This is a genomic window from Ruegeria sp. I1, from assembly GCF_056532675.1.
Window position 1 is genome coordinate 54,625 of record NZ_JBQFNM010000005.1, and the last position, 55,999, is coordinate 110,623.

At 56.8% G+C, this 55,999-nt stretch carries 57 protein-coding genes and 1 other RNA gene (2 of these 58 running past the window's edge); 41 read left to right on the forward strand and 17 right to left on the reverse strand.

Going from position 1 to position 55,999, the window contains the following annotated elements:
• Together ACR0DH_RS10830 and ACR0DH_RS10835 are read right to left on the reverse strand one after the other, a co-directional pair.
• Positions 1-2,155: the 5' portion of a mechanosensitive ion channel family protein gene (locus ACR0DH_RS10830; protein ID WP_480549362.1), read on the reverse strand. It extends 113 nt beyond the left edge of the window; only the first 2,155 of its 2,268 coding nucleotides appear in the window; the start codon lies at positions 2,153-2,155; the stop codon falls past the left edge of the window.
• Positions 2,156-2,433: 278 nt separating this feature from the next.
• The gene (locus tag ACR0DH_RS10835) at positions 2,434-3,342 is read right to left on the reverse strand and encodes a LysR family transcriptional regulator (protein ID WP_170536933.1); all 909 of its coding nucleotides are present in this window, start codon (positions 3,340-3,342) and stop codon (positions 2,434-2,436) included.
• A gap of 169 nt (positions 3,343-3,511) precedes the next feature.
• On the opposite strand from ACR0DH_RS10835, the gene ACR0DH_RS10840 reads away from it, so the two are divergent.
• The 10 genes from ACR0DH_RS10840 (at position 3,512) to ACR0DH_RS10885 (ending at position 14,957) form a co-directional block, all read left to right on the forward strand.
• Positions 3,512-6,931, forward strand: coding sequence for an indolepyruvate ferredoxin oxidoreductase family protein (locus tag ACR0DH_RS10840; RefSeq protein ID WP_480549360.1), 3,420 nt, complete (start codon positions 3,512-3,514; stop codon positions 6,929-6,931).
• 78 nt (positions 6,932-7,009) lie between these two features.
• Positions 7,010-7,888: a lysophospholipid acyltransferase family protein gene (locus ACR0DH_RS10845; RefSeq protein ID WP_480549358.1), complete on the forward strand. Its 879-nt coding sequence runs from the start codon at positions 7,010-7,012 to the stop codon at positions 7,886-7,888.
• A gap of 8 nt (positions 7,889-7,896) precedes the next feature.
• The gene (locus ACR0DH_RS10850; protein ID WP_480549356.1) at positions 7,897-8,706 is read left to right on the forward strand and encodes a glutamate racemase; all 810 of its coding nucleotides are present in this window, start codon (positions 7,897-7,899) and stop codon (positions 8,704-8,706) included.
• Positions 8,707-8,800: 94 nt separating this feature from the next.
• Positions 8,801-9,829, forward strand: a complete 1,029-nt coding sequence (argC, locus tag ACR0DH_RS10855; RefSeq protein WP_480549355.1) for an N-acetyl-gamma-glutamyl-phosphate reductase — start codon at positions 8,801-8,803, stop codon at positions 9,827-9,829.
• Positions 9,830-9,836: 7 nt separating this feature from the next.
• On the forward strand, positions 9,837-10,283 hold the full coding sequence (ccmE, locus tag ACR0DH_RS10860) for a cytochrome c maturation protein CcmE (protein ID WP_480549353.1): 447 nt from the start codon (positions 9,837-9,839) through the stop codon (positions 10,281-10,283).
• A gap of 151 nt (positions 10,284-10,434) precedes the next feature.
• Positions 10,435-11,046 carry a holin-associated N-acetylmuramidase gene (locus tag ACR0DH_RS10865; protein ID WP_480549351.1) on the forward strand — a complete coding sequence of 204 codons (612 nt, stop codon included), beginning with the start codon at positions 10,435-10,437 and terminating at the stop codon, positions 11,044-11,046.
• Positions 11,037-11,615, forward strand: coding sequence for a holin family protein (locus tag ACR0DH_RS10870; protein ID WP_480549349.1), 579 nt, complete (start codon positions 11,037-11,039; stop codon positions 11,613-11,615). Before ACR0DH_RS10865 ends, ACR0DH_RS10870 begins: the two co-directional genes overlap by 10 nt.
• 75 nt (positions 11,616-11,690) lie before the next feature.
• Positions 11,691-13,655: a heme lyase CcmF/NrfE family subunit gene (locus tag ACR0DH_RS10875; protein ID WP_480549347.1), complete on the forward strand. Its 1,965-nt coding sequence runs from the start codon at positions 11,691-11,693 to the stop codon at positions 13,653-13,655.
• Positions 13,652-14,107, forward strand: coding sequence for a cytochrome c-type biogenesis protein (locus tag ACR0DH_RS10880; protein ID WP_480549345.1), 456 nt, complete (start codon positions 13,652-13,654; stop codon positions 14,105-14,107). Before ACR0DH_RS10875 ends, ACR0DH_RS10880 begins: the two co-directional genes overlap by 4 nt.
• Before the next feature lie 73 nt (positions 14,108-14,180).
• On the forward strand, positions 14,181-14,957 hold the full coding sequence (locus tag ACR0DH_RS10885; protein WP_480541619.1) for an enoyl-CoA hydratase-related protein: 777 nt from the start codon (positions 14,181-14,183) through the stop codon (positions 14,955-14,957).
• 6 nt (positions 14,958-14,963) lie between these two features.
• Here the strand turns inward: ACR0DH_RS10885 and bmt are convergent, their stop codons facing one another.
• Together bmt and ACR0DH_RS10895 are read right to left on the reverse strand one after the other, a co-directional pair.
• On the reverse strand, positions 14,964-15,977 hold the full coding sequence (bmt, locus tag ACR0DH_RS10890) for a betaine--homocysteine S-methyltransferase (protein WP_480549343.1): 1,014 nt from the start codon (positions 15,975-15,977) through the stop codon (positions 14,964-14,966).
• 124 nt (positions 15,978-16,101) lie between these two features.
• Positions 16,102-16,422, reverse strand: coding sequence for a DUF1476 domain-containing protein (locus ACR0DH_RS10895; RefSeq protein ID WP_480549341.1), 321 nt, complete (start codon positions 16,420-16,422; stop codon positions 16,102-16,104).
• Between the two features lie 186 nt (positions 16,423-16,608).
• On the opposite strand from ACR0DH_RS10895, the gene purC reads away from it, so the two are divergent.
• The 7 genes from purC (at position 16,609) to ACR0DH_RS10930 (ending at position 25,516) form a co-directional block, all read left to right on the forward strand.
• A complete protein-coding gene (gene purC, locus ACR0DH_RS10900) occupies positions 16,609-17,364 on the forward strand; it encodes a phosphoribosylaminoimidazolesuccinocarboxamide synthase (RefSeq protein ID WP_480541761.1) in 756 nt (251 codons plus the stop codon).
• Between the two features lie 142 nt (positions 17,365-17,506).
• Positions 17,507-18,040: a MarC family protein gene (locus ACR0DH_RS10905; protein WP_480549339.1), complete on the forward strand. Its 534-nt coding sequence runs from the start codon at positions 17,507-17,509 to the stop codon at positions 18,038-18,040.
• 113 nt (positions 18,041-18,153) lie between these two features.
• Entirely contained in the window at positions 18,154-18,384 is a 231-nt protein-coding gene (gene purS / locus ACR0DH_RS10910) for a phosphoribosylformylglycinamidine synthase subunit PurS (protein ID WP_117872765.1), read from the forward strand.
• Positions 18,385-18,409: 25 nt separating this feature from the next.
• Complete coding sequence (gene purQ / locus ACR0DH_RS10915) at positions 18,410-19,078, forward strand: phosphoribosylformylglycinamidine synthase subunit PurQ (protein WP_480549337.1); 669 nt, start codon at positions 18,410-18,412, stop codon at positions 19,076-19,078.
• 36 nt (positions 19,079-19,114) lie between these two features.
• A complete protein-coding gene (locus ACR0DH_RS10920) occupies positions 19,115-20,893 on the forward strand; it encodes an ATP-binding protein (RefSeq protein WP_170536903.1) in 1,779 nt (592 codons plus the stop codon).
• Between the two features lie 11 nt (positions 20,894-20,904).
• Positions 20,905-22,239, forward strand: a complete 1,335-nt coding sequence (locus ACR0DH_RS10925; RefSeq protein ID WP_480549335.1) for a sigma-54-dependent transcriptional regulator — start codon at positions 20,905-20,907, stop codon at positions 22,237-22,239.
• Positions 22,240-22,759: 520 nt separating this feature from the next.
• Positions 22,760-25,516, forward strand: coding sequence for an Rne/Rng family ribonuclease (locus ACR0DH_RS10930; RefSeq protein WP_480549333.1), 2,757 nt, complete (start codon positions 22,760-22,762; stop codon positions 25,514-25,516).
• Between the two features lie 58 nt (positions 25,517-25,574).
• Here ACR0DH_RS10930 and ACR0DH_RS10935 read toward each other — a convergent pair whose 3' ends face one another.
• The gene (locus ACR0DH_RS10935) at positions 25,575-25,808 is read right to left on the reverse strand and encodes a sulfurtransferase TusA family protein (RefSeq protein WP_480541757.1); all 234 of its coding nucleotides are present in this window, start codon (positions 25,806-25,808) and stop codon (positions 25,575-25,577) included.
• A 105-nt stretch (positions 25,809-25,913) separates the two neighbouring features.
• Between ACR0DH_RS10935 and ACR0DH_RS10940 the strand changes: the two genes are divergently transcribed.
• The 4 genes from ACR0DH_RS10940 to ACR0DH_RS10955 all read left to right on the forward strand — a co-directional run bounded on the left by ACR0DH_RS10940 (position 25,914) and on the right by ACR0DH_RS10955 (position 30,233).
• Positions 25,914-26,666: a cytochrome c biogenesis CcdA family protein gene (locus ACR0DH_RS10940; protein WP_480549331.1), complete on the forward strand. Its 753-nt coding sequence runs from the start codon at positions 25,914-25,916 to the stop codon at positions 26,664-26,666.
• Between the two features lie 55 nt (positions 26,667-26,721).
• Positions 26,722-27,936: a hypothetical protein gene (locus ACR0DH_RS10945; protein ID WP_480541603.1), complete on the forward strand. Its 1,215-nt coding sequence runs from the start codon at positions 26,722-26,724 to the stop codon at positions 27,934-27,936.
• Positions 27,933-29,282, forward strand: a complete 1,350-nt coding sequence (locus ACR0DH_RS10950) for a cytochrome P450 (RefSeq protein WP_480549329.1) — start codon at positions 27,933-27,935, stop codon at positions 29,280-29,282. The genes ACR0DH_RS10945 and ACR0DH_RS10950 overlap by 4 nt, the downstream gene beginning before the upstream one ends.
• Before the next feature lie 69 nt (positions 29,283-29,351).
• Positions 29,352-30,233 carry a fructose bisphosphate aldolase gene (locus tag ACR0DH_RS10955; protein WP_480549327.1) on the forward strand — a complete coding sequence of 294 codons (882 nt, stop codon included), beginning with the start codon at positions 29,352-29,354 and terminating at the stop codon, positions 30,231-30,233.
• Between the two features lie 3 nt (positions 30,234-30,236).
• Here the strand turns inward: ACR0DH_RS10955 and ACR0DH_RS10960 are convergent, their stop codons facing one another.
• From ACR0DH_RS10960 to fumC, 4 genes are read right to left on the reverse strand one after another with little or no spacing between them, the layout of a single operon-like run.
• The gene (locus ACR0DH_RS10960) at positions 30,237-30,839 is read right to left on the reverse strand and encodes a DNA-3-methyladenine glycosylase I (RefSeq protein ID WP_480549325.1); all 603 of its coding nucleotides are present in this window, start codon (positions 30,837-30,839) and stop codon (positions 30,237-30,239) included.
• A gap of 59 nt (positions 30,840-30,898) precedes the next feature.
• The gene (locus ACR0DH_RS10965; RefSeq protein WP_480549323.1) at positions 30,899-31,120 is read right to left on the reverse strand and encodes a ribbon-helix-helix domain-containing protein; all 222 of its coding nucleotides are present in this window, start codon (positions 31,118-31,120) and stop codon (positions 30,899-30,901) included.
• On the reverse strand, positions 31,117-31,293 hold the full coding sequence (locus tag ACR0DH_RS10970; RefSeq protein ID WP_480549321.1) for a DUF4169 family protein: 177 nt from the start codon (positions 31,291-31,293) through the stop codon (positions 31,117-31,119). The genes ACR0DH_RS10965 and ACR0DH_RS10970 overlap by 4 nt, the downstream gene beginning before the upstream one ends.
• Positions 31,293-32,687 (reverse strand): class II fumarate hydratase, encoded by a 1,395-nt coding sequence (gene fumC / locus ACR0DH_RS10975; RefSeq protein WP_480549319.1) that lies wholly within the window; start codon positions 32,685-32,687, stop codon positions 31,293-31,295. Before fumC ends, ACR0DH_RS10970 begins: the two co-directional genes overlap by 1 nt.
• Before the next feature lie 205 nt (positions 32,688-32,892).
• Between fumC and ACR0DH_RS10980 the strand changes: the two genes are divergently transcribed.
• Entirely contained in the window at positions 32,893-33,456 is a 564-nt protein-coding gene (locus tag ACR0DH_RS10980) for a hypothetical protein (protein ID WP_480549317.1), read from the forward strand.
• Positions 33,457-33,484: 28 nt separating this feature from the next.
• Here ACR0DH_RS10980 and ACR0DH_RS10985 read toward each other — a convergent pair whose 3' ends face one another.
• The 7 genes from ACR0DH_RS10985 to ACR0DH_RS11015 all read right to left on the reverse strand — a co-directional run bounded on the left by ACR0DH_RS10985 (position 33,485) and on the right by ACR0DH_RS11015 (position 38,296).
• A complete protein-coding gene (locus ACR0DH_RS10985; RefSeq protein WP_480549315.1) occupies positions 33,485-33,943 on the reverse strand; it encodes an SspB family protein in 459 nt (152 codons plus the stop codon).
• A 76-nt stretch (positions 33,944-34,019) separates the two neighbouring features.
• Complete coding sequence (gene chrA, locus ACR0DH_RS10990; RefSeq protein WP_480549313.1) at positions 34,020-35,273, reverse strand: chromate efflux transporter; 1,254 nt, start codon at positions 35,271-35,273, stop codon at positions 34,020-34,022.
• A complete protein-coding gene (locus ACR0DH_RS10995; protein WP_480549312.1) occupies positions 35,270-36,085 on the reverse strand; it encodes a chromate resistance protein ChrB domain-containing protein in 816 nt (271 codons plus the stop codon). Before ACR0DH_RS10995 ends, chrA begins: the two co-directional genes overlap by 4 nt.
• 129 nt (positions 36,086-36,214) lie before the next feature.
• Complete coding sequence (locus ACR0DH_RS11000) at positions 36,215-36,646, reverse strand: ester cyclase (protein ID WP_480541584.1); 432 nt, start codon at positions 36,644-36,646, stop codon at positions 36,215-36,217.
• A 102-nt stretch (positions 36,647-36,748) separates the two neighbouring features.
• Positions 36,749-37,096, reverse strand: a transfer-messenger RNA (tmRNA) gene (gene ssrA, locus ACR0DH_RS11005).
• A gap of 36 nt (positions 37,097-37,132) precedes the next feature.
• Positions 37,133-37,495: a DUF4345 family protein gene (locus ACR0DH_RS11010; protein ID WP_480549310.1), complete on the reverse strand. Its 363-nt coding sequence runs from the start codon at positions 37,493-37,495 to the stop codon at positions 37,133-37,135.
• A 69-nt stretch (positions 37,496-37,564) separates the two neighbouring features.
• Positions 37,565-38,296 carry a FadR/GntR family transcriptional regulator gene (locus ACR0DH_RS11015; protein ID WP_480549308.1) on the reverse strand — a complete coding sequence of 244 codons (732 nt, stop codon included), beginning with the start codon at positions 38,294-38,296 and terminating at the stop codon, positions 37,565-37,567.
• An 86-nt stretch (positions 38,297-38,382) separates the two neighbouring features.
• Between ACR0DH_RS11015 and ACR0DH_RS11020 the strand changes: the two genes are divergently transcribed.
• From ACR0DH_RS11020 to ACR0DH_RS11105, 18 genes are all read left to right on the forward strand, one after another.
• Complete coding sequence (locus tag ACR0DH_RS11020; protein ID WP_480549306.1) at positions 38,383-39,174, forward strand: DUF2182 domain-containing protein; 792 nt, start codon at positions 38,383-38,385, stop codon at positions 39,172-39,174.
• A gap of 4 nt (positions 39,175-39,178) precedes the next feature.
• Entirely contained in the window at positions 39,179-39,883 is a 705-nt protein-coding gene (locus tag ACR0DH_RS11025; RefSeq protein WP_480549304.1) for a DUF1326 domain-containing protein, read from the forward strand.
• Complete coding sequence (locus ACR0DH_RS11030; RefSeq protein ID WP_480549302.1) at positions 39,883-40,410, forward strand: DinB family protein; 528 nt, start codon at positions 39,883-39,885, stop codon at positions 40,408-40,410. Before ACR0DH_RS11025 ends, ACR0DH_RS11030 begins: the two co-directional genes overlap by 1 nt.
• Positions 40,411-41,514, forward strand: a complete 1,104-nt coding sequence (locus ACR0DH_RS11035; protein ID WP_480549300.1) for a dimethylsulfoniopropionate demethylase — start codon at positions 40,411-40,413, stop codon at positions 41,512-41,514. It begins immediately after the preceding gene.
• Positions 41,515-41,619: 105 nt separating this feature from the next.
• Positions 41,620-42,615, forward strand: coding sequence for an acryloyl-CoA reductase (gene acuI / locus ACR0DH_RS11040; RefSeq protein WP_480549298.1), 996 nt, complete (start codon positions 41,620-41,622; stop codon positions 42,613-42,615).
• A gap of 179 nt (positions 42,616-42,794) precedes the next feature.
• A complete protein-coding gene (gene frr, locus ACR0DH_RS11045; protein ID WP_480498213.1) occupies positions 42,795-43,358 on the forward strand; it encodes a ribosome recycling factor in 564 nt (187 codons plus the stop codon).
• 9 nt (positions 43,359-43,367) lie between these two features.
• Positions 43,368-44,099, forward strand: a complete 732-nt coding sequence (locus ACR0DH_RS11050; RefSeq protein WP_480549296.1) for an isoprenyl transferase — start codon at positions 43,368-43,370, stop codon at positions 44,097-44,099.
• Complete coding sequence (locus ACR0DH_RS11055; protein WP_480549294.1) at positions 44,096-44,893, forward strand: phosphatidate cytidylyltransferase; 798 nt, start codon at positions 44,096-44,098, stop codon at positions 44,891-44,893. The genes ACR0DH_RS11050 and ACR0DH_RS11055 overlap by 4 nt, the downstream gene beginning before the upstream one ends.
• Positions 44,893-46,065 carry a 1-deoxy-D-xylulose-5-phosphate reductoisomerase gene (dxr, locus tag ACR0DH_RS11060; protein ID WP_480549292.1) on the forward strand — a complete coding sequence of 391 codons (1,173 nt, stop codon included), beginning with the start codon at positions 44,893-44,895 and terminating at the stop codon, positions 46,063-46,065. The genes ACR0DH_RS11055 and dxr overlap by 1 nt, the downstream gene beginning before the upstream one ends.
• A 4-nt stretch (positions 46,066-46,069) precedes the next feature.
• The gene (gene rseP, locus ACR0DH_RS11065; RefSeq protein WP_480541566.1) at positions 46,070-47,422 is read left to right on the forward strand and encodes an RIP metalloprotease RseP; all 1,353 of its coding nucleotides are present in this window, start codon (positions 46,070-46,072) and stop codon (positions 47,420-47,422) included.
• A gap of 79 nt (positions 47,423-47,501) precedes the next feature.
• A complete protein-coding gene (locus ACR0DH_RS11070; protein ID WP_480541564.1) occupies positions 47,502-47,630 on the forward strand; it encodes a hypothetical protein in 129 nt (42 codons plus the stop codon).
• A gap of 127 nt (positions 47,631-47,757) precedes the next feature.
• Complete coding sequence (gene bamA, locus ACR0DH_RS11075) at positions 47,758-50,118, forward strand: outer membrane protein assembly factor BamA (protein WP_480549290.1); 2,361 nt, start codon at positions 47,758-47,760, stop codon at positions 50,116-50,118.
• Positions 50,119-50,226: 108 nt separating this feature from the next.
• Complete coding sequence (locus tag ACR0DH_RS11080) at positions 50,227-50,709, forward strand: OmpH/Skp family outer membrane protein (protein WP_480541560.1); 483 nt, start codon at positions 50,227-50,229, stop codon at positions 50,707-50,709.
• Positions 50,710-50,786: 77 nt separating this feature from the next.
• Positions 50,787-51,260: a 3-hydroxyacyl-ACP dehydratase FabZ gene (fabZ, locus tag ACR0DH_RS11085; protein WP_480498222.1), complete on the forward strand. Its 474-nt coding sequence runs from the start codon at positions 50,787-50,789 to the stop codon at positions 51,258-51,260.
• On the forward strand, positions 51,257-52,042 hold the full coding sequence (gene lpxA / locus ACR0DH_RS11090) for an acyl-ACP--UDP-N-acetylglucosamine O-acyltransferase (protein ID WP_480549288.1): 786 nt from the start codon (positions 51,257-51,259) through the stop codon (positions 52,040-52,042). The genes fabZ and lpxA overlap by 4 nt, the downstream gene beginning before the upstream one ends.
• 4 nt (positions 52,043-52,046) lie before the next feature.
• The gene (locus ACR0DH_RS11095; protein WP_480549286.1) at positions 52,047-52,841 is read left to right on the forward strand and encodes an LpxI family protein; all 795 of its coding nucleotides are present in this window, start codon (positions 52,047-52,049) and stop codon (positions 52,839-52,841) included.
• Positions 52,841-53,998 (forward strand): lipid-A-disaccharide synthase, encoded by a 1,158-nt coding sequence (lpxB, locus tag ACR0DH_RS11100; RefSeq protein WP_480549284.1) that lies wholly within the window; start codon positions 52,841-52,843, stop codon positions 53,996-53,998. The genes ACR0DH_RS11095 and lpxB overlap by 1 nt, the downstream gene beginning before the upstream one ends.
• Positions 53,998-54,579, forward strand: a complete 582-nt coding sequence (locus ACR0DH_RS11105) for a cadmium resistance transporter (RefSeq protein WP_480549282.1) — start codon at positions 53,998-54,000, stop codon at positions 54,577-54,579. The genes lpxB and ACR0DH_RS11105 overlap by 1 nt, the downstream gene beginning before the upstream one ends.
• Here the strand turns inward: ACR0DH_RS11105 and mnmA are convergent.
• The gene (gene mnmA / locus ACR0DH_RS11110; protein ID WP_480549280.1) at positions 54,576-55,721 is read right to left on the reverse strand and encodes a tRNA 2-thiouridine(34) synthase MnmA; all 1,146 of its coding nucleotides are present in this window, start codon (positions 55,719-55,721) and stop codon (positions 54,576-54,578) included. The genes ACR0DH_RS11105 and mnmA overlap by 4 nt on opposite strands.
• Before the next feature lie 128 nt (positions 55,722-55,849).
• Between mnmA and sciP the strand changes: the two genes are divergently transcribed.
• A protein-coding gene (gene sciP / locus ACR0DH_RS11115; RefSeq protein WP_480541548.1) for a CtrA inhibitor SciP crosses the window boundary here: on the forward strand, positions 55,850-55,999 show its 5' portion. 144 nt of this gene lie beyond the right edge of the window; only the first 150 of its 294 coding nucleotides appear in the window; it begins with the start codon at positions 55,850-55,852; the stop codon falls past the right edge of the window.

The following is a 55,999-nucleotide window of genomic DNA, read 5'->3' on the forward strand; positions in this document are numbered from 1 at the left end:
TCGCAACGCGTACCTCGCGGCGGGCAAAGTCGATACCGTTTTCCTTGAACGACGCCTTGACCCGGTTGAAGATTTCCTTGCGCAGTGTGAACTGCTTGCCCGGTTTGGCCATGAATTTGCCGCGGATGATCATTCCCACATCGTCAAAATCGAACACACCTTGCGACTTGAATGGTTGTAGGAAACCATCCTTGTGGGTCTCGTCTTCCATCATCTCGGCACCGATCTTTTTGAAGATCTTCTTGACCTTGTTGGGGTCCGTATCGAACGGCACGGTGAATTTCAGCTTCATGATGACCCAGTCGCGGCTGTAATTGGTCAGTTTCTGAATCTCACCATAAGGAATGGTGTGCACTGGCCCACGGTGGTGGCGCAACTGCATCGAGCGGATCGAGATTTTCTCGACCGTACCCGTGGTGCCACCAACATCGACATACTCACCCACACGAAAAGCGTCGTCGATCAGGAAGAAAATCCCACCGACGATGTCGGAAACCAACTTCTGCGCGCCGAAACCGATGGCGAGGCCCAGGATACCAGCACCGGCCAGAAGCGGTGTGATATCCAGCCCAAGGGCCCCGAGGGCCAGAAGGGCGAAGATGACTGCAATTGCAACCTGAGCCGTCACGCGCAGCAGCGGCAGAACGGTCGCCAAACGAGAGCCGCCAGCGCCACCACCTTCGCCAGCCTCTTCATCAGGGCTCTGCTCGGATGCTGTCATCTCTTTCGCCAAGCGGCGGTTGATCCATAGCGATACACCTTCGTTCAGAATGTAGCCTATTGAGATGATAAGGAAGAATTGGATGAGGCCGCTGCCCGATTCTCCTCGACCGCCAGCGATTTCCTGAAGATCTAGATCCCAGGCATCTGCAATCATTAAGATCACGAAAATCCCGGCAAGCACGCGGCCTATACGGATGTAGCTTCGTTTTGTGGACTTGTAGGCTTGTAAGGCGATAGGACCGTCACCCAGCATCGGCGGCTGCAGATGCCGCACCAGGCCACGGATCAGCGTATCCAATGCTGGTGCGATCAGCAGCCAGAACATAGTCGTGAAATGGGCGCCATTTAACAGCAGCGTGAAGATTTTTGGGCTGTTCTTCGTCACCAGGAACTCAACCAGCAACCAGATACCGGCTGAGACGGCGATGACGAAGTATGGGTAGAAACGGGCCACTTCTTCATCGAACCGGGTGCGATCCGGGTCAGAGCCACGCATCATGTCTGAAAGACCATCACGGGCGCGCCAGGCAATAACACCGATATAGATATGAATGCCAGTGTTCAGCCAGAACCCAAGGCGTGCTTCGCCAGGCAACACACCGTTTAGCGCGTTGAATTCCAGGATGAACAGCATAAAGCCGATCAATAAGAACAGCCCGATCAAGTTGCGATGCAGGAATTTGGCCCAATGATCGTCGACATTGACCAACCGCAACGCGCTTTGTTTGGGCGCCAAAATGAACCGCGAAATCGCAGCTCCCAGTCTTGGAAACCAGATCAAATAGAATACGAACGGAGCGGCCTGTGCTATTTGTTGTTCATTCAACAACTGCCGACCGACGAATATGAGCGTATAGTAGAATACGAGCAACCCGAGGAATTCAAAGCAGAACCGTTTGAACAAAAAGACAACAGCGCCGCGTAAATTGGTCGAGGAGTCTCCGTCAACAACCCGGATGTAGCGTCGCGTCCAAAGGCCGACCAGTTTTTCGGCAGCATAGCCGATAGCGAGTGCAAGAAAAGTGAAGCCAAACAGTGTCAACAGACCGCTTGCGCCGAAACTATTACCAAAGTTAGTGAATGCCTCGGCCTGTTTGGTGAATAGGAGTGGCACTTTTCGGATCACCTGCGCCCAGGAAGCGGTCATTAAGCTGGCAGAGTCTGCCAGACTCTGGATCAACCCCTTCTGAGCCTGAGCTGTTTCCGCTTGTTGAGCTGCGACGGCATCTAGCCGCTCAAGTAAGATCGCTCGCACTTGGTCATCTGACATACGCGCAACAAGATCATCCACTTGTTCCGGTGTTAGGTCTTCCGGAATTGTTACGCTGGTCGACGTATCGCTCGTTGAAGTCCCGGTTACTTGCGCGTGAAGCGGGAGGCTGAGCAACACGATTGAGGCCAGCGCCAAAATAAGGCGAAGTGGATGGAGCATGAATTTTCCCTCGATCTCAAAAACTGGATCATTTTTGTGTGATCATAAGGTGCATCAATCTGTTTTCCCAGACTTATTCGCGCGTTGAGGGGGGCAACTGCCGTTAAACCAAAAAAAAGGCCGAGCACTAAGCTCGGCCGTAGTCCAACAGGGAGGTATGAAGATGATGAGCGTTTCAGCATCACCGCCTTCGAGAGTTCATTTAGGTGGCAGTTTGTGAACGTTCAAGGAATAACAGTGTGTAGATTGGTCATGTCCGATATGCTGTCAGCGCATAACTAAAGTTTACCCATTCTTTTCATTTGCTTACGCTGTTCAATGATCTCATCTTGAACGAAATCACGGAAGGCTGCGACACGTTTGGAATGCCGCAATTCTTCCGGATACGCCAAATAGACAGGGACATCGGCAGTTTCGATATCGGACAGAACCGGCAGCAAATGCGGGAAGTCCTGGGTCACGTAGTCAGGTAGAACACCAATTCCCAGATTATGCAAAACGCCCTGAAGCACACCAAAGTAGTTGTTCACCGTCAAAAGTGACCCCGGATTGTAGGTCATCAGATGCCGCACCATCGAGGCACTCGCACCGACCTGGGGGGCCGCAGGTGTTTGACAGATCAGCCGGTGATCCTTGATGTCCTCCAGTGCATTCAACATCCCGCCATGGGTTTCGATGTATTCCTGCGTTGCATACAGCATCATCTGAACCGTCATAAGGCGTTTGCGTACCAGATCAGCTTGGCTGGGCTCTTTCATGCGAATGGCCACGTCGGCCTCACGCATGGGCAAGTCCAGCACACGTTCTTCCAACATCAGGTCGATGTTCAGATCGGGATATTCCTCATAAAGCTTGGGTAGGCGCGGGGCGAGCCACAATGTGCCAAAGCCAAACGTCGTGGTGACGCGCAAAACGCCAAACACTTCTTCTTCGCTGTCGCGGATACGGGCAGCTGCTGTATCAAGACGTTTGGACATGGCCGAGGTGGCGTCGAACAGCAACTCACCCTGTTCGGTCAGGATCAAGCCGCGGGCATGGCGGTGAAACAGGGTTGCGTCGAGTGATTCTTCCAAAGCGCGGATTTGGCGGCTCACGGCGGATTGAGACAAATTGAGCTTGTCGCCTGCATGGGTCAGGCTGCCCGCGTCCGCAACTGCGTGAAATATTCTAAGCTTGTCCCAATCCATCGCCGCAACTTTCGTTATCCTCGGGAAGACCTATATGAAATAGGTAACAAGTTCCACAAACAAACCACGAAATGCTTAGGTTTCAGTGGATAAACTCTATACAGGTCAGCAATTGTGACCTAATATGCGCGAAGATAAAGCACACTGATCTGACGAAGGGAGACGTCTGATGAGTCAGCCACAGATTTCGCTGAATGACCGGTTTGATCTTGAGAAATCACCTGTTCTTTTGAACGGGACGCAGGCGCTTGTGCGGCTGATGTTGATGCAGAAGGCACGCGACCAGCAAACGGGCTTAAATACAGCAGGTCTGGTGACCGGGTATCGTGGCTCGCCGCTCGGGTCGGTCGATCAGCAGATGATGCGCGCGCAAAAATACCTGACCCAGAGCGATGTGACTTTTCAATTCGGATTGAACGAGGATCTGGCCGCAACTGCGCTTTGGGGCAGTCAGCAGGCAGGTCTGCGTGGCGATGGCAAATACGATGGGGTTTTTGGCCTTTGGTACGGTAAGGGTCCGGGCGTTGATCGGTCCGGCGACGTGATGCGCCATGCGAATATGGCGGGCACAGCGCAGCATGGTGGCGTTCTGATGGCCATGGGTGATGACCACACGGGCGAAAGCTCGACCGTGTTGCACCAATCGGAATGGTCGCTGGTCGATATGTATATGCCGGTGGTCAGCCCGGCGGGCGTTCAGGAAATTCTGGACTACGGCATCTATGGCTTTGCGCTTAGCCGTTTTGCGGGTGTCTGGGTCGGGTTGAAGACCATGAAAGACACGATTGAGGTCACCTCGGTTGTGGATGGCAGGCCGGATCGGATGCAATTGGTCATGCCTGATTTTGACATGCCCGAGGGTGGGTTGAACATCAGGCTGGGCGATACACCGCATCTGCAAGAGGCACGGGTCATTGATTACAAACGCTTTGCGGCTGAAATGTTCTGCAGGGCCAACAAGCTGGACAAACGGGTCTGGGGTAAACCCGGTGCCAAGGTCGGATTCGTCGCGGCAGGCAAAAACTGGCTGGACCTGACCCATGCGCTGTCGCTGTTGAATATCGATGAAGCAGAAGCGGAGCGTCTGGGCATTACGACCTACAAGGTCGGTCAAACCTTCCCACTGGATATGACCAGTTTCCATGAATGGGCAGAGGGGCTGGACCTGATTGTGATCGTTGAAGAAAAACGAAAACTGATCGAGGTTCAGGTCAAAGAGGCCATCTTTGACGATCGTCGCGGTCGCCGGGTCTATGGCTGGTACAAAGGCGGTGCGGGCGCGCTGCATCGGGAAGAATTGTTCCCGACCCGAGACGCGCTTGATCCGATCATGATTGCCGAGAAGCTGGGCGAGATTCTGATCGAAGAAGGCCGCGACACAGACGGGGTGCGCGCCGGTCTGTCAAAACTGTCCGAGGCGCGCCGAGCCGACAATGCACAGGAAATCGCAACGCGTTTGCCGTACTTCTGTTCGGGCTGTCCGCATAACAGCTCGACCAAAGTACCCGAAGGAAGTCGCGCCTATGCGGGCATCGGTTGCCACTACATGGTGCAGTGGATGGATCGAGAGACGACCGGTTTCACCCAGATGGGGGGTGAGGGCGCGAACTGGATCGGTGAAGCACCGTTTTCGACCACCAAGCACGTGTTCCAGAACCTGGGCGATGGGACGTATAACCATTCGGGCGTTCAGGCGATCCGGGCGGCGCTGTCGGCGGGAACGAACATGACGTTCAAGATCCTGTACAACGACGCGGTCGCTATGACCGGTGGGCAGGGGAACGAAGGTGATCTGACCGCCGAGCGGATCGTGGCTGAGGTCAAGGCCATGGGCGTTCAGCATGTCGCACTAGTCTATGACGAAAAGGAAGACGTGAACCTGAACGCGTTGCCTGCGGGCGTGGAAAGCTTTAAACGCGCAGAGTTGATGAAGGTTCAAGACCGGTTCCGCGAGATCGAGGGTGTCTCGGTCATCGTCTATGTGCAGACCTGTGCTGCCGAGAAACGTCGCAGGCGGAAGCGCGGCGAATTCCCAGATCCGGACAAGCGCGTGTTCATCAACACCGATATCTGTGAGGGCTGTGGCGATTGCGGTGTGCAATCCAACTGCGTCTCGATCGTGCCGAAAGAGACCGAGTTGGGTCGCAAACGTGCGATTGACCAATCCAGCTGTAACAAGGACTTCTCGTGCTTGAACGGGTTCTGCCCGTCTTTCGTCACGCTGGAAGGTGCGAAAATCCGGAAAGAAGCCACAAAGCAGCTTGATCTACCCGATCTGCCAATGCCGAAGCTGCCCGAAATCAACGGGACCCATAACGTCGTTATCACTGGCGTCGGAGGCACCGGGGTTGTCACGCTGGGGGCTATCCTGGCGCAGGCCGCGCAGATCGACGGCAAGGGGGCCGGCATGATGGAGATGGCCGGTCTTGCTCAGAAAGGCGGCGCGGTCCACATCCATTGCCGTTTGGCCAACACACCCGAAGATATCAGCGCCATTCGTGTGGCCACGGGCGAGGCGCATGCGCTGATTGGTGGTGATTTGGTTGTTTCTGCTGGGGCCAAGACGCTGGGCCTGACGCGGACGGATCAAACCGGCGCCGTGGTGAACAACCACGAAACGGTGACAGGCGATTTCACCCGCGATACCGAGTTCCGCATCCCCAGCGATCAATTGGAACTGGCGTTGCAGGCACGTCTGAAGGATGGGGTGAGCCTGTTTGACGCGACCGATCTGGCCAAAACCGTCATGGGGGATTCGATCTACTCAAATATGATGGTATTCGGGGCCGCTTGGCAGCGGGGCATCTTGCCCGTCAGCCATTCGGCCATTATGGCTGCGATCGAACTGAACGGCACCGCGGTTGAACGCAACAAACGCGCTTTTGATTTTGGCCGATGGGCGGTTCTGTTTCCGGCAGAGGCACAGGCGGTGCTGGCACCGTCTGTTGCTGAGTTGCCAAAGACTCTGGATCAAATGATCGATTTCAGGGCCCAGCATCTGACCGATTACCAATCGGCCCGTCTGGGCAAACGCTACCGCAGGCTGGTCGATGACATTCAGGATGAATCGGTGCGTGAAGCCGTGGCGAAAGGCTATCATAAGCTGTTGTCCTACAAGGATGAATATGAAGTTGCACGGTTGTTGCTGAGCAGTCGCGACAAGGCCATGGCAGAGTTTGACGGCGATTTCAAAATGACCTTCCACCTGGCTCCTCCAATCCTGGGCGGGACGGATGGCAATGGCAGACCCCGAAAACGCGCCTTTGGCGAATGGATGATGGGGCCATTGAAATTGTTGGCCCGGATGAAAACGCTGCGCGGCACGCCGCTGGATATCTTTGGCTATACCGCTGAACGACGGATGGAGCGTGCGCTGATCAAGCAATATGAAAGTGACATGAAACAGGTTCTGCCTCTGCTATCGCAGGACACGCACGACGCCATTGCAGCCTTGGCGCGTTTACCGCTGGAAATCCGAGGTTTCGGCCCTGTTTTGCTGGAAAATGAGGCCAATGCTGCAAAAAGGCGCGAAGAATTGCTGGCAAGCATCCGCAGCGGAGGCCCCGAATTGCGCGCTGCGGCGGAATGAGGCGTCACAAATCTGTCACAAGAGCTAGGCAAAAGTGTCGCTTAATTTATAATGCAGGCGAAATACCGGAGATCTTAGATGCCCTCGCGCCGTCATGTCGTTCGTGACATTTCTTATGCCCATTCTGCCGAAACCAAGGGTGGCCGGATGGTCATAAAGCTTATGGAAAATACAACTGGTCGGATCCGCCTGATCAAACGTGCGGATGGGTACGAAAAAGACGTCGCCAGCGGGCGTGACTTCTGGGCCGTTATGGTTGAACGCTACGGTCTGACCTTGGATGTTGTTGGTGGGGCGTTGTCGAACATCCCCAAAGACGGTCCACTGATCCTGATTGCAAACCATCCCTATGGCATCCTAGACGGATTGATGATGGGGCACATGTTGTCCGAGATGCGTGGAGATTTTCGCATCCTAGCGCATCGGGTTTTCCGTAAGGCCGAAGAGCTGAACCGCATTATCCTGCCGATCTCATTCGATGAGACGAAAGAGGCGATGAAGCTGAACCTAGAAACCCGCAAAACTGCGCTGAACTATCTGAGCGATGGCGGGGCGATTGGCATTTTCCCGGGCGGGACGGTCAGCACGGCAGTCAACCCGTTTGCCTATCCGATGGATCCGGGCTGGCGCGGGTTCACCGCGCGGATGGTGGCTAAATCAAATGCCACCGTTGTGCCGGTGTTCTTTGACGGCCACACCTCGCGCCTGTTCCAGATCGCCAGCCATTTACACAACACGTTGCGCATGGGGCTTTTGATCAAAGAGTTCAAGAAACGCGTCGATACCCCGGTAAAAGTGGTGATTGGCGAGCCGATCGGGCGTGACGTTCTGGACCCGCTTGGCAAGGATACGCGCAAGATGATGGATTTCCTGCGCAAAGCCACGTATGAGCTGTCTCCGAAGCCGTTGAAGTCTTATGACTACGGCTATGAATTCGAGGAACGGCATCGCGCCTGAAGGGGCAAATGGCAGTAGGCATCTTTGATTCCGGTTTGGGCGGTCTGACCGTCTTGAACGCCGCGCAGAAACACCTGCCGGACGTTGATTTCCTGTATTATGCGGACAGTGCGCATGCGCCTTATGGCGTGCGCGATTCCGACGATATCTATGAGTTGACCCGTAAGGCGGTGCACGATCTGTGGGATCGCGGCTGCAATCTGGTGATTCTGGCCTGCAATACCGCAAGTGCGGCGGCGCTGCGGCGGATGCAGGAGGCCGGTGTGCCCGAGGGCAAGCGGGTTCTGGGCGTCTTTGTGCCCCTGATCGAGGCGTTGACAGAACGGCAATGGGGCGATAATTCTCCGCCGCGCGAGGTCGCTGTGAAACATGTGGCGCTGTTTGCGACGCCGGCCACAGTTTCAAGCCGGGCGTTTCAGCGTGAACTGGCGTTCCGGGCGATTGGCGTGGATGTCGAGGCTCAGGCCTGCGGTGGTGTCGTTGATGCCATTGAAGATGGCGACATGATCCTGGCCGAGGCACTGGTACGCAGCCACGTGGACGCGTTGAAACGGAAAATGCCAGAGCCTCAGGCCGCTATTCTGGGCTGTACACATTATCCGCTTATGGCCGAAACCTTTCAGGCGGCTTTGGGCCCGGATGTGCAAGTGTTCAGCCAGGGTGATCTGGTTGCCGAAAGCCTCGCGGACTATCTGCAGCGCCACCCCAATATGCTGGGCGAGGGCGGCGGCGGGTTCCTGACCACGGGTAAGCCCGGGTTTGTCAGCGACCGGGCCACGCAATTCCTCCGACGACAAATCACGTTCGAGGCGGCCTGACTTAGGTCAAGGCGCATCCTTTTCGAAATTCTGAATATAAAGACCGTCACATCGGCGGTCACATCTCGTGACACAAGTTAAGAAGAGGTCTGATATGACCCATAAAATCGCAATTCTGGGCGCCTCGGGCTATACTGGCGCTGAACTGGTGCGGCTGATTGCCGAGCACCCGAATATGGACATCGTTGCCCTGGCCGCCGAGCGCAAAGCCGGGCTGTCTATGGCGCAGGTTTTTCCACATCTGCGCCATATGGACCTGCCGGATCTATGCAAAATCTCGGAAATCGATTTTTCGCAGATCGATCTGTGTTTCTGCGCCTTGCCTCATAAGACCAGTCAGGAGGTGATCCGGGATCTGCCAAAAAACCTGAAGATCATCGACTTGTCTGCAGATTTTCGGCTGCAGGACCCAGATGAGTACGAGAAATGGTACGGTAACCCGCACAGTGCTTTGGAGCAGCAGGAAGAGGCTGTTTATGGTCTGACCGAGTTCTACCGGGACGACATCCGCACTGCGCGGCTGGTCGCTGGCACGGGGTGCAACGCGGCAACCGGGCAATATGTGCTGCGGCCGCTGATCAGCGCCGAAGTGATTGATCTGGACGATATCGTTCTGGACCTGAAATGCGCGGTGTCGGGGGCAGGGCGCTCGCTTAAGGAAAACCTGTTGCATGCTGAATTGAGCGAGGGTGCAAATGCCTATGCTATCGGAGGCACGCATCGGCATCTGGGGGAGTTCGATCAGGAGTTTTCCAGACTTGCTGGCCGGACCGTGCATATACAATTTACACCCCACCTGATCCCGGCCAACCGAGGTATTCTTGCGACCAGCTACCTAAAGGGCGATCCGCAAAGCGTCTATGAAACGCTTGTGAAGGCCTATGCGGACGAGCCCTTCATCGAAGTGCTGCCAATGGGCGAGGCCCCATCGACCCACCATGTGCGCGGTTCGAATTTCTGCCATATCGGCGTGGTGGCGGATCGGATCGAGCGGCGCGCGATCGTGGTTGCGGCACTGGATAACCTGACAAAAGGTAGCAGCGGTCAGGCCTTGCAGAACGCCAATCTGATGTTAGGTGAGGACGAAACCAAAGGCCTGATGATGGCCCCGCTTTTCCCGTGAGGACGGTATGAAATCGCTCAAGAAACGTCGTCGGATACAGGTTATTCTGGTCGCGGTGGTTGCTTTGGCGGCCTCAACGGCGTTAATTGGGTGGGCCTTGCAAGATGGGATCAATTTCTTCCGATCCCCCAGCGAAGTGATTGCCGAGCCGCCCGAGCCTACGGAAGTTTTCCGGATTGGCGGCCTGGTCGCGGAAGGCTCGATCCAGCGTGGGCAGGGCGAGACTGTTCGTTTTGTCGTGACCGATGGTGGCGAAAGCGTGCCGGTGGCCTTTACCGGTGTATTGCCCGATCTGTTTTCGGAAAACCAGGGCATGGTCGGGACCGGGCGTTACGTGAACGGTGTGTTTGAAGCGACTGAAATCCTGGCCAAACATGACGAGACCTATATGCCGAAAGAGGTGATGGACGCGCTGAAAGAACAAGGCGTTTATCAAGAGCCAAGCGAAGGCTAAACGCAGCGCTGCTGCGTGCCCCCGGCGGAGGTATTTTTGAACAGAAGAACAACGGGCGTTGCGCGCGAAGGGCGGGCAGCGCCCTGTGTTGTTTGAGGATATTAAGCTTACTGATGGACCGTTTCACCTGACAGAGCATTCGGGGGACGACATGCAGACGGTTCGGGATATAGCGACAGAGATTGTGGCGCGCGAAGGTGGATTTGTGGATGATCCAGATGATCCAGGTGGTGCGACGAATTACGGTGTGACTATTCACACCATGCGGCGGTTGGGACTTGATCTGACGGGTGACGGGCAGATTGACACACGCGACGTGAGGGCGCTGAGCAAGCCGCAAGCAATAGATATCTTTGTGCGGCATTACTTTGAAAAACCTCGGATTTCAGCGTTGCCCGTCGTGCTGCATGCGTCGGTTTTTGACATGTATGTCAATGCGGGCAGTCAGGCCGTGAAAATCCTGCAGCGTTTGCTGCGCGAGATGGGGTTTGACGTCTCAGTGGACGGCGTGATCGGGCCGCAGACCACTCGCGCCTGCGCGCAGGCGGCCCTGCCGGGGGAGGTAGCCTTGCGCGATGCATATGGGGTGGCGCGACGGAACTACTATTTTCGCTTGGCCGATCGCAGGCCTGCCTCGCGCAAATATGCGCGTGGCCGTGCGGGAGGCAAAGGGGGGTGGATCAAACGCGCCGAGGAGTTCCTTTCTTCGAAGTACCACCTGACCGACGCGCAGTTTGAGGAAAGGGTCGCAGCATGGGGCTGATATCGGGCATTCTGGGTTTTCTGTTTGGTGGCGGGCGCAATGTTGTGCGTGAAACGGCAGAGGTTTTTCGGGAAAACGCCGAAGAGGGTGCGCAGCGGGCAATGACGGTTCAAAGCCAGGCGATGGCGCAGTTCTGGGCCGAGTTTCAAGTGCCGCGCAAGGGTGCTTTTGACCGGTTTATGGATGGTTTGAACCGTTTGCCCCGCCCGGCACTGGCTTTGGGGACGTTGGGCTTGTTCGTGGCCGCGATGATCGATCCCTTGTGGTTTGCTGCTCGGATGCAGGGCATTGCACTGGTGCCGGAACCGCTTTGGTGGCTTTTGGGCGTGATCGTTTCGTTCTATTTCGGCGCGCGCCATCAGGCCAAGGCGCAGGAGCTGCAGCGTGAGATTTCGGATACGATGATGCGTGCACCCAAGGTGCTGGCCAATTTGCGCAGCCTGGCTCAGATGCGCAGTGACAGCCCTGGCATTGCTGATCCGGGCCCGGATGCGGGTTTGCAGATTGAGGTCGCACAAGCGGATGACAATCCGGCCTTGACCGAATGGAAACGGCTGAGGCACGCCTGAGCCGCGACACTATGTTCGGAAGAATTTGGCGAAAGTTATTGGCGCACCACGTAGCTGAGCGATATATCCTGAGGCATGATTACAGAGCTTGGTCACTTCGCCCTCATCCTCGCATTTATGATTGCCATCGTTCAAAGCGTGGTCCCTCTGATCGGGGCCGCGAAACGCTGGACCGGATGGATGGTCTTTGCCGAACCTGCGGCGATCTCCCAATTTTTGCTGACGGCGTTTTCCTTTGGGGCGCTGGTCTGGGCATTTACGACTTCGGACTTCTCGCTTCGGATCGTGGTGGAAAACAGTCATTCGGCGAAACCGATGATCTACAAGATCAGCGGAACCTGGGGCAACCACGAAGGATCGATGCTGTTGTGGGTTCTGATCGTGACCTTGTTCGGGGCCATGGCAGCGCTGTTTGGCGGCGGGCTGCCACCTACCTTGAAGGCGCGTGTTCTGGCAGTTCAATCGGCCGTCGCCGTAGCGTTTTTTGCGTTTATTCTGTTTACATCGAACCCATTTGATCGGCTGGCAATTGCGCCATTTGATGGGCGTGATCTAAACCCGCTGTTGCAGGACCCCGGCTTGGCGTTTCACCCGCCGTTTCTGTATCTGGGATATGTGGGCCTGAGCATGTCGTTCAGTTTTGCCGTTGCCGCACTGATCGAAGGTCGGGTTGATGCGGCCTGGGGTCGGTGGGTGCGGCCCTGGACACTGGCGGCCTGGGTGTTTCTGACGATTGGTATCGCACTTGGGTCCTGGTGGGCCTATTACGAGCTTGGTTGGGGCGGGTTTTGGTTCTGGGACCCGGTTGAAAACGCCTCGTTCATGCCCTGGTTGCTGGCGGCAGCATTGTTGCATTCGGCCATCGTTGTTGAAAAACGTGAGGCGTTGAAAAGCTGGACCATCCTTTTGGCGATCATCGCCTTCGGCTTTTCGCTGATCGGGACATTCATTGTACGTTCGGGTCTTTTGACCTCGGTACACGCCTTTGCCACTGACCCAGAGCGGGGCGTGTTCATCCTGATGATCCTTGTCTTCTTTATTGGCGGCGCACTGACCTTGTTTGCGGCCCGCGCTCAGACGATGGAAGCCAAGGGTGTGTTTGGCGTTGTCAGTCGCGAAAGCGCACTGGTGGTGAACAATGTCTTGCTGGCAGTCAGCTGTTTTGTGGTATTCGTGGGAACGATGTGGCCGATGGTGGCCGAGATGATGTTTGACCGGACACTTTCGGTCGGGCCGCCCTTCTTCAACTTTGCCTTCACGCCATTCATGGTTCTGCTGGGTCTGGTTCTGCCGATCGGGTCACTGCTGCCTTGGAAGCGCGGTAAGCTTGGGAAAACCGCCTGGTCGTTGCGCTATGCGTTTCTGCTGGCACTGGCCGTGGCGCTTTTGGTTTGGGCCATGCAGACGGGGCGCAGTGCGCTGGGGCCGGTCGGGCTGTTTCTTGGGGTCTGGATTACCTGCGGCGCGATCCTTGATCTTTGGAGCCGTACAGGCCGCAAAGGCAGCCTGAGACGGCTGTTCCGCCTGCCGGGCGCGGATTGGGGCAAGGCCGTTGCCCATACCGGCTTGGGTGTCACGATCTTTGCGATTGCCGGTCTGACCGCGTGGGAGGTTGAAGACATCCGTGTTGCTCAGCCCGGAGCACCCTTTGAGGTTGGACAGTTCACTTTGACGCTGAAAGATGTGCGGCGTGTTCAAGGGCCGAACTATTTCTCGACCACCGCTGATGTCTCAGTCGAGACAAACGGGCGGTCATTGGGGATGCTGCATCCTGAAAAGCGGGACTATCCCGTCGCACGTATGCCCACGACCGAAGCCGCGATTGACTATCGCATTCTTCGGGACCTCTATGTGGTGATCGGGGATCAACAGGCCGATGGGGGCTGGGTCGTGCGGACCTATATCAAACCGTTCGCCAATTGGATTTGGGCAGGATGTATCCTGATGGCGCTGGGTGGTGTTCTCAGCCTGTGCGATCGCCGTTTCCGTGTCGCTGCCGGCGCGCGTAAAACGCCTGCGGCCGGGGTGCCGGCGGAATGAAGCGCCTGATCCTGATCATGATGCTTTTGGCCGCCCCGGCATATGCTGTGCAGCCTGACGAAGTCCTGGACGATCCGGTACTTGAACAGCGGGCACGTGATCTGAGCGCCGAACTGCGGTGTCTGGTCTGCCGGAACGAAAGCATTGATGAAAGCAACGCGGATCTGGCTCGCGATCTGCGCCTTTTGGTCCGCGAGCGTCTGGTTGCCGGGGATAGTGACGAAGAAGCGATGGCCTTTATCGTCGACCGATATGGTGAATATGTGCTTCTCCGGCCCCAGATTTCAGGCGCCAACCTAATGCTGTGGCTTGCAGGGCCGTTCATGTTGTTGGCTGCAGCGGGCATGGGATGGGCGTTTGTCCGCAACCGGTCAAGGGCTCAAGCAGTTGAGGCTGATGATACGCTCAGCGATGAAGAAAAAGAACGGCTGCGCAAGATTCTCGACGGCTGACGTTCGGTTCCACTTTCCCTTGCTGTTCGAATAGGTCAGGGTTCGCAAAACCTGGCGCGAGGGGAGGCTTTATATGAACTACGAAACGATCCTGTTGGATATCACTGACGGCCTGGCCGTTCTGACGTTCAACCGCCCGGACAAAATGAACGCACTGACCACTCAGATGCGGGCAGAGATCACCCATGCGATGAAAGAGGCCGCTCGCAATGCGCGCTGCGTGGTGCTGACCGGGGCTGGACCGGCATTTTGCTCGGGCCAGGATCTTGGCGATGCCTCATCAACCGGAAAAATCGACCTGGAACGATCCTTGCGCGACGAATATGAGCCGATGCTCGAAGCGATCCACGATTGCCCGGTGCCAACCATTGCAGCGGTAAACGGCGCGGCTGCGGGGGCAGGGGCGAACCTTGCCTTATGCGCCGATGTAGTGATCGCAAGTGAAAGCGCATACTTCCTGCAGGCCTTTGCCCGGATCGGCCTGTTGCCTGATGCTGGTGGCACCTGGTTCATGCCGCGCCAGATGGGTTTGGCCAAGGCCATGGGCGCAGCGCTTTTTGCCGAAAAGATCAGTGCCCGTCAGGCCGATGACTGGGGCCTGATCTGGGAAGCGGTCGCCGATGATGATTTCGCCGCGCATTGGCGCAAGCGCGCCGAGTATTTGGCGAATGGCCCAACGGCTGGCTTCGCGGCCATAAAAACAGCTCTGCGTGGTACATATGAAAACACGCTGACCCAGCAACTTAAGACGGAGGCGAGCTTGCAAGGTGACTGCGGGCGCTCGCGTGACTTTGCCGAAGGTGTGGTGGCCTTTCTGGAGAAGCGCCCCGCCAAGTTCGAGGGGCGCTGAGCGCAATCAGGCCCGGCGGCGCCGACGCGTGCGCCGTTCCGGGGCCGCTTCCTCTCCGGTTCCGTCCGAGGCCGACGAAAAGGGCCCCAACGCATCGGTGATCTGATCCAGCGTCGGGCGTTCGGCCCGTGGGGTCGTATCCAACGCCTCGCGCATTTTCTCTACATGGGCGGGCATTGTGCCACAGCAACCGCCGATGATCTTCGCGCCCGCATCCCGCGCCATGACGGCATATTGGGCCATCAGATCAGGCGTTCCGTCATACTTGATGCTGCCATCTACATATTTTGGGATGCCTGCATTCCCTTTGGACACCAGCGGGCGCTGAGTGCCTTGCGCGACAAATCCTAGAACGGTGCGCATGATATCCGAAGAGCCGGTGCCGCAATTGGCACCAAAGGCCAGTGGCGGGTTCTCGAAAGTTTCAACCAACTGCGCCAGATCGGCGGAGGTTACGCCCATCATCGTGCGACCTGCAGTATCAAAGCTCATGGTGCCGCACCATGGCATATCGGCCAGAGCAAACGCTTCGGCCGCCGCGCGGAATTCTTCGGGGGCGCTTATGGTTTCGACCCACAAGACGTCTGCGCCGCCTTCTTTCAAAGCGGCGGCCTGTTCGTGAAACATCTCGACCGCATCGCTATGCGAGAGGCTGCCGACTGGTTCCATGATCTCGCCCGTTGGTCCGACAGAACCAGCAACAATAACGGTGCGCCCGGACGCATCGGCGACTTCGCGGCCAAGCTCTGCCCCGATCCGGTTCAGCTCGGTCACGCGGTTCTGCGCATCGTGCAGTTTCAAACGCGCCGCTGTTCCGCCGAAGGTGTTGGTCAGGAACAGATCACTGCCAGCATCGACCCAGCCCTGATACAAAGCCTTGATTTTTTCAGGCGAATCCACGTTCCACAGCTCGGGCGCGTCACCCGATTGCAGACCCATATTGAATAGGTTGGTCCCCGTTGCACCATCGGCCAGAATTATGTCGGCGGTGTTTAGAAGGTCGGTGAGCGCATTTGTCATGAGAAAAGCCCGAAAACTGGCGCAAAGCGCCATTGTGAATAACAGACGCCCCGTGTCACATGACCGGGGCGTCAAATCAAATTCATAATACTCATGAACATCATGAGCGGTGCTGCAAAGAGACTTAGATGTCGGCCTCGGCCATCACCTGTTCTTTGGCTTCGACCAGAAGTTCCGCCATCTTCGCACGAATTTTGGCTTCATCGGCAAGATCGCCCAAGTAGCTTTTGACTGCATTGACGACGTCATCTTCATTGACGTGTTTCAGGTCGGTTTGGACCAGTTCCTGACCGTATTTGCGCGCCTGTTCTACGGTTTCGCCCTTCAGGGTCGAGGCCCAGACAGCCATGAACCGGTTGCGGCGCATACGTGCGATGAATTGCATTTTTTCGTCATGCGCAAATTTCGTTTCAAACGCATTTTCACGTTCGTCAAAGGTGGTCATGAGACAAGGACCTCTTGGGTTGCTATTACTCTGTTGATGATATGACCATACGGCAGCACGGGTGCAAGGGATTTGCGCTGTGTCAAAGTCTCGCTGCGTTGCAAACTTGCGGGGAAGGGGGGCATGGACTATGAGGGCGCCAACCAGCGGGACTCATTCCCACTGCTCAGACTGGAAAGGTCGCTTATGGCGCGTCGCAAGAAAATCTACGAAGGCAAAGCCAAGATTCTGTATGAAGGTCCTGAACCGGGCACAATCGTGCAGTATTTCAAGGATGACGCCACCGCTTTCAACGCGGAGAAGAAGGACGTGATTGACGGTAAGGGCGTTCTGAATAACCGCCTGTCTGAATTCTTCATGAACGGTCTGAACCAGATCGGTGTGCCGACCCATTTCATCCGTCGCCTGAATATGCGGGAACAGCTGGTGCGCAATTGCGAAATCGTGCCGCTGGAAATCATCGTACGCAACTATGCGGCCGGGACCATGTCCAAGCGTCTGGGCATCGCCGAAGGCACGCAGCTGCCACGTCCGATTGTCGAATATTGCTACAAAGACGATGCTCTGGGTGATCCTTTGGTTACCGAGGAACACATTGCCGCCTTTGGCTGGGCCAGCCAGCAAGATATGGACGATATCCTCAGCCTTGCCCTGCGCGTGAACGATTTCATGAGCGGCGTCATGATGGCCGTTGGCATTCGACTGATCGACTTCAAGATCGAAATCGGCCGCGTCTTTGATGGTGACTATCAACGATTGATCGTCGCCGATGAGATCAGCCCCGACAGCTGCCGCCTGTGGGATATTGAAACAGGCCAGAAACTGGATAAAGACGTCTTCCGCCGCGATCTGGGCAATCTGACAGATGCCTATTCCGAGGTCGCGCGTCGCCTGGGCGTTCTGCCCCAAAGCAACGTGACCAAGCCGACGCTGATCAACTAGGCGATACTGGTCTGAATTCCGTGAAGGCGCCGCTTATCCTTAGCGGCGCTTTTTCTGTTTCAGAACGTTTGACAGCTTATGCGTTCCTGATCATGTTTGGATTTAAGCAGCCAAATAGCTTGCGATCGGGGTGATCTAACGCATGACGGAATTGTTTGATCAGGCAGTTTTCCTGAAGTTCTTGGCCGCCGTGCTGACAGGCGAAAGAATCCTTGGGATTTTTGGCATAGATGTGCCGTCTTTCCGGATCGCGGGCGGTATCATCATTTTCGGAATAGGTATGTCGATGCTGAAGGCCGAGGATCGCACCCCTGGCGATCAGGCCGCCGTAGCGGACGGACATCAACGAAAGCTGAACTTTGCTGTTGTTCCGTTGGCGATCCCTTTGACGATCGGGCCCGGCACGATTGCAATTACCATTGTGTTTTCGCATCAGCTGTCTGACGGTACGGAAATCCTGACGCTGGGTGCTGCGATATTGATTGCCTGTGCAATAGTCGGGTTGGGATTGTTGTTCGCGGATCAAATCTCGCGCCTTGTAGGCGAGACGATGATCAACGTTGTGACCCGTATCATGGCGATATTGTTAATGGCCGTTGCGGTCGAAATGGTTTTGACCGGCACATTCAATGCGATCGATGCGCACTATCCTGCATTGTCCAAGGGTGACGGCTAGGGTACCACCTGCGGCAAACTGCGGATCATACAGGGTTGTTCAATGCACCCAACCACGCTATCCCCCGCGCAACGGAATAGGGCCGGCCTGCGGCCCCAGGTGGAGTTGCGAAAATGAAAGCACGGGTGCATGTGATGCTCAAGAATGGGGTGCTTGACCCTCAGGGTGAGGCGGTACGGCACGCACTAGGCGCCATGGGCTTTGATCAGGTCGAAGGCGTTCGGCAGGGCAAGGTGATCGATCTGGAGCTTGCAGACGGCGCGACCGAGGCGGATGTGACCGAGATGTGTGAAAAGCTGTTGGCCAATACGGTCATCGAGCGTTACGAGATCGAACTGGTCTGATCCAGGCCCATAAGGAGGGTTTGCCATGCGCGCTGCCGTTATCGTCTTCCCCGGATCGAATTGTGACCGGGATCTTGCCGTGGCTTTCAAGCAAGCCGGTTTTCAGGTCGATATGGTCTGGCACAAAGATGCGACGCTGCCTGACGGCGTTGATATCGTCGGTGTTCCGGGCGGATTTTCCTATGGCGACTATCTGCGCTGCGGCGCTATCGCGGCCCAGTCGCCGATTTGTCAGGCGGTGATCGATCACACCAAACGCGGTGGATATGCAATGGGGGTCTGTAACGGCTTCCAGATATTGACCGAGACCGGCATTCTGCCGGGCGCATTGCTACGGAATGCGGGTCTGAAATACATCTGCAAGACCGTGGGCCTGAAAGTCGAAACTAGCAGCAGCCCCTTTACCGAAGGCTTCAACGCAGGTGACGTGATCGGAATCCCGATTGCCCATCATGACGGCAACTATTTCGCCGATGACGATACATTGTCCAAGCTGCGGGACCAGGACCGCGTTGCGTTCACCTATACCGAGAATCCGAATGGCTCGGTCGGGGATATCGCGGGCATCCTGTCGGAAAATCGTCGCGTTCTCGGCATGATGCCGCATCCGGAACGGGCAGCGGATCAGGGGCATGGTGGCACCGACGGTACGGCATTGTTCCGCGCATTGTCGGGCGTCCTGTCGCCAGCGTGACTTGAGGTCAGATCATAGCGCGCGTACCTTCTGGGGATGAGTACAGAGGTTCGCACTGGCTGGTCCAAACTTCTACGACCCTTTCGCGGCGCGCCGCTTGGTTGGCGATTGCGACTGGCCGTTTTTGTCCTATTGGCCGCCACTGTTGTGACGGTTTGGACGACGAACCGTTTGCTGACGGATCGTTTTACCCAAGATACGCGAAATAGAGCCGAGCTCAGGCTAACACTCGACTCCGGCAACCTGGTCAGTGAGCTGCGCCGCAATGCCATTGTGCCGCAATTGTTGGCGCGCGATCCGACGCTGATATCTGCCCTGCGCTCCAGCGACTATACGCTGTCGACCCAGCGTTTGATTTCATTTGTCGAAGAGATTGGCGCAGCGTCGCTGATGCTTCTTGATAGCGATGGGCGGTCTGTTGCCGCAACCGATCGTAACCGTCTGGGTGAGGCACATCGCAACGCGCCTTATTTTGTGGATGCGATACGGTCAAATTCGACGATTTTCTCGGTCATCCCGCGAGAGGCCGGTGGCTATAGTTTTGTCTATTCACGCCGTATCCAGGGCAACTCGGACATACTCGGCGTGATCGTGGTCGAGGTCGACCTGCAGAAGTTCGAAACCGCCTGGGCGCGGATTGCACATGCGGTGCTGGTCACTGACAGCGCCGGCAACATCATCCTGTCGACCGAACCACAATGGCGCGGGTTGGATGAAGAGGCGGCGATGCTGCGCCAACCACCGCTCAGCGCCATTCAACGCGCGATCCGCGTGACCACAGATTGGACCGCGCTGCCGCCGGATGCCTATCTTCAGGGTGAGGCGGTGATGCGGATGGAAAAACGCATTCCGTTTCGCGGCTGGCAAATGACATCCTTCACCACATTCGAGTCAGTGCGCGAGCGGGTGAACAGCGTTTTAGCGCTTGAGATCATGGGATTTGCGATTCTTCTGGCGCTGGCCTTCTACGCACTCAGCCGCCGCGCCACCTTGCGGATGGCGCTGTTCCAGCGCGAGTCGGCAGAGCTTCGCGCATTGAACACAAGGCTGCAGCGGGAAATTGCTGAGCGGGAACGGGTTGAAAAGACGCTGGATTTGGCCGAGCAGACGCTTGCCCAAAGTTCGAAACTGGCGGCGTTGGGAGAGATGTCGGCAGCGGTGAGTCACGAGTTGAATCAACCTTTGGCTGCAATGAAAACCTATCTGGCGGGTGCGCGGCTGCTGTTGCGCCGAAACAGGCCCGAAGAGGCATTGGCCAGCTTTGGCCGCATCGATGGTCTGATCGAGCGGATGGGCGCAATCACCCGACAGCTCAAATCCTATGCGCGCAAGGGTGCGGATGCGTTTTCGCCCGTAAATCTTGGAGAAGCGCTGGCTTCGTCGCTGTCGATGATGGAGCCGCAATTGCGCCAAAGACATGTTAAGATCACTCAGATTCTGCCCGAAGAGCCGGTGTTGGTGAACGGAGATCGGATGCGGATCGAACAGGTTATGGTCAACCTGTTGCGCAATGCTCTGGACGCCACCAAGTCGGTGGCTGAGCCGGATGTGGAAATCATCTTGGCCGCGGGAGATATGGCGGTGCTAACCGTGCGCGACAATGGCTATGGGATCGATGACATCGAGAACCTGTTCGAGCCGTTCTATACCACCAAACAGCCCGGCGATGGCGTCGGGCTGGGGCTTGCCATCTCGTCCGGGATCGTGAACGACCATGGCGGACGGCTGACTGCGCGTAACGGCCAGCACGGCGGCGCGGTGTTTGAAATGCAATTGCCCATCTTGGGCAGCGACGGCCTTGAGGCCGCAGAATAAAAGGGAAGACTATGGCCCAAGCCATGAAGATCGCCATTGTGGATGATGAACAGGACATGCGCCAGTCAATCAGCCAATGGCTGGCATTGTCGGGGTATGACACCGAAACCTTTGCCAGCGCTGAGGATGCGCTGAAAGTTCTGGGCCCCGAATATCCGGGGATTGTGATCTCGGACATCAAGATGCCCGGCATGGATGGCATTCAATTGCTGAAAAAGCTGATGGGGGCGGACAGCACTCTGCCTGTGATCATGATCACCGGTCACGGCGACGTCCCTATGGCGGTTGAAGCGATGCGCGTTGGCGCGTTTGATTTCCTTGAGAAGCCCTTTAACCCGGATCGTATGTCGGAATTGGCGAAGCGGGCCAGCAATGCCCGCCGTCTGACCTTGGACAACCGGGCCCTGCGCCGAGAGCTATCGGGTGGCACCCAGATCATGAACAAACTGATTGGCGCTAGCCCTGTGATGGAGCGTTTGCGCGAGGACATACTGGACCTTGGTCAAGCCGATGGCCACGTGCTAATTGACGGTGAAACCGGGACTGGGAAGACCCTTGTTGCGCATGCTCTGCATGCAGTGGGCAGCCGGGCTGGCAAGAAGTTCGTTCTGGTTTCCTGCGCAGCGCTGGAAGAAGAGGCTTTGTCTAAACGTCTGTTTGGCCCGATGATGCCCGAGGACGCGCAACTGCCCGCGATTGAAGAGGCGCGCGGTGGAACACTGGTTCTGGAAGACGTTGAAGCGCTGAGCGACACGCTACAGGCGCGCTTGCTAAGCGTGATGAACGAACAGGGCACCCCGGCAGAAACGCGCATCGTTGCGATTTCCAACCTGCAAGAGGCCGGAAAGACCAGCGAGGACGTGCTGCGCCCCGATCTGTTCTACCGTCTGGCGGCACTACGGATAACCATGCCGCCTTTGCGGCAGCGGGGCGAAGACATTCTGACCCTGTTCACGCGCCTGAGCGAGCAGTTTGCCGAGGAATACGGCTGCGAGGCACCGCAGGTGAGTGCGCAAGAAGCCGCACAATTGTTGCAGGCCCCGTGGCCGGGCAATGTGCGTCAGTTGATCAACATCGCGGAACGCGCTGTGCTGCAATCGCGGCGCGGGTCGGGGACGATTGCGTCATTGCTGATGTCGGATCACGAGGAAATGCAGCCGGTGATGACCACCGAAGGTAAGCCTTTGAAGGAATACGTCGAAGCGTTCGAACGGATGCTGATCGACAACACGATGCGCCGCCACAAAGGATCGATCGCGTCAGTGATGGATGAGCTCTGCCTGCCGCGCCGGACTTTGAACGAGAAGATGGCCAAATACGGGCTTCAACGGTCGGACTATTTGTGAGGCCGGGGAGGGGGGCCAGCCCCCCTCTTGAGCCATAGGCTCAATTCACCCCCCCCGAGGTATTTTTGAACAGAAGAAGATGGGCGCGGCGTGTTTGAGATGGACGGGATGCAGTTTGCCCATTGTGTTTTCCACAGGACTGCTTTTATTGTGTCCGAACGGGCCGGGCCATTTTTGCGCCTTTAAGCCCCGAATCTTTGAGTTTCGCTGCGTCGCAGCAGGTGATCTTTGGTTTTCACCGCGAAGCAGACCGATTGTGCCCCGATCCATGGGGCAGTTGAGTACCTGAGCCCGATGCGTCGGGTGAAAGGAATAAATGGGCAGGCAGCGGTCCCAATCGCGCCTGTCGGAGAAGAACCGCGATGACGCGCGCGCAACGTTTGAAAGACCGGGCAGGGGGCCAGAGCGCCAGACCCTGCCGCGCGCCGTCTGATATCGCCCTGACAAGACACCTCCCCAAAAGCGCCTGTCCGCCTGGACGGGTCAGGACAACGCGTTTGGCGCGGTGCACCAAGGACACATGGCTAAGAAAATGCTTATCGATGCCACCCATGCGGAGGAAACCCGCGTCGTGGTGGTCGACGGAAACAAGGTCGAGGAGTTCGATTTTGAATCCGAAAACAAACGCCAACTTGCTGGCAACATCTATCTTGCAAAAGTAACGCGGGTCGAGCCGTCGCTGCAGGCGGCCTTTGTGGATTATGGCGGGAACCGGCATGGATTCTTGGCGTTTTCCGAGATTCATCCCGATTACTACCAGATTCCCGTCGCCGACCGTGAGGCGCTGATGGAGGAAGAGCGCGCCTATGCCGAGGCCATGAAGGCCCGGGATGAGGCGGAAGAGGCCAAGCCGAAAAAGCGCCGCCGCTCGCGCACCAAAGCGGCGGATGTGAAATCCGATGATGCGGTTGAGTCGATTGAAGTGTCGAACGAACCGACCGGCATGGAGACCATCGACCTGGAAGAGGGTGAAGAAGCGGACCTGGCGGTTGAGGAAGGAACCTCGCCTGCGGATCGTGTCGCCGAAACGCCCGTCGAAGAACCGGTTGATGAGGTTGAGACCTCCGATGATGCGGTTGCCGAGGAGGTAACCCAACAGGGTGTGGAAGACACCGCGCCGGAAGACGCATCTGAGGCCGAAGCAGAAGCGGTGGCTGAAGAGACCGCAGAATCTGAACAGGCGGAGCCTCTAAACGAGATCGAAGAGGCGAAATCTGACTCGGATACCGATGAAGGTGAAGAGAGTGAAGCACTGACGGACGCGGCTGAAAAAGACGCATCCATCGAATCTGTGGCTGACGAGGATGACAGCGAAGATATTCGCCCACCGCGCAAGCCCCGCCCGCGCCGGTACAAAATTCAGGAAGTCATCAAGGTCCGTCAGGTTCTGCTGGTGCAGGTGGTCAAGGAAGAGCGCGGCAACAAAGGGGCAGCGCTGACCACCTATCTGTCTCTGGCAGGGCGCTATTGTGTTCTGATGCCCAACACAGCCCGTGGCGGCGGCATTAGCCGTAAGATCACCAACGCACCTGATCGTAAGAAACTGAAAGAAATCGCCGCCGAGATCGATGTGCCAACGGGCGCTGGGTTGATTATCCGTACTGCGGGGGCCAAGCGCACGAAGTCCGAGATCAAGCGCGACTATGAATATCTGCAGCGTCTATGGGAGCAGATCCGCGAGCTGACGCTCAAATCCATTGCACCTGCGAAAATCTATGAAGAAGGCGATCTGATCAAACGGTCGATCCGTGATCTTTATAACCGCGATATTGATGAGGTTCTGGTCGAAGGCGAGGGCGGTTATCGCATCGCCAAGGACTTCATGAAAATGATCATGCCGTCCCACGCCAAGAACGTGAAACGGTATGAGGACGCGTTGCCACTATTCGCACGCTATCAGGTCGAAAGCTATCTGGCCGGGATGTTCAACCCGACCGTGCAGCTGAAATCCGGTGGCTATATCGTGATCGGTGTGACCGAGGCGTTGGTGGCGATCGATGTGAACTCTGGTCGGGCGACCAAGGAAGGTTCGATCGAGGAAACCGCGCTCAAGACCAACCTTGAGGCCGCCGAGGAAGTGGCACGCCAGTTGCGTCTGCGGGACCTGGCGGGTCTGATCGTGATCGATTTCATCGATATGGACGAGCGCAAGAACAACTCAGCCGTCGAGAAGCGTCTGAAAGATAAGCTTAAAACCGACCGTGCGCGCATCCAGGTGGGCCGCATTTCGGGCTTTGGCCTGCTGGAGATGTCGCGCCAGCGCCTGCGCCCCGGCATGCTGGAGGCAACCACGCAGCCGTGCCCGCATTGTCATGGCACCGGCCTGATCCGCTCGGACGACAATATGGCACTGTCGATTCTGCGTCAGATCGAAGAGGAAGGCACCCGCCGCCGTTCGCGCGAAGTTCTGGTGCGTTGCCCGGTTGGGATTGCCAACTTCCTGATGAACCAGAAGCGCGAGCATATCGCTCAGATCGAGGCGCGCTATGGTCTCTCTGTGCGTGTCGAAGGGGATTTGCATCTGGTCAGCCCGGATTTCTCGATGGAGAAATTCAAGACGGCCAGCCGGATTGTGCCCGAGGCCACCGCGCCGGTTGTATCTGTTGATGCGTCGCTGATGGATATGGTTGACGAGACTGATGAGGACGAGGTCGAGGACGAAACCGTTCAGGCCGAAGAAGAGGTCAAGCCCAAGCGTAAACGTCGCCGTCGTCGCCGCAAGAAGGGTGGAAATTCTGGCGAGCAACAGGATGGCGAGGCTGACGCGTCCGAGGCAACTCCCGAAGAGGTAACGCCGGACGACATCCCAGCGGAAAGCGCTCAGGAAGACCGAGAGGCCACAGGCGAAGAGGAAAAACCCGCCAAGCCGAAACGCCGCCGGGCGCCGCGTCGCAAGAAAAAAGACACCGAACCCGTTGCGGCAGAGGTTGAGGTGGCGGATGCCGAAGTTCAGCAAGACCCTGAAGTGCAAGCGGCTGAGGATGCCTCGGTTGAACCTTCAGAACCTGCGACAGGGCCTGAAGTGGCTGAGACGGCCGTAGAAGAAGCACCCGTTCCGGCTGAGGGACTTGCGCCGGAGCAAGACGAACCTGAACAGGCAGCTGAAGAGTCCGTTGCTGTGGAAGAGGTTGCAGAACCTTCCACCCAAGAAGTTGTAGAGCCTGCCGTAGAAGAAGCTCAGGCCGAACCCGTTCTGGAAACGGTGGCAGAAGAGCCAGAGCAACCAAGCGAACCCGCCAAACCCAAACGGCGCGGCTGGTGGTCGCTGGGCAGCTAAACCAAATAGAAAAGGCGGGTTTGGCGCCCGCCTTTTTCGTTGCCTCTTCGGGCCTCGATCAGCCTTGTTTCTGGATCAGATAGATCTGATGCCCGTTCTCTTCGCCTTGCGAAACGAGTTTGTGGCCAGACTCTGTGCAGAAATGCGGTACATCGATGATCGCGGCTGGGTCATCGGCCAATACGCGCAGCACCGCGCCGCCGGGCATGGATTTCAGCCGTTTGCGCGCCTTCAGCACAGGCAAGGGGCAAAGCAGCCCAAGCGCATCAAGGGTCTCGGTTGGATTTGACATAAGGGTCAGATATTTCCACTTTGCCATGGTGTCCAGCGTGCAACCACGAGGTTGTGACTGATTGGCCCCGTGACGAAGCCGCTTTCATACCATATGTGCAGGTCTATGTTCGGAATAGATATCATCGACGCGGGACTTCTGCCTGCCATGTTCATCGCCATGATCGGCGGGTTGATTAGCTTTCTGTCACCCTGTGTGTTGCCGATTGTGCCACCCTATCTGGCCTATATGAGCGGTGTGACCATCAACGAAATGCAGGATGAGGCGCGGGCCCGACGCAAGGCGACGCTGTCTGCGCTGTTTTTTGTGCTGGGTCTGTCGACCGTCTTCTTGCTGCTGGGGTTCACTGCATCGGCCTTTGGGGCGTTTGTTCTGAAGAATCAGGAGCTTTTTGCCAAAGCTTCCGGCGCGGTGGTGATCATCTTTGGCCTGCATTTTCTGAACGTGTTCCGTATCCCGCTCTTGGATCGTGAGGCGCGGGTTGAAACTGGTGATTCCGGAGGGTCCGTATTTGGGGCCTATATTCTGGGTCTCGCCTTTGCCTTCGGGTGGACACCCTGCATCGGCCCGCAGCTTGGGGCGATCCTGTCACTTGCCGCGTCCGAGGCTTCGGTCGCGCGCGGCACGCTTCTGCTGGGCGTATATGCGGCAGGTTTGGGCATTCCGTTTCTGCTGGCAGCGATGTTCCTGAACCGCTCGATGCATGTGATGAATCGGATCAAGCCCTACATGGGTACGATTGAAAAGGTGATGGGGGGGCTGTTGCTGTTCGTTGGCATCATGCTGATTACTGGTCTGTTTACCGAATTCAGCTGGTGGCTGCTGGAAACTTTCCCGGCGCTGGCGGTCCTGGGCTGATCCATCTTACCTTGGCCGCAATGCTGCGTTAACCTGCGCAGCAGAAGGTAAGGCCATGAGCAGTCAGACAAAACAGCCACAGGTGCGCAGACGGCGGGTGTTCTACATCCCCGGCTACGACCCGATTCCTGCCCGGCGCTATCGTGAGCTGTATCGGACCGAATCCCACCAACAGGCTGCGATTTCAGGATATGAAATCTCTATTACGCCGAAATCAGGTGAGGGGCCGTTTGGTTGGCATGTCACCTCAACTCAGGACGGGGTTGAGGTGCAAACGGATATCGAGGTTCTGGTCTGGTCTGACATCGTGCGCGACAGCATGTCCGGTTCGATCCTGGGGACCTACCTGCAGCTTGCCCGTACGGCCTGGATTTATGTCTCAACCGGAACGCTGCGACGTCTTCGTAAGCTGAGAAAAGGGCCGGTGATTGCAGCGCTTTATCCTGTCGGGATGCTGCTGTTACAACTGCTTGCCGCATTGGGCGTCGTGGCCGGAGTAACGGCAGTACTGGGGATTTGGATTGGCGTTTGGGCACTGCTCTCAGCTCTGGCTTTCGCCTATTTGCTGTTGCGTTGGTTCCGGAAGATCGACAACCGCCTGTTTGCTTACTACCTGATGCATGACTACGCCTATTCCGCGCGATTGAATGGGGAAACGCCAGCGGTACTGCAGGATCGTCTGGATCAGTTCGCCGCGCTGATCAGCGCATCCTTGCAAGACAATGTGGATGAGGTTCTTGTGGTTGGCCACAGTTCCGGGGCGCATTTGGGCGTTTCGGTGTTGGCCGATGTCATCCGTGGCAATGGCCACGCGTCGGAAGGTCCGGCGCTTTCATTCCTGAGCCTGGGGCAGGTGGTCCCGATGGTGTCATTCCTGCCAGATGCCAGGAAACTGCGGGGCGATCTGCAATTTCTGTCAACTCAAGAAAATCTGACCTGGGTAGATGTCTCGGCCCCTGGCGATGGATGCTCCTTTGCGTTATGCGATCCGGTTGCGGTTTCCGGTGTGGCCGGGCCGGACAAGATCTGGCCCTTGGTCCTGTCTGCGGCTTTCACGCAGACATTGTCGCCTGAGCGTTGGCAGGCATTGCGCTGGAAATTCTTCCGGCTGCATTTCCAATATCTCTGTGCCTTTGATCAACCTGGCACCTATGACTATTTCCGCATCACCGCTGGGCCACAGACGCTGGGTGCGCGATTTGCGGGGCGGCAGCCGTCTAAAACGCGTATCGAAACCCCGGTTTCCAAATACAGAAACGTTAGCCCATGACGCCGCCCAAGCCAAAATCCCGCCCGGATGGTGTTTCATTATGGCGTTATCTGAAACTGTTTCGGCGGGATTTGCTCTCGGCGCAGCCTCAGCGCCTTTATCGCGCCTGGATGGCTGAGTTTCGCACGCCGTTCTTCCGATCTTACATGATCAACCAGCCTGATCTGATTGATACGGTCCTTAAGAAAAGACCGGATGATTTTCCAAAATCCAGTCGGATCAGCGAGGGGCTGCGGCCGTTGTTGGGTAACTCAGTATTCCTGACCAATGGCGAGACCTGGAAACGGCAGCGGCGCATCATTGATCCGGCCTTCGAGGGCGGTCGTCTGAAAGATACCTTTCCGGCCATGCGTGAGGCTGCCGAGGCCTGCGTAGCAAGACTGCGCGACAAAACAGGCCAGCAGATCGAATGTGAAGAAATCACCAGCCACGCCGCAGCCGATGTGATTTTTCGCACGTTGTTTTCTGTACCAATCGACAATGAAATCGCCACTGAGGTCTTTCAGAAATTCCGCGTCTATCAGCGCGCGCAGCCTTTGTTGAACCTGGCCGCTTTTGTGCCTCTCCCACACTGGTTGCCCCGGTTTCATTCCAGGAACACCCGCCAAAGTGCACAGGATATTCGCTCTCTGATTGGTCGGCTGACAGCAGAACGGGCGAACGCGATCGAACAGGGCCGGGCACCAGATGATCTGGCCACGAAGATCATGACCACGGCTGATCCCCATACAGGCAAGCGGTTCAGCACGGATGAGATGGTCGATCAGGTGGCGATCTTCTTTCTGGCAGGGCATGAAACCAGTGCCTCCGCCCTAGCGTGGACGCTGTACCTGATGGCGCTTTATCCCGAGTGGCAGGACAAGGTTGCATCCGAGGCAGAGGCGTTGGACGACCGCACATTCGCGGCCATGTCACGCCTCAAGGTCAGCAGGGATGTCTTCCGCGAGGCACTGCGCCTATATCCGCCTGTTCCGATGATGGTGCGGCAGGCCAGCTGTCCTGAACAGTTCCGGGGTCGCGAAATCCGCAAAGGCTCACAAATCGTCATAAGCCCCTGGCACCTGCACCGGCAGGAGAGGCTATGGGACAATCCGGATGCGTTCGACCCCGCCCGCTGGAGCACAGAGAATGGCAAGACCTGTCAGCGAGAGGCTTATATTCCGTTCTCAGCCGGCCCCCGCGTTTGTACAGGTGCTGGGTTTGCAATGGTTGAAGGGCCGTTGATCCTGTCTATGCTGCTACGTGCCTACAAATTCGAAACAATCCCGGGCAAAACACCTGTTCCCGTCGCACATCTGACTGTCAGATCAAAGGATGGCATCTGGTTGCGCATGGTTGAGCGCTAACAAACTACCATCCCCTCACGCCGTACTGTATTCGAAGGACAACGGAATCAGTTTTTACGGGAAAGCATTATGTCCAAAGCAGAACAGCGCGCGCAGATGTCCACAGGCGCAGGGTTTATCGCAGCACTGGATCAAAGCGGCGGATCAACACCAAAGGCGCTGGCGCTTTATGGCGTGGAAGCCTCGGACTATGGATCGGACGCCGAAATGTTCGGCGAGATCCAGAAGATGCGCGCGCGGATCATTCTGGCCGATGATTTCACCAAGGACAAAGTGATCGGCGCGATCCTGTTCGAACGCACGCTCGGTGAAGACATCCAAGGCCGCAAAGTGGCTGACTACCTGTGGTCGGTCAAAGGCATTGTGCCGTTTCTGAAAATCGACAAAGGCCTGGAGGATCAGGCAAACGGTGTTCAGTTGATGAAACCGATCCCCGGTCTGGCTGAAACTCTGGGTAAGGCCGATGGTGTGTTCGGCACCAAGGAACGCTCGGTCATCCACGAAGCAAATGCCGAAGGTATCGCTGCCGTGGTTGCGCAGCAATTCGACGTTGCACGCGAAGTTCTGGCCGCCGGGATGGTTCCCATTATCGAGCCCGAGGTGAACATCCATTCCGAAACCAAGGCCGAGGCCGAAGACATCCTGAAAGCTGAGATCGTCAAGAACCTCGACCAGCTGTCCGACGGGCAGGATGTGATGCTGAAACTGACGATCCCGAGTGCTGCGGGTCTTTATGACTCGGTCGCGGATCACCCGCGTGTTGTACGTGTTGTAGCGCTGTCTGGCGGCTATTCGACCGAACAAGCTTGTGATCTGCTGGATCAGAACAGTAAAATGATCGCATCCTTCTCGCGCGCGCTGACAGAAGGGCTGTCTAAGCAACAGTCTGATGCGGAGTTCAACGCAGCCCTGGGTGGGAATATCGACAAGATTTTCAAAGCTTCCTGCTAAGTCTCAGACGGGTTTGACAAAATCGCGGCGCATCTGCGCCGCTTTTTCCCGAAAGGCACAACCTTCTGCGTGATCGTTGATTAGCCCCATCGCTTGCATAAAGGCAAAGACGGTGGTGGGCCCCACGAACTTCCACCCGCGTTTTTTAAGATCTTTGGACATGGCGATGGATTCTGCTGAGGTTGACGCGGTTTGCGGCGGCGGAGGGGTTTCTGGCTCGAACCGCCAGACATAGGCCGCAAAGGAGCCTTCAGAGGCCGCTAGGTCCTGCGCGCGGCGGGCGTTGTTGATCACAGCTTTGATTTTGCCACGATGACGGATGATGCCAGTGTCCTGTAACAGGCGCTCGACATCTGCATCAGAAAACGCGGCCATCTTGTTGAAATTAAAATCACAAAAAGCCGCGCGAAAGTTCTCACGCTTGCGCAGGATCGTCAGCCAACTGAGACCGGACTGAAAGCTCTCGAGGCAGATTTTTTCGAACAACCGCTGGTCATCGGCCACTGGATAGCCCCACTCATTGTCGTGATAATCCAGAAATTCCGGCGCGGCCTTGGCCCAGGCACATCTGGGTTGAGCATCCGGCCCGATAAATGTGTCGCTCATGAATGTACCCTTTTTGTTCTCATTTGACGCTACACCTATCATGGCGCGGCTGACAAGGGTCAAAGCTTGTTGCGATACCAGTTTAGAATGAAAACACGGATGGCCGAGGCAAGGCCCGTTTCCGGGTCACGCTCGACATCAATCTCGGCGGCTAAAGAGTTGATGGGTTGATCTTTTTCAAGCGCGATATCGCGAAAAGCCCGCCAGAATTCATCCTCTAAAGACACCGATGTGCGATGTCCTTTGAGGGTCAGAGAGCGTTTGACAGGCCGACCGCTCATTCATCCAGCTCGTGATTGTCGAGATCGCGTTTCTGCTTGTCCTGCTGCAGTTTTACGACCACTTTTTCAACTTTGGTGCGCCCAAAGGCGACAGCGTTCTGATCTGCGCGGGCCTTTTCCTTGGCCCGCGCTTTTTCCTTTCGGTACCGGTTCAGATTAACCGGCTTGCCCATCAATCTTTCGGGCCGATCATCTGTTCTGGCCGAACAACGGCGTCAAAGGTCGCCTCATCCACAAAGCCCAGCGCGATGGCTTCTTCCTTAAGGGTGGTGCCGTTCTTATGCGCAGTTTTGGCGACCGTGGTGGCGTTGTCGTAGCCGATGGTCGGCGCCAATGCTGTTACCAGCATCAGCGATTCCTTCATCAGCTTGTCGATGCGCGGCTCGTTGGCCTTGATGCCCAGCAGCATCCGCTCGGTGAAGCTGTCGGCGGCATCGCCCAGCAGTTGGATCGACTGCAGCAGGTTATAGGACATCATCGGATTGTAGACGTTCAGCTCGAAATGACCCTGAGATCCCGCGAATGTCATGGCGGCGTTGTTGCCCATGACATGAGCTGCGACCTGTGTCAGTGCCTCGGCCTGTGTCGGGTTTACCTTGCCCGGCATGATCGACGAGCCGGGCTCATTCTCGGGCAGGATCAACTCGCCTAGACCGGATCGGGGGCCGGAGCCCAGGAAGCGGATGTCATTGGCGATCTTGTAGCAGCTGCCCGCAATCGTCGCCAAAGCGCCAGACAGGAAGACCATGGCGTCATGGGCGGCCAGCGCCTCGAACTTGTTGGGCGCTGTCACAAAGGGCAGGCTGGTGATCTCGGCCATGTGGCCGGCAACGGCTTCGCCCCAGCCGTTCTGCGTATTTAGCCCGGTGCCAACCGCCGTACCGCCCTGCGCCAGTTCATAAATCCCAGGCATCGCTGTATGAACGCGGGCGATCCCCTGACGGATCTGATGGGCGTAACCGCCGAATTCCTGACCCAGCGTCAAAGGCGTCGCGTCTTGCGTATGGGTCCGACCGATTTTGATGATATCTTTGAATTCCGCGGCTTTTTGTTCCAGGCCCGAAGCCAGCTTCTCAAGGCCGGGCAGCAGAACATCACGCACGCTCATGGCCGTGGCGATATGCATGGCAGTCGGGAATGTGTCGTTCGACGACTGGCCCATGTTGCAGTGATCGTTCGGGTGAACCGGGTCTTTGGAGCCGATAACGCCGCCCAAAATCTCGATCGCGCGGTTGGCGATGACCTCGTTTGAGTTCATGTTGGACTGCGTGCCCGAGCCGGTCTGCCAGACGACCAAAGGGAAGTTGTCGTCGAACTTGCCCTCAATCACTTCACCTGCGGCCTGAATGATCGCATCGGCGATCCTGGCATCCAGTTTGCCGGTTGCCTTGTTTTCAATCGCGCATGCTTTCTTGATCACGCCCAGCGCACGCACGATGGCCACGGGCTGTTTCTCCCACCCGATGGGGAAGTTCATGATCGAGCGCTGTGTTTGCGCGCCCCAATATTTATCGGCAGGAACCTCTAGCGGGCCAAAGCTGTCGGTTTCGGTGCGGGTCTGAGACATCGGGTACTCCGTCTGGTATGCAGTCGTATGCCGTTTAGCTGCCTTAAGCGTATCGCGCAATCGGCCAGTTGCGCGCACCTTAGCCCTAAGGCTGCCAAAGGTATAGCGCCGGGCTGCGTCATTTTGTTCTTGCAACAAGGGATTGTGGCATTGTGCAGCGATCATGCTTAGCTAGAATAAACAGGCTTCTGTTGAGGAGGACGAGATGCCCGGTACCCTAAGGTTTGTGCCCTTGAAATCCATGGCGGCGGTTTTGGTTGCAACTCTGTGGCTTGGGCTGCTGAACATTGCTGCCCATGCCGCCAATATCGAGCCCTTTGTCGGGGATTATATCGGATCGGCGAATGTGGTGGATGCGGATGGTACATCAACCCCCCGGGATATGAGCGTTTCCATCCACGACACTAAAAACGGGTTCAATGTCAGCTGGAAAACCACCACCTACAAGGCCGATGGGCGGGTGAAAGAGCAGAAATTCTCGATTGATTTCCAAACCTCCGAGCGGCCCGATGTGTTCTCGGCTGCGATGAAACGCAATGTATTTGGGCATGAGGTGCCACTGGACCCGATGCAGGGTGAACCCTTTGTCTGGGGCCGGATCGAAGGTGATACTCTGACCGTGTTTTCGCTGTTTATCAACGAATCCGGCGGGTACGAGTTGCAGCAATATGACCGGACATTGGCTGATGGCGGGCTGAACCTGTCATTCTCGCGCTTTATCGATGGGAAAAAATCGCGCTCAGTCGAAACTTTCCTGAAAAAGCAATAAACCCCGCGTTGCGGCGGGGTTTAGAAGACTATTTGCGGAAGCTGTCCAGCGAGACCACATCAGCGTCGTGATGTTCTTCGGGGTCTTCAACCTCGATCGTCTCTTCGACAAGTTCGTCCTCGTCCAATTCATCCTCGGGGCTTTCAAAGCGAAGGCCAAATTCAACTGAAGGATCAACGAATGTCTTGATCGCCGCGTAGGGGATATACAGCGGTTCGGGCGCGTCACCGAAATTTAGCGTGATGGCAAAACCGGTATCCCCGACCTCAAGGTTTTCGAACCAGTGCTGCATCACGATTGTCATCTCTTCGGGATAGCGCTCATGCAGCCATTCCGCGATTTGCACACCCGGTTCGCGGGTGTCAAAGGTAATGAAAAAGTGGTGGGCACCGGGCAGCCCGGTTTCGGACACATCGGTCAGAACAGTTTTGATAAGGCCGCGCATGGCGGTGTGCATCAGGTTTCCATAGTCAATGTCTTGCGACATGGGTCATCCTCGAAAGTGGTCGTCTCCAGCATAGGCGTTTTAACCGGAAACGAAAGAGCGGGAATCGATGGATTGATCAGAACAGATGCAGGCATATCCCTGCACCCATCATCAGCGTCAACACCGTGGCCATCCCCAGTTTTACCCTAAGAATCAACACCCCAGCTACAAATGTGAGCAACAGCGCGGTGAAGTCCAGTGATCCGAATCCCGGAACAGGAAGCGAAAGCGGGCCCCATTGAAACTGGGATATGTCATGGAACAAGACATTCAGGGCAAACCACAGTGACAGGTTCAGAATCACACCTACGACCGAGGCTGTGATTCCATGCAGCGCTGCGGCCAGCCGTGGTCTTGAAGCCAGCCGGTCCAGATAGGGGGCGGCTAGGAAAATCCAAAGAAAACAGGGCACAAACGTTGCCCATAGCGCCACCACACCTGCGGCGAGCGCCAACGAAAGCCCACCGCTAATTTGCCCCGTCAGCATCGCCACGAACTGAGTAACCAGGATCAGGGGTCCAGGGGTGGTTTCTGCAAGGCCCAGAGCATCGATCATTTGGCCCGTGCTGATCCAGTTGTACTGGTCCACGACGGTCTGAGTCATATAGGCCAGTACAGCATAGGCCCCACCAAAGGTCACAACGGCCAGACGAGCAAAGAACCAACCTAGATCGCTCAGCAATTGCTGCCCGGACAGCGACAGCGCAATCAGCGGCCCAAGCCACAGCGTCAGCCAGATCGCGGCAGTGCGAAAGGGATTGGCAAGAGTAGGGGCAGGAGGTGCTTGTTCTTGCGATGCAGAACCTCTGAATGAGGCATAGCCCCAACAAGCCGCTGCCAGAATAATTAGTGGAAACGGGATGTTGAACAGAAATATCCCCAGAAAACCCAAGGCTGCGAGAACGCGGTGCTGGGTGTCATTCAAAGCCTTGCGCGACAGGTTTCGCAGGGCTTGCAGAACGATAACGATCACGGTGGCCTTGATCCCAAGAAACCCTGCCTGAACCAGTGGCAGATCGCCAAAGGCCGCATAAAGCGCGACAAGAACCGCGATCACAAGGGCTCCTGGCAGTACAAACAGCGTTCCAGCGATCAATCCACCCATGACCCCGCGCAACCGCCAACCGGCATAGGTGGCAAGCTGCATGGCTTCGGGGCCCGGAAGCAACATGCATAGCGATAAGGCGCGCAGATAGGTTTGTTCATCCAGCCAGGGGCGGCGTTCGACCAGTTCCTGATGCATCAGCGAGATCTGAACGGCTGGGCCACCAAAGGACAGCAGCCCGATCCTGCCGAATACGCGTATCAGATCGCGGAGTGTTGGCGTCATGACTTCCGGTCCGTTGGCCAGTCGTGGGTTTCATCAAACCCGTCACGGGCCCAACGGTACAGCGCATCATAGAGATGCAGTCCCGCCTCAAGGTTTTGGTGATCGTCGCGGTATTGCCGGGACAAACCAACCGAAACCGCCAGTAAGCCAGCAGCCTCAGGGGCGAGGTCGTGGCGATTAGTATCAGCCGCCCGAACCACAGTCGAAAGCCGGTCGAGAGCATCCGATCGCAGGTATAGCTTGTCGAGTATGGTGTCGAACGTGCAGCGGTCGCCTTGATGGCTCCATTCTGTGTTTTCAACATCAAATGGCGTCGCGTTGAACTTTTCCGCGACGCTTTCAACTTCGGAGGGCGCGACGAATAAGAACTTAGCTTTCGGGTCAACAAAACGCCGGATCAGCCAGGGGCAGGCGATACGATCTATCTTTGGTCGGTGCCGCGTCACCCAGACAGTATGTCGATCTATTGAGTGCGGCAAAGATGCCGCTGGTATACGCAGATTTCCCGGCAAGTCCCGCCAGGCGTACATGCCACCTTCAAGATACTCAGCCTTGCAACCTTCGCCACGCAGCCACGAGACGATACCTTGGCTGAGTTTCTTACCCTTTTGGCAGATAATCACGCTGTCATGGTTCCCAACACGTTTTATCAGACCGTCAATATCGGAAGCCGGATGTCGGCCCGATCCGGGGATCAGAAACGGGTCGGCCTCAAAATCTTCGTCCACGCAGATATCGATAAGCATCGGGGCCTGAGGTGTTCCGATCAGACGCAACAGTTGCTTTGGGGTAATTGAGTTCGGCGATGCCATGGCATGTTTCCTTGCAATCTCGGATACATGCGAAACTTGGGCTGGCGCCTCACGGGGCGTTCGCAATCTTACCCCATGGCCCTTGCTAACGTGCAAGCAACCAAAGGGTCAAGATTGTACGGCGGTGACTTAGGCCCAATCCAACCGTTGGCCGGTCATACAAACGGGCAGCGTATCCTGTGGAAACTGACCAAGCTGTTCGAAAAGCGAGACAAAATCAAACTGATTGTAGGCCTCGACCATTTTGTCATCTTTGAAGCGCGCCATGACTTGGCCTGTCACCTCCAGCGGTGCGCCATTGTCGGCGCGGAAGGTTTTGACATGCAGGATTGCCGATACCCAGTTACCGTTTTCGATGATCTTGGGCATTTCAACAGAAATCTCACCCAGAATATGCCGAAATGCCATAACGAGATCGCGGAAGTCATCCGCACCGACCTGCATTTCAGGAATCAACCCTTCTGCCATTGTATCCGGTGCGAAATACTGATCGATCGCATCGGTATTTCCCTGTTCCCAAACCTCAGCATACCATGCTTTGAGGATATCAGTGTGAGTCATCCCGGCTCTCCTATCTGTTTGGAACGACAATCAGCAAAAGGGATGAAGAAACTCTAAATCTTTGCAGAAAAAGAATTAAACTCAGACATAAGATGTTTTGGAAATGCAGGTTTCTGTTGCCAGGTACCTGCGAACCCCGCCTTACACGGCTAGGCGCAAGGGCTTAAGTTTCGGTCTTGCTACTGCTTACGCAGCAACTGCAACCGGAGCACGATTGTCGTTTGCAATTGTACTAGTTTCGCCGATAACGGTGGCAGACAGCCGAGACAAAGCTAACCCCTTTAGACGTTCGTCGATCCTGTTTCGGCCCCAAAATCCCCAAACGAAGGATGGTTGGTGGAGCCGCCGGGTACCGCCCCCGGGTCCGATCCGCTTATTACGAGCGCGTTTATGTCCATAGTCCCGAAGGACATACCCTATATAGGTGAGGTTCCTTCGGGTTGCAAATCCCGAATAAATGAGCGCTGATCTTTATTTAACAGTATGTTACGCAGTTTTATTGAAGTTCGCTGCGATCAGCCAGATCGCCAACACAAGCTCGATTCCACCAAACGTTGCGGCTTTAACAAACGGTGGGTTGTCCAGCACAAGAGACACGAACCGCCCCAATGCAGCCCCGGCATAGACCACGCCCAGCATGGTATAGGCCATCGGCGCATTCAGCCAGATCACCGCGATCCCGGTAACAACAAACAACCCGCCGACCGAGGCGCGCATCTCGCTTAACCCCATTGTGCTGCCCGTTGGCACCAGATCCAACGCGTTGGCTGTGTAGGCCGGAGCCAGAAATCCAAAGAGACCAAAGCCGATTGTAAGCAACGCGGCAATAACGTTCAGGATGGTGATCATATCGGCCTCAGATTTTGTTCAGTCCGCTACAGATAATCTATTGGTTTGCAAAGGAAAGGTATTGTGTGTTCAGGCTGGCTTGCGCTTGCGTTCGGCCACATCCTGAGCCAGTTGCCGTGTATAGGTTTCCAGTTCGATCAACGCGGAATCGACGGTTTCAGCGTCCATGGCTTCTAGCGCATCTGCGATTTTTGTGTGGTAGGCGATTATCGCTTCGCGGGATCGGGCCGTGAAAGTGATCATATTCATCAGGGGCTGCATGGCCTCAACCGCACCGGCCAGTTGATAGGACAGAACGGGATTGTCGGCCCCATCTACAAGCGCCCGGTGAAAGGCCACATCTGATGCGCAGAACGCTTCGTCTGTCAGACCGGGCTGGGCTTGTCGAAAAATCTCGGCCCGCATCGTGGCCAGTTGATCCGCTGTGCGGCGCGTAGCCGACAGGGGCGCACAGGCCCGTTCCAGCGCGTACCGAGCCTCACACGCCGTGTCGAACCGCACCGCATTCATCGACAAAAGCAAAGTCGAGGTGGTGATCTGCTGAGAATACGCATCCTCAAAGCTGAGCCGATTGACAAAGGCTCCGCCCGTTGCCCCGCGTTGGGTGCGGATCAGTGACTGTGCTGCCAATCGTTTCAATGCCTCACGCACTGTTGGGCGCGACACCTGAAATTGCTCGGCAAGTTCCGCCTCGGATGGCAGGCGTTCATCGACGATCAACTGGCCGGAAATGATCGCATCCCGTATGGCCTGCGCGATTTGGGCAGATAGATCAGCCGGTTTCTGAGGATCGATTTTCATAATTACTTGCCCGATAGTCAGATTTTATTTGTCTGACATTTAAAAGTCTGACATTTGAAAAGCAAGAACTGAGTCGGGAGGGGCGCATGAGTCGCGCGGTTCTACGCACTGGAATGTGGCTGGGCTTTTACGCAGCCATCCTGTGGGCGTGGTGGATGATGTTCTCGATGAGCCGCGAGATGGATCTGGACTGGATCGGTCGGCCCGGTCCGATGGGTCAGGCCATGGCGGCGATGGACCCGCGGATGGACATGTATATGCCCATGGCCGAGTTCGGGCCGTTGTTTTGGATGTGGGCCATCATGATGGCAGCGATGATGCTGCCGACCCTGGTGCCAACCCTGCGCAGCTACGATGATCTGATACACAGCGCCAATGGAACGCGCGCCGGATGGCTGGGCGTGCTGGCTGGATATGCGGTCGTCTGGGTCGGATTTGCGGCTTTGATCACCGGGGTTCAACTTGTTTTGCTGTTCGGCGGGGTGGTCGATATGCTGGGGATTGCCAAATCCGGCTGGGTCGCCGGTGGGCTAATGATTGTTGTTGGCACATTCCAGTTCTCGCGCGTGAAAGAGGTGTGCCATGGGGTGTGCCACGCACCCATGACTTACTTTCTGGGACATTGGAAAACAGGCTTCACCGGCGGAGTGCGCATGGGCTTGGACCTAGGCACGTTCTGTGTCGGATGTTGCTGGGGTTTCATGGCGCTCGGCTTTGTGGGCGGCGTCATGAGCTTGCTTTGGATGGGTCTGGCGACTGTGTTCATGGTGTTGGAGAAATTGCCCCAGATCGGGCACCGCGTGACGCGGCCCATGGGGTTTCTATTGATTGCAGGTGGTGTGCTGTTACTGGCGTTCCCCCTGAGCTACGGAGGATAAGCGAATGGCTAAGAACAGAAAGATTGATGCCGACAGGCTTCCAATCAGCCAGCGGATCGACAGTCGGATGCCCAATCCCAAGCGGCGCGAGATGAGCCCGACGGAGTGGAATATCAAAGGCGAGCTGATCCTGAACTGTTCCTGCGATGTGTTTTGTCCCTGCGTGGTGTCATTGGGCGCACATCCCCCAACCGAGGGCCATTGCCATGCCTGGATGGGCGTGATCATCGACGAAGGCCACTACGAGGGCGAAGACCTCAGCGGTCTGAACGTGGGTCTGCTGGTCGATATTCCGGGTCGCATGGGCGAGGGGCAATGGAAGGTTGCCGCCTATGTTGATGAACGCGCCAGCGGCAAGGCCTATAACGGGTTGCTGCAGATCTTCAGCGGTCAAGCAGGTGGCACCACGGGTCTGTTTACCATGCTGGTGAGCGAGATTATCGGTGCTGAGCGAGCTCCGGTCCAGATCGAACGCGATGGGACCAAGCGCCGGATTGTGATCGGCCGTAAAATTCAGGGTGAGATTGAAATGCTGGCCGGGAAAGACCCCGAACATCCGGTGATGGTCTCGAATTCGAAATACTGGATGGGGCCGGACATCATCGTTGCACGCGGAGTCAAATCCAAGGTTCGGGACTATGGTCGCGTGTGGGATTTCGGTGGCAAATCCGCCGAGATTTGCCCGATCGACTGGCACGGACCAAAGTGATGATTACCGGAGCCTATGCCCGTGAAATGGCGCGGTATAATCATTGGCAAAACAACCAGTTGTCAGAGTTCCTTGAGGCGCTGACCGAAGAAGAGTTGACCCGCGAACGCGGTGCGTTTTTCGGCTCGATCTTGGGCACCGCGAACCATCTTCTCTGGGGCGACTGGATCTGGATGTCACGTTTCGACAAGGGCGACGGGCCAGAGGCCAATATTCACCGTCCCGGCGGTGGCATACATGAAAGCGTGTATCTGTGCCCTGATCTGGAAAGCTGGCTGAGCCTGCGAAACACTATGGACACCCGTATCTCAGACTGGGCAGAGACGCTGGGCAATGATCCCATATCAGGGCCATTTATCTGGTATTCAGCGTCAAAAGAGGCCGAAGTCACATTGCCTTATGCGCAATGCATCATGCACTTTTTCAACCATCAGACGCATCACCGTGGTCAGTTACACAAAATGCTGACCGAGACCGGCTCTGGCGCGCCGGTCAGCGATCTGTGTTTCATGCCAACGGAGGGCTGAATGCCGCAAATATCATTGTCTCGCCGTCTGCGGCGCACACCCTTCTCGGAAGGTGTCACGGCTGCAGGGGTCAAAGGCTATACGGTTTACAACCGTATGCTGTTGCCGACGGTGTTCGAAAGCGTCGAGGCAGACTACCGTCATCTCAAGTCCCATGTTCAAGTCTGGGATGTCTCGTGTGAGCGACAAGTGGAACTGCGCGGGCCGGATGCTGCGCGATTGATGCAGATGCTGACGCCGCGCGATCTGCGGGGTATGCTGCCGGGGCAGTGCTACTATGTGCCTATCGTGGATGAGACTGGCGGTATGCTGAACGATCCGGTGGCGGTGAAACTGTCTGAAGATCGTTGGTGGATATCCATTGCCGACAGCGATTTGCTGTTGTGGGTCAAAGGCTTGGCCAATGGCTATCGGCTGGACGTGCTGGTGGATGAGCCCGACGTATCGCCTCTGGCCATTCAGGGGCCCAAGGCAGACGAGCTGATGGCACGGGTGTTCGGGGACCGGGTGCGCGATATTCGGTTCTTCAAATTCGATATGTTCGAATTCGAGGGGCGCGATTTGGCCGTCGCCCGCTCGGGCTATTCCAAACAGGGCGGGTTCGAGATTTATGTCGAAGGCGGCGATATCGGGATGCCTCTGTGGAACGCGCTGTTCAACGCGGGCGAAGACCTGCAGGTGCGCGCCGGTTGCCCGAACCTGATCGAACGGATCGAGGGCGGGTTGTTGTCTTATGGCAATGACATGACAGACGACAACACGCCGCATGAATGCGGGTTGGGCAAGTTCTGTAACACGCACACGGCGATTGGCTGCGTGGGCAGGGATGCTTTGCTGCGCGTCGCCAAGGAAGGCCCGGTGCAGCAAATTCGCCCGATTGCGATTGAGGGTGATGCCGTGCCGCCTTGCGTTGAACCGTGGCCGGTTTATGCAGACGGAAAACAGGTTGGTCAGGTGACATCTTCCGCCTGGTCGCCTGATTTCACGACCAATGTTTCGATTGGGATGATGCGATTGAGCCATTGGGACACTGGGACCAAGCTTGAAGTGGAAACGCCTGACGGGATTCGGAACGCAACAGTACAGGGTCATTTTTGGATCTGACATGGGGGAAGGGGGCTCTGCCCCCGTCGCTGCGCGACTCCCCCGGGATATTTTGGGCCAGGTGAAGTGATGGGCCGGTCGAGAGAAAGCGAAAGGACTATAAACATGTTCAATGCGTTGGTTATGGACAAGGATGACGAAAGCGGGCTGGCGAGCGCGTCGGTTAAACAGCTTTCAACCGAGGATCTGCCGCATGGTGAAGTGACCGTTGCGGTGGAGTACTCGACGGTGAACTACAAGGACGGGCTTTGCCTGTCACCCAAAGGCGGTGGTCTGGTCCGGAATTACCCTCATGTACCCGGAATCGACTATGCCGGGACGGTCGAGGCCTCGTCGGATGCGCGCTACAAGCCGGGCGACAAGGTTGTTCTGACCGGTTGGCGCGTAGGAGAGGCCCATTGGGGCGGATATTCGCAAAAAGCCAATGCGCGGGCCGATTGGCTGGTTCCCTTGCCCGATGGTTTGGATGCCCGGCAGGCGATGGCAGTGGGTACGGCGGGTTTCACCGCGATGCTGGCTGTTATGGCGCTGGAAGATCATGGGCTGACACCTGATCGCGGGCCCGCTCTGGTGACCGGGGCCGCAGGGGGTGTCGGGTCAGTGGCGACCGCGATCCTTGGGCATCTGGGCTATGAGGTCGCGGCTGTGACCGGGCGGCCTGAGACCGGGGACTATCTGAAATCGCTGGGGGCAACGACGATTGTTCCGCGCGCAGAGCTCAATGAAATCACCAAACGCCCGTTGGAAAGCGAAACCTGGGCCGGGTGTGTTGACGCCGTTGGCGGTGACATGCTGGCGCGTGTTTTGGGTCAGATGAAATATGGCTGCTCGGTTGCGGCTGTGGGTCTGGCAGGCGGTGCGGCGCTGCCAACGACGGTGATTCCCTTCCTGCTGCGTGGTGTGAACCTGCTGGGCATCGACAGTGTGATGCAGCCCTATGACAACCGCGTTCGGGCCTGGCAGCGGATCGCGACCGACCTGCCGATGGAAAAACTCGAGGCGATGGTGCATCCCGCAACCTTGTCTGATCTGCCAGCACTTGGGGCAGATATTCTTAAAGGTCAGGTCAAAGGGCGCGTCGTAGTCGACGTGAACGCCTAATGTATGACAACAGCGAGGGTGGGTCAGGTTATCTGCCTGCCCTTGCTGATCAAAAGCCGGAGAAAAGGACCGAAACTCTGCTGGTCATTGCCGCAATTCCTGCCCATGATTGCTATACATCCCAAAGGCGATGGCGTAAGACCCATCCAAACAGCACTTGAAGACGGGGAGTGAGCAGCATGTCTGACGACTTCGAACTGGACACCGATGATCTGAAGCGCCGCATGGATGGTGCTATGTCCAACCTCAGAACCGAATTTGCCTCTTTGCGGACCGGGCGAGCCTCGGCTTCGATGCTGGAGCCGGTGATGGTCGACGCTTATGGGTCGATGACACCGATCAATCAGGTTGGAACAGTCAACGTGCCGGAACCGCGGATGGTGACGGTGAATGTTTGGGACAAGGGCCTTGTGGGCAAGGTCGAAAAAGCGATCCGCGAAAGTGGTTTGGGGATCAATCCCCAGCTGAATGGCACGATCATTATGCTGCCGATCCCTGAATTGAACGAAGAACGCCGTCGCGAGCTGGGCAAGGTTGCTGGGCAATATGCCGAAAGCGCGCGGGTTTCGATCCGAAATGTACGCCGCGATGGGATGGACCAGATCAAAAAGGCCAAATCGGATGGCATGTCCGAGGATGACCAGAAGTTCTGGGAAAGCGAAGTGCAGGACCTGACGGATGAGATGATCAAGGCTGTCGATACCGCACTTGAGACGAAACAGTCAGAAATCATGCAGGTCTGAGCCGGTCTTATGCCCAAAGATCCCCAAACCGAGCCAGGGTCTGGCCCGCGCCATGTGGCGATCATCATGGATGGTAACGGTCGCTGGGCGCAGGCACGTGGGCGGCCTCGGTTGTTCGGTCATCACGCGGGTGCGCGTCGGGTGCGCGAGGTGGTTGAAGCCTGTCCGGGGCTGGGCATCAAGTACCTGACCGTCTTTGCCTTTTCGACCGAGAACTGGAAACGTACGCAGGTCGAAGTGGCAGGGCTGATGAGCTTGTTTCGCCGCTATATCATCAAGGAAACCAAGACGCTGGCCGAAAATGGCATTCGCGTGCGGTTTATAGGGGATCGGGTGCGTTTGGATTCAAAGCTGACCGATCTTATGGATTCTCTGGAAGAAGAAACCAAAAACAACGATCTGGTGCATCTGACCGTCGCGCTGAACTACGGCGGCCGGGATGAGGTAGCGCGTGCGACCAAACGACTGGCCCGTGATGTGGCCGAAGGGCGCTTGCATCCCGATGATGTGGACGAAGAAACGCTGCCCAAATACCTGGATACACGGGTTCTGCCGGATCCTGATCTGGTGATCCGCACCAGTGGTGAGGCGCGCATCTCGAACTTCTTGCTGTGGCAATCCGCCTATTCTGAATACGAGTTCATCGACACGTTGTGGCCTGATTTCACCGCCGCCGAGCTGGAGCGCTTGTGCAACAACTTTGGATCACGTGAGCGGCGTTTCGGGGCAGTTATCGCATGAGCGATGGCCGATGGTCTGATCTGACGACGCGGGTTCTGTCTGCCATTGTGCTTGTCGCCATTGGTGCGATTGAAGTCTGGCTGGGCGGTATCTGGTTCGAAACCTTCATCGCGGTGGCCTGTGGGCTGATGGCATGGGAACTCGTTCGGATGATCGAGCCGCAGCGCACAAGCGTCGCGGTGCAATTGGGAATCCTGACCTGCGCGGTGGTGTTTGGCGTCGCAGAGCTTTGGCGTTTTGAATTTTCTCAGGTTTATACTCTGCCAATCGTTGCCGCGCTTGCTTTGGTTTCGGCCGGGCAGGTTAACCATTCCCGCGGGTTGTGCGCGGTTTTTATGCTGTGGATTGCCGGGGCAGGGCTGGGCTTTATTTCGATACGAGAGACGTTGGGTTTTACCGCGATGATCTGGCTGATTGCCTTGGTCGTGGCAACCGATGTCGCGGGGTATTTTGTCGGCAAGGCCGTGGGTGGCCCGAAATTCTGGCCCAAGGTCAGCCCCAAAAAAACATGGTCAGGTACAGCAGGGGGCTGGGCAGCTGCTGCCTTGGTTGGCATCCTGTTCGCCGTCCAGGGCGGGTTTGGCGTGATGTTTGTGGTGATTTCGGTGCTGGCTTCGATGGCCAGCCAGGCTGGCGACATTGCTGAAAGCGCGGTCAAACGCCGGTTTGGGGTCAAGGACAGCTCGAATCTGATCCCCGGTCATGGCGGGTTTCTGGATCGGTTTGATGGAATGATGGGTGCGGCGCTGTTCGTGCTTTTAGCGGGTTTGATCTATTCACCCGGGGCGATGTGATGCGCAAGGTTTCGATTTTCGGTGCGACCGGTTCGATCGGCCAGAACACAATTGATCTGATCGCCCGTGCGCCGGATCACTATGACGTGGTCGCCCTGACCGGGGGCGCCAATATCGCTCAGCTGGCTTCAGATGCCCGTCAGTTGCGTGCAGATATCGCTGTGACGGCTTATGAGGATCGGTTGCCCGACCTGCGTGATGCGCTGGAAGGCTCAGGTGTTGAAGCGGCCGCTGGTGCGCAGGCCCTGACCGAAGCAGCGACGCGGCCTGCAGATTGGGTCATGTCGGCCATCGTGGGCGCGGCCGGGCTGGCACCAGGGATCGAGGCGCTGAAGCAAGGCGCGACGCTGGCGCTGGCCAACAAAGAAACGCTTGTTTGTGCCGGGGCTTTGGTGCTGGACACAGCCAAAACGCATGGCGCGCGCCTGCTTCCGGTGGACAGTGAGCATTCAGCGGTTTTTCAAGCGCTTGTGGGCGAGGACATGAGCGCGGTTGAGCGGATCATCATCACGGCCAGTGGCGGGGCCTTTCGGGACTGGCCCGTCTCAGATCTGGGCAAAGCGACGGTTGAACAGGCCTCAAGCCACCCGAACTGGGATATGGGGCAGCGGATCACCATCGACAGCGCCTCGATGTTCAACAAGGCGCTTGAAGTGATCGAGACCAAAGAATTCTTTGGGTTAGACCCGCAGCGGATCGAAGTTCTGGTGCATCCCGAATCTATCGTGCATGCGCTGGTTGGGTTCCGGGATGGCGCGGTGATGGCCCATATGGGCGCGCCCGATATGCGCCACGCGATTGGCTATGCGCTGCACTGGCCGGACAGGCAAGGCCTGCCGGTCGAACGGCTTGACCTGGCGGCGATTGGCCAGCTGAACTTTCAAAAGCCCGATCTGGCCCGTTACCCCGCGCTTCGGCTGGCGTGGGATGTCATGGAACGCGGAGGATTGTCGGGCGCGGTTTTCAACGCCGCTAAAGAGCGGGCGCTGGATCATTTCATCGCGCGTCGGATCGGATTTCTGGACATGGCAGATTGTGTCGCCATGGTTCTGGACAGATTTGATGCGGAACAATGTCTTATTGATGCCCCTTTGACACTTGATAACGTACAGCAAACGGACCATCTGGCACGGCAATGGGCAGATGACGCCGTGCACAAACGAGCAGGATAGAATATTGGACGTACTTTCCCTGATCCCGCAATTCGGCAATTTGCTTTGGACGATTGTGGCCTTTGTGATCGCTTTGTCCGCCATCGTGGCTGTGCACGAGTACGGGCATTATATCGTTGGTCGCTGGTCCGGCATTCATGCAGACGTGTTTTCCATAGGGTTCGGCCCGGTGTTATGGAGCCGGTTCGACAAGCGTGGCACAAAATGGCAGATCGCGCTGCTGCCGTTTGGGGGCTACGTCAAATTCAAGGGCGATTCCAACGCGGCCTCGGGTAAGGACGAAGAGGCGATGGAAGAAATCGCCGAACAAAGCCCGGAAGAGCTGCGCAGTACCATGCATGGCGCACCGCTCTGGGCCCGTGCTGCAACCGTTGCAGCGGGTCCGGTATTCAACTTTGCCATGTCGATCATCGTCTTCGGGATGATCTTTTGGTCGCAAGGCGTCTCGCGCGAACCTCTGACAGTGGGTGAATTGCAACCTTTGCCGGGAACCGTTCAAGGCCTTCAGGTTGGCGATGAGATCGTCGCGATTGCCGGTATCACCACGCCTGATTTCGATGAGGAAAGCAACTGGAGCGAATTCACCGGATCGCTGCCTGTTGAACCTGTTCTGGACTATACCGTAATCCGCGATGGTGAGACGCTGGATGTCGAAGCGCCTTGGTTGTTCCCGCCGCTGATCCGTCAGGTTGCACCCCGCAGTGCCGCGATGGATATCCAATTGGAACAGGGGGATGTAATCACCGCCGTTAATGGGCAGCCAATCTTCGCCTTCGACCAGCTTAAGGAATTTGTCGAAAGTTCGGATGGACGCGTATTGCTGCTGAACGTCTGGCGCGATGGGGCTGATCTGGAATTTGCTCTGGCCCCGCGACGCACAGATGAACCGCAATCCGAAGGCGGCTTTGTCACCCATTGGCGTATCGGGATCGTAGGCGGCATGATGCTGGAACCTGCGACCCAACCCGCTGGCATCTGGGATTCGCTGACCGGAGGTGTTAGGCAGACCATCCGCATTATCGACGGATCGCTGTCGGGGATGTGGCATATGATTACTGGCGCGATCAGCACCTGCAATATCTCTGGCCCGATTGGTATTGCCGAAACCTCGGGTGCCATGGCCAGTCAGGGTGCGCAGAACTTCATCTTCTTTATCGCGGTTTTGTCGACCGCGGTTGGTTTGCTGAACCTGTTCCCAATTCCGGCTTTGGATGGCGGGCACCTTGTCTTTTATGCCTATGAAGCCGTCGCTGGAAAGCCACCCAGTGACCGAGCGCTGCGAATTTTGATGACGGTGGGAATTACCCTGATTCTTAGCCTGATGCTGTTTTCGGTAACAAACGATTTGTTCTGCTGATTGTGACGTCTCGCGCACAACAAAGCCGCATTCTTGCCTCAATCTGACGTTAGTATTTTCGCCAGATTGAGGGCGATCCATGACACAAGCACTGCGCAAATCATATAAAAGCTTCAGTTTCCTGTTCATGCTGAACTGGGATGTGTTGCTGAGTTTTGCAGTCACCGCTTTGGCCCTTGGTTTAGGTGCTTATCTGGCCGGTTTCTGATTCTGGCCCAGCGTATCGGCGCAAGACAAAGGTAATCAAATGCCAGTTGGGCATTTTGGCCTTTTGACAAGCACATCCAGACCCGTTACTCAGCATTAAAGTCTTAGAATTCTGGGTTGAGATAAAAATGACCGACGGGCGAGGCGCGGGCACATCCTGCGGGGGGCGTAAGTCTTCAAACAAGATTTTGTGGCAAACGCTCACGTTTCTTTTCCTTTTTGTTGCGGCAAGTTTACTGGCACTGCCAAACGTTGCGACCGCGCAAAGTTTCACGATCAATTCGTTTGACGTAGATGGAAACCGGCGTATCGAGACCGGTACGATCATCGCCAGAACCGGGATCGAACCGGGCCAGACGGTGACAAGCGGTCAGCTGAACGACGCCTATCAGCGTTTGCTTGACAGTGGTGTTTTTGAAACAGTCGAATTGACACCACGCGGCACGACCCTGGTGATCGAGGTTCAGGAATACCCAACAATCAACCAGATCAGTATCGAGGGGAATCGGCGTGTCAAAGACGACGTCTTGCTCGAAGTGATTTCATCGCAGCCCCGTCGGGTGTTTACGCCTCAGGCCGCCGAGGCCGACTCCGATCTGATCGCCGAGGTTTACTCGGCGCAGGGGCGTGTGGCGGCGACTGTGATTCCGCGCATCATCCGCCGTAGCGAAAACCGGGTTGATTTGGTGTTCGAAGTCTCTGAAGGCACCACGATTGAGGTCGAGCGTGTCAGCTTTGTCGGCAATCGCGCCTATTCTGATCGCCGCTTGCGCCGCGTGTTGGAGACGAAACAGGCCACCATCCTGCGTACGTTCTTTCGCAGCGATACATTCATCGGCGACCGGATCGAATTCGACAAGCAGGTCATTCGTGATTTCTACCTATCGCGCGGCTATATCGACTTCCGTGTAAACAGTGCCAATGTAGAGTTCACGCGCGAACGCGATGCGTTCTTCCTGGTGATGAATGTAACCGAGGGACAGCAATTCTCATTCGGCAAAATCACAACGGTAAGTGAAATCCCTGGCGTGGACCCGGCAGCCTATCAGGACGCGCTAAAGATCAAGCCCGGCGTGACTTATTCTCCTACGCTGATCGAAAATTCGATCGCTCGGCAGGAACGGTTGGGCGTGAAACAGGGCGTCGATTTTCTTCGGGTCGAGCCGCGTGTCACCCGGAATGATCGCGACCTGACACTGGATATCGAATTCGTACTCAGCAAAGGCCCGCGCGTCTTTGTGGAACGGATTGATATCGAAGGGAACACAACAACGCTGGATCAGGTGATCCGTCGTCAGTTTGACACTGTCGAAGGTGATCCGTTCAATCCGCGAGCGATCCGTCAGGCGTCAGAGCGCATCAACGCTTTGGGTTTCTTTGCCACAGCGAGTGTTGAGCCGCGCGAAGGGTCAAGCCCAAGCCAGGTTATTTTGGACGTGGATGTTGAAGAACAGCCCACGGGTTCGCTTTCGCTGGGCGGTAGCTACTCGGTATCGGACGGTATCGGACTTGCTGTTGCATTGAACGAATCCAATTTCCTTGGCCGTGGTCAGAATCTTGGTTTTTCCATCTCGACCGCGCAGGAATCCGAACAGTACACCATCAATTTTACAGAACCTTACCTGTTAGGTCGTAGATTACGCTTTGATCTTGGACTTGGTCTCTCAGGGACCAACTCCGGTTTTGCGAGCTACGACACCCAGCGCCTATTCTTTAATCCCCAGTTGACCTACTCGATAGGGGAGCTGTCCGCATTGCGCCTTCGCTATGGCTGGGAACGCAGCGAGATGACGCAGCAGGATGATGAGATCAACGGTGCTGTTATTTCGTCTGAAATCGCACAGGGAAAACGAACCAGCAGTTCGATTGGCGTGTCGTATATCTATGATAGCCGCATCGGTGGTTTGAACCCAAATGCAGGCGTTTTGTTCGAGGTCGGTGTGGATGCGGCGGGTCTGGGTGGCGACAATGAGTTTTTTAAGACGACGGCACGCGGTATCGCGCAGACGCGCATCCTAAGCGAAGAGGTCGTTTTGCGCGCCACACTTGAAATGGGTGCACTACACTGGAGAGGGGACGACTTTAGCCGCACAGTTGACCGTTTCTTGTTGGGGCCCAGCGTCTTCCGTGGGTTTGAACCCGCCGGCCTTGGCCCCCGTGATCTATCCAATGGTCAGGATGACGCCATTGGTGGCAATTATTACTGGGTTGCGCGCTTCGAGTCGGACTTCCCATTGGGCTTGCCCGAAGAATTGGGTCTGCGCGGGGGTGTGTTCTACGATATTGGCAATCTCTACAATATCAGCAACGTCAACACCGCCGGCGCGGATATCGTCGGTGCAAACGGATCGATCCGTCAGGTTATCGGCGTGTCCGTCCTGTGGGAAACACCCTTCGGTCCGCTGCGATTCAACTTCTCGCATGCTTTGAAGAAAGAAGAGTTCGATAAAGAACGCAGCTTTGATCTGACCGTTCAGGCCAGGTTCTGATCTTTCATGGCTGATTACGGTTTCAACCTCCTACAGGGCCCCCTTCGGGCCCTGTGTGTTTTTCTAGCCTGCGCTTGGTCTATCCCCGGTTTTGCACAGCAGTTGGGTGTGACCCAAAGCGAAGTCGTAACGATCTCTAGTGATCGCTTGTTTACGGAATCCCAATTTGGTCAGCGCGTCCTACGCGAGATTGAACAGGAAGGCGCGTTGCTGGGCGAGGAAAATGAACGCATCGTCGCTGAACTGAGCACTGAAGAAAAAACTCTGACTGAGAAGCGTAGCGAACTGACGCCGGAAGAGTTTCGCCCCTTGGCTGAAGCGTTTGATATCAAAGTGCAATCTCACCGCGAAGGTCAGCGGGCCAAACTGGACGCTTTGGCCCGTCTCAGCGAAGACAGTCGGCAACAGTTTTACGAACTGGCGCGCCCGGTTCTGATCGATATTCTGCGGGAAAGCGGCGGCTCGATCATTCTGGAACGCTCAAGTGTGCTGCTCAGCTCGGACGCATCGGACATCACCGATGTTGCGATAGACCGGATCAATGCGGTCATCGGGGATGGAACCGGCTTGCAGGACGGACAAGGCGAATAAACAGGTTTGCTTGCCCTTACGCGCCTGTATTGCTAACCACGCGAGAACTGAGACTTCCAAGACGGGATTTGTGACTTATGACCTCGGAAACCAAAAGCGCCGACATTCAGCTGATTCAGCGCATATTGCCGCATCGCTATCCGTTTCTACTGGTCGACAAGGTGGTTGATATCGAAGGCTATCAATCTGCCATAGGCATCAAGAATGTCACCATGAACGAGCCTCATTTTCAGGGCCATTTCCCCGGTACTCCGATCATGCCAGGTGTCACCATCGTCGAAGCGATGGCGCAAACGGCCGGCGTCATGCTGGGTGTCGGCATGGATGTGATCGACACGGAACTGCTGATCTACTTCATGAGCATCGACAAGTGCAAATTCCGCCGCAAGGTTGTGCCCGGCGATGTTCTGGAGATGCATGTGGAAACCCTGCGTGGCAAGAAAGGCGGAAAGCTGTTCAAGTTCAATGGCCGGGCTACCGTCGATGGAGAAGTCGCCGCCGAAGCCGAGTTCTCGGCCTATGTTGATTGGGACATGGAAAAAACGGCATGAGCGGTGTTCATCCCAGCGCAATCATAGAAGAGGGCGCTCAGATCGGGCAGGGCTGTTCGATCGGCCCGTTCTGCTATGTCGGGCCTCAGGTGCGTTTGGGCGACCGGGTCGAGTTGAAATCGCATGTGGTTGTCACGGGTGACACTTCGGTCGGTGGAGATACGGTCATCTTCAACTTCTCGGTCATCGGTGAGATCCCTCAAGATTTAAAATTCGGGGGTGAAAACACGCGGCTGGAAATCGGCCAGCGCAACAGGATTCGGGAACATGTGACGATCAACACCGGCACCGATGGCGGTGGTGGCGTGACGCGTATCGGTGATGATTGCCTGCTGATGGCGGGCGTGCATGTGGCCCATGACGTTCAGATGGGCGATCGGGTGATCATGGTAAATCACGCGGGCGCGGCCGGTCACTGTGTCATTGAGGATGATGTGATAATCGGCGGGATCTCGGGCCTGCATCAATGGGTGCGGGTTGGTCGCGGCGCCATCATCGGCGCGCTGACCATGGTGCCGAACGACGTCATTCCCTACGGTTTGGTCCAGGCCCCGCGCGGGGAACTGGACGGGCTCAACCTGGTTGGCCTGAAACGGCGCGGCGTATCACGCGAGGATATCTCGGCGCTGCGGGCTGCGTTCAAGGAACTGACCGGTGGAGAGGGGACGTTTCAGGAACGTGCCCATCGGGCAGGTGAAGGCACCAACAGCGAATATGTCCGGCGCATTGTCGAGTTTGTCACCGGTGACACGGATCGTTCTTTCCTGACACCAAGGAAGTAAGCGCATGCTGGCATTGATCGCAGGCACAGGTGTCTTGCCGGATGAGGTCGTCGCCGCTTTGCCAGAGCGCCCGTTGATCTGTGCGATGGAAGGGTTTGAGCCGGATACGCTAGGACCAGACATCGTGTTTCCGCTCGAACAGCTAGGCAGCTTTATCGCTGAGTTGAAAGCGCGCGGTGTGACCGAGCTTTGCATGGCCGGGGCAGTTCGGCGACCGCGGGTTGATCCCGCGCGCATTGATGCGGCGACCTTGCCATTGGTTCCGATCTTGCAAAAGGCGATGACCTCTGGCGACGACGGGGCGTTGCGCGCGGTCATTGGTATCTTTGAGGATGCGGGCCTGTCGGTCAAAGCCGCTCATGAGATAGCACCGGACTTATTGCCGTCTGTGGGCTGCCTGACCGAGGCGCAACCATCTGACGCCGATTTGGTCGATGCAGACCGGGCGGCCGGTGTTCTACGTGCCATGGGCAGCGCCGATATCGGGCAGGCTTGCGCCGTGTCCAAAGGGCAGGCTTTGGCTGTCGAAAGCATTTTTGGCACCGCCTGGATGTTGCAATCCTTGACCCAACGTCCGGATGCAGGTGGTGGCGTTCTGTTCAAAGCGCCAAAGCCAGCTCAGGATCGGCGGGTGGATTTGCCTGCAATAGGCCCCGAAACCGTGGCCAGCGCCGTGGCAGCCGGATTGACCGGTATTGTCATCGAAAAGGGCGGTGTCATGGTATTGCAGCGCGACCGGGTGATCGCCGAATGCAACCGTCTGGGCCTTTTCCTGTTCGTCCGTGAAAGGGCGGTCTGATGCGCGTCTTTCTGGTCGCCGGTGAACCTTCGGGTGACCGGTTGGGCGGTGCGCTGATGGAAGGGTTGAAGACCCTTGTTCCAAACGTTGAATTCAGTGGAGTTGGCGGGCCACTGATGGAGGCACAGGGCCTGAACAGTCAGTTCCCGATGTCCGAGCTCAGCGTTATGGGCCTTGTCGAGGTCCTGCCCAAGTTCTTTCACCTAAAGCGCCGGATCGCTGAAACCGCGCAGGCGGTTTTGGACACGCAGCCGGATGTGCTGATCACCATCGACAGTCCGGACTTCTCATTGCGTGTGGCCAAGATCGTCAAAGCCTCCAGCGACATTCGCACCGTTCACTACGTAGCCCCAAGCGTCTGGGCGTGGCGTCCGGGGCGGGCGAATAAAATGGCCAAGGTGATTGATCACGTTCTGGCGTTGCTGCCATTTGAGCCGCCCTATATGGAACGCGCGGGGATGGAATGTGATTTCGTTGGCCATCCCGTGGTGAACGAACCGCTTGTCTCTGATCAGGACATCCAGAAATTTCGTGCGGATCATGATCTGGGCAATGCGCCAATCGTGCTGGCGTTGCCAGGCTCCCGGAGAGGGGAGGTCGAACGGTTGGCCCCGATCTTCGGTGCGGCACTGGATGAGTTCCTGAAAGATCGCGCCGACACCCGCGTCGTGGTTCCGGCGGTTGCGCATATGGTCGATATGGTTTCGGACCACATCAACGACTGGCCTGGTCACCCGGTTGTTGTCGATCCGCGCAAACTGCCCTCGGACGAAGCGCAGAGCCAGAAAAGAGCAGCCTTTGCCGCCGCCGATCTGGCATTGGCGGCCTCGGGTACGGTCTCGTTGGAATTGGCAGCGCAGGCGACGCCCATGGTGATCGCTTACAACCTGAACTGGCTGACCACGCAGATCGCCAAACGTATGGTGAAGCTGGATACGGTCACTCTGGTCAATCTGGTCTCGGACAGCCATGCCGTGCCCGAATGCCTGCTTGAGGATTGTGATCCAACGAAGATCGCGGATTCGTTAAAGCAAGTGGCCGGCGCACCGGATGCTCAGAACCGGGCCATGGCAACGACCATGGAGCGTCTTGGGCGCGGTGGCGAGGCACCGGGTCTGCGCGCAGCAAGGGCCGTTTTGGACAGAATGAACGCGTGATGCTGGATCATGTGATCTTTGCTGCTTCGGCCTTTGCGGCGCAGATATTGACCAATCTCGACAATCTTGCCGCGTTAGTTGCGCTGATGATGGTATCTGGTCCACGTCGCGCCATTGCAGGGTTCCTGTTTGCGCAGATTATCGTGATCACCATCGCTTTCCTACTGGCATTGGGGGTCGATGACGTGGTGCCGCACTGGGCGGGCTATTTGGGATTGATCCCTTTGGGGCTTGGCATCATCGGAATACTCCGTCAAATCCGGGGGGAGGAGATGCAGCAGGCTGTGCGCTTATCTGCAGGTGCTTCGACCTTGGTGACCATGCTGCTGTTTGTCAGTATGTCGATGGACACGTTTGCGGTTCTCGCGCCGCTCTTGGCGGATTCCACCCCAAGCTATCGCTTTGCCGGGGTTGCTGGGGCCATAGCAGCGGCGCTGACCCTGGGTGTGCTCGCACTATTGGGCGCTCGCGCGCCAATCATGACCGGAGGCTTGGCGCAACGGCTTGAGACGCTCGTACCTTACGTGATGATCTGCGCCGGGATCTACATCCTCAGCAACTCGTGGACTGACGCGATTTAGTAACCGCGCCAGATCCAGCCACCGCCAAAGATACGGCTGCCCTCATTCGCATAGAACACACAGGCCTGACCCGGAGAGATCCCTTCCTCGGGCGTCAGCAGCTCCACCTCGGCGGTCGTGTCGGACAGGGGGCGAATAATCGCCTCGCGCGGGGGTCGGGTCGAGCGGACTTTGACCGACAAATGCCATTCGCTGCGCGCGGTGAAGGGCTCATCCCCCAACCAGTTGATTTCACGCACTGGAATAGTTCGGGTGGCCAGCATTTCTTTGGGGCCGACGACAACCTGTTTCTTGTCCACATCCAGCTTGACCACATAAAGCGGCTCACTCAGGCCGCCAATGCCCAGGCCGCGGCGTTGGCCGATCGTATAGTGAATAACGCCATTGTGTCGCGCCAGAACGCGGCCATCGGCATGCACGATCTCACCCGGTTCCGCAGCACCCGGGCGCAGTTTCTCGATCACGCTGGCATAGTCGCCATTGGGCACAAAACAGATATCCTGACTGTCGGGTTTGTCCGCCACGGCCAGCCCGTACTGCGCCGCCATTTCGCGGGTCGCATCCTTCGAAGGCAGGTGCCCCAGAGGGAAGCGCAGGAAATCCAGCTGCTCGGGCGTGGTCGAAAACAGGAAATAGGACTGGTCGCGGTTCGCATCCTCGGCGCTGTGCAGTTCCGGGCCACTAGGGCCCATCATGCGCTGAATATAGTGCCCAGTGGCCATGCAATCGGCTTCAAGGTCTTTGGCAGTTTCCAAAAGGTCCTTAAATTTCACCCGCTCATTGCAGCGGATACAGGGCACTGGGGTCGCGCCTGCCAGATAGCTGTCGGCGAATTCATCAATCACCGCGTCTTTGAAGATGTTCTCGTAGTCCAGAACGTAATGCGGGAAACCACGCTCTTCGGCCACGCGCCGCGCGTCATGAATGTCGATCCCGGCACAGCACGCGCCTTTTTTGGCCAGCGCCGCGCCATGGTCATAAAGCTGTAGTGTCACACCGACCACGTCATAGCCTTGGTCCGCCAGATAGGCAGCAACGACCGAGCTGTCGACACCACCGGACATGGCAACAACCACCCGCGTTTCCGAGGGCGGTTTGGCAAAGCCAAGCGAATTGAGTTGGGTCTCGGCGGCGAGGGCCATGGCGATTCCGTTCGGATTAAGAAAGACCGGCAGAATATAGGAAAATTCTACACACTCTCAAGGGGCGGTTTCACGCGGCATTAAGTAGGCTGATGTCAGCTTTGTCGCAGCAGGAAAAGGGTAGAAAGATGTATTTGCACAAAGTTGAAGGGCCGCGATCTGTTACCTTGCCGGATGGCTCGGTTCTGTCGCGCGCAGATCTTCCACCCGCTGACACACGACGCTGGGTCGCGTCTCGCAAAATCATTGTTGTGCGTGGCGTTCTTTACGGCCTGATC

Excerpts from the sequence above, each read along its gene's own strand:
- ACR0DH_RS10835 (WP_170536933.1), bottom strand. The coding sequence starts at position 3,342 with ATGGATTGGGACAAGCTTAGAATATTTCACGCAGTTGCGGACGCGGGC.
- ACR0DH_RS10840 (WP_480549360.1), top strand. The coding sequence starts at position 3,512 with ATGAGTCAGCCACAGATTTCGCTGAATGACCGGTTTGATCTTGAGAAA.
- ACR0DH_RS10845 (WP_480549358.1), top strand. The coding sequence starts at position 7,010 with ATGCCCTCGCGCCGTCATGTCGTTCGTGACATTTCTTATGCCCATTCT.
- ACR0DH_RS10850 (WP_480549356.1), top strand. The coding sequence starts at position 7,897 with ATGGCAGTAGGCATCTTTGATTCCGGTTTGGGCGGTCTGACCGTCTTG.
- argC (WP_480549355.1), top strand. The coding sequence starts at position 8,801 with ATGACCCATAAAATCGCAATTCTGGGCGCCTCGGGCTATACTGGCGCT.
- ccmE (WP_480549353.1), top strand. The coding sequence starts at position 9,837 with ATGAAATCGCTCAAGAAACGTCGTCGGATACAGGTTATTCTGGTCGCG.
- ACR0DH_RS10865 (WP_480549351.1), top strand. The coding sequence starts at position 10,435 with ATGCAGACGGTTCGGGATATAGCGACAGAGATTGTGGCGCGCGAAGGT.
- ACR0DH_RS10870 (WP_480549349.1), top strand. The coding sequence starts at position 11,037 with ATGGGGCTGATATCGGGCATTCTGGGTTTTCTGTTTGGTGGCGGGCGC.
- ACR0DH_RS10875 (WP_480549347.1), top strand. The coding sequence starts at position 11,691 with ATGATTACAGAGCTTGGTCACTTCGCCCTCATCCTCGCATTTATGATT.
- ACR0DH_RS10880 (WP_480549345.1), top strand. The coding sequence starts at position 13,652 with ATGAAGCGCCTGATCCTGATCATGATGCTTTTGGCCGCCCCGGCATAT.
- ACR0DH_RS10885 (WP_480541619.1), top strand. The coding sequence starts at position 14,181 with ATGAACTACGAAACGATCCTGTTGGATATCACTGACGGCCTGGCCGTT.
- bmt (WP_480549343.1), bottom strand. The coding sequence starts at position 15,977 with ATGACAAATGCGCTCACCGACCTTCTAAACACCGCCGACATAATTCTG.
- ACR0DH_RS10895 (WP_480549341.1), bottom strand. The coding sequence starts at position 16,422 with ATGACCACCTTTGACGAACGTGAAAATGCGTTTGAAACGAAATTTGCG.
- purC (WP_480541761.1), top strand. The coding sequence starts at position 16,609 with ATGGCGCGTCGCAAGAAAATCTACGAAGGCAAAGCCAAGATTCTGTAT.
- ACR0DH_RS10905 (WP_480549339.1), top strand. The coding sequence starts at position 17,507 with ATGACGGAATTGTTTGATCAGGCAGTTTTCCTGAAGTTCTTGGCCGCC.
- purS (WP_117872765.1), top strand. The coding sequence starts at position 18,154 with ATGAAAGCACGGGTGCATGTGATGCTCAAGAATGGGGTGCTTGACCCT.
- purQ (WP_480549337.1), top strand. The coding sequence starts at position 18,410 with ATGCGCGCTGCCGTTATCGTCTTCCCCGGATCGAATTGTGACCGGGAT.
- ACR0DH_RS10920 (WP_170536903.1), top strand. The coding sequence starts at position 19,115 with ATGAGTACAGAGGTTCGCACTGGCTGGTCCAAACTTCTACGACCCTTT.
- ACR0DH_RS10925 (WP_480549335.1), top strand. The coding sequence starts at position 20,905 with ATGGCCCAAGCCATGAAGATCGCCATTGTGGATGATGAACAGGACATG.
- ACR0DH_RS10930 (WP_480549333.1), top strand. The coding sequence starts at position 22,760 with ATGGCTAAGAAAATGCTTATCGATGCCACCCATGCGGAGGAAACCCGC.
- ACR0DH_RS10935 (WP_480541757.1), bottom strand. The coding sequence starts at position 25,808 with ATGTCAAATCCAACCGAGACCCTTGATGCGCTTGGGCTGCTTTGCCCC.
- ACR0DH_RS10940 (WP_480549331.1), top strand. The coding sequence starts at position 25,914 with ATGTTCGGAATAGATATCATCGACGCGGGACTTCTGCCTGCCATGTTC.
- ACR0DH_RS10945 (WP_480541603.1), top strand. The coding sequence starts at position 26,722 with ATGAGCAGTCAGACAAAACAGCCACAGGTGCGCAGACGGCGGGTGTTC.
- ACR0DH_RS10950 (WP_480549329.1), top strand. The coding sequence starts at position 27,933 with ATGACGCCGCCCAAGCCAAAATCCCGCCCGGATGGTGTTTCATTATGG.
- ACR0DH_RS10955 (WP_480549327.1), top strand. The coding sequence starts at position 29,352 with ATGTCCAAAGCAGAACAGCGCGCGCAGATGTCCACAGGCGCAGGGTTT.
- ACR0DH_RS10960 (WP_480549325.1), bottom strand. The coding sequence starts at position 30,839 with ATGAGCGACACATTTATCGGGCCGGATGCTCAACCCAGATGTGCCTGG.
- ACR0DH_RS10965 (WP_480549323.1), bottom strand. The coding sequence starts at position 31,120 with ATGAGCGGTCGGCCTGTCAAACGCTCTCTGACCCTCAAAGGACATCGC.
- ACR0DH_RS10970 (WP_480549321.1), bottom strand. The coding sequence starts at position 31,293 with ATGGGCAAGCCGGTTAATCTGAACCGGTACCGAAAGGAAAAAGCGCGG.
- fumC (WP_480549319.1), bottom strand. The coding sequence starts at position 32,687 with ATGTCTCAGACCCGCACCGAAACCGACAGCTTTGGCCCGCTAGAGGTT.
- ACR0DH_RS10980 (WP_480549317.1), top strand. The coding sequence starts at position 32,893 with ATGCCCGGTACCCTAAGGTTTGTGCCCTTGAAATCCATGGCGGCGGTT.
- ACR0DH_RS10985 (WP_480549315.1), bottom strand. The coding sequence starts at position 33,943 with ATGTCGCAAGACATTGACTATGGAAACCTGATGCACACCGCCATGCGC.
- chrA (WP_480549313.1), bottom strand. The coding sequence starts at position 35,273 with ATGACGCCAACACTCCGCGATCTGATACGCGTATTCGGCAGGATCGGG.
- ACR0DH_RS10995 (WP_480549312.1), bottom strand. The coding sequence starts at position 36,085 with ATGGCATCGCCGAACTCAATTACCCCAAAGCAACTGTTGCGTCTGATC.
- ACR0DH_RS11000 (WP_480541584.1), bottom strand. The coding sequence starts at position 36,646 with ATGACTCACACTGATATCCTCAAAGCATGGTATGCTGAGGTTTGGGAA.
- ACR0DH_RS11010 (WP_480549310.1), bottom strand. The coding sequence starts at position 37,495 with ATGATCACCATCCTGAACGTTATTGCCGCGTTGCTTACAATCGGCTTT.
- ACR0DH_RS11015 (WP_480549308.1), bottom strand. The coding sequence starts at position 38,296 with ATGAAAATCGATCCTCAGAAACCGGCTGATCTATCTGCCCAAATCGCG.
- ACR0DH_RS11020 (WP_480549306.1), top strand. The coding sequence starts at position 38,383 with ATGAGTCGCGCGGTTCTACGCACTGGAATGTGGCTGGGCTTTTACGCA.
- ACR0DH_RS11025 (WP_480549304.1), top strand. The coding sequence starts at position 39,179 with ATGGCTAAGAACAGAAAGATTGATGCCGACAGGCTTCCAATCAGCCAG.
- ACR0DH_RS11030 (WP_480549302.1), top strand. The coding sequence starts at position 39,883 with ATGATTACCGGAGCCTATGCCCGTGAAATGGCGCGGTATAATCATTGG.
- ACR0DH_RS11035 (WP_480549300.1), top strand. The coding sequence starts at position 40,411 with ATGCCGCAAATATCATTGTCTCGCCGTCTGCGGCGCACACCCTTCTCG.
- acuI (WP_480549298.1), top strand. The coding sequence starts at position 41,620 with ATGTTCAATGCGTTGGTTATGGACAAGGATGACGAAAGCGGGCTGGCG.
- frr (WP_480498213.1), top strand. The coding sequence starts at position 42,795 with ATGTCTGACGACTTCGAACTGGACACCGATGATCTGAAGCGCCGCATG.
- ACR0DH_RS11050 (WP_480549296.1), top strand. The coding sequence starts at position 43,368 with ATGCCCAAAGATCCCCAAACCGAGCCAGGGTCTGGCCCGCGCCATGTG.
- ACR0DH_RS11055 (WP_480549294.1), top strand. The coding sequence starts at position 44,096 with ATGAGCGATGGCCGATGGTCTGATCTGACGACGCGGGTTCTGTCTGCC.
- dxr (WP_480549292.1), top strand. The coding sequence starts at position 44,893 with ATGCGCAAGGTTTCGATTTTCGGTGCGACCGGTTCGATCGGCCAGAAC.
- ACR0DH_RS11070 (WP_480541564.1), top strand. The coding sequence starts at position 47,502 with ATGACACAAGCACTGCGCAAATCATATAAAAGCTTCAGTTTCCTGTTC.
- bamA (WP_480549290.1), top strand. The coding sequence starts at position 47,758 with ATGACCGACGGGCGAGGCGCGGGCACATCCTGCGGGGGGCGTAAGTCT.
- fabZ (WP_480498222.1), top strand. The coding sequence starts at position 50,787 with ATGACCTCGGAAACCAAAAGCGCCGACATTCAGCTGATTCAGCGCATA.
- lpxA (WP_480549288.1), top strand. The coding sequence starts at position 51,257 with ATGAGCGGTGTTCATCCCAGCGCAATCATAGAAGAGGGCGCTCAGATC.
- ACR0DH_RS11095 (WP_480549286.1), top strand. The coding sequence starts at position 52,047 with ATGCTGGCATTGATCGCAGGCACAGGTGTCTTGCCGGATGAGGTCGTC.
- lpxB (WP_480549284.1), top strand. The coding sequence starts at position 52,841 with ATGCGCGTCTTTCTGGTCGCCGGTGAACCTTCGGGTGACCGGTTGGGC.
- ACR0DH_RS11105 (WP_480549282.1), top strand. The coding sequence starts at position 53,998 with ATGCTGGATCATGTGATCTTTGCTGCTTCGGCCTTTGCGGCGCAGATA.
- mnmA (WP_480549280.1), bottom strand. The coding sequence starts at position 55,721 with ATGGCCCTCGCCGCCGAGACCCAACTCAATTCGCTTGGCTTTGCCAAA.